Source organism: Devosia sp. (assembly GCF_039927955.1).
GTDB lineage: Bacteria > Pseudomonadota > Alphaproteobacteria > Rhizobiales > Devosiaceae > Devosia.
In genome coordinates this window covers 56,266-113,936 of record NZ_JBDSUA010000004.1, presented here as the reverse complement: position 1 = coordinate 113,936, position 57,671 = coordinate 56,266, and the positions used below count along the sequence as shown (strand labels likewise).

At 61.0% G+C, this 57,671-nt stretch carries 54 protein-coding genes and 1 tRNA gene (2 of these 55 only partly in view); 40 read left to right on the top strand and 15 right to left on the bottom strand.

The features are described 5' to 3' along the window. The 5 genes from ABIT12_RS01735 to prfB all read left to right on the top strand — a co-directional run. Positions 1–405 carry the 3' end of an N-acetylmuramoyl-L-alanine amidase gene (locus ABIT12_RS01735; protein ID WP_348041780.1) on the top strand. It extends 789 nt beyond the left edge of the window, so 405 of the gene's 1,194 nt are visible here — the last part of the coding sequence; the start codon falls outside the window, past its left edge; it ends in the stop codon at positions 403–405. A gap of 193 nt (positions 406–598) precedes the next feature. Continuing rightward, entirely contained in the window at positions 599–3,046 is a 2,448-nt protein-coding gene (locus ABIT12_RS01730) for a penicillin-binding protein 1A (RefSeq protein WP_348041778.1), read from the top strand. Then, on the top strand, positions 3,046–3,555 hold the full coding sequence (locus ABIT12_RS01725; protein ID WP_348041776.1) for a peptide deformylase: 510 nt from the start codon (positions 3,046–3,048) through the stop codon (positions 3,553–3,555). Before ABIT12_RS01730 ends, ABIT12_RS01725 begins: the two co-directional genes overlap by 1 nt. 9 nt (positions 3,556–3,564) lie before the next feature. Continuing rightward, on the top strand, positions 3,565–3,786 hold the full coding sequence (locus ABIT12_RS01720; RefSeq protein ID WP_348041774.1) for a hypothetical protein: 222 nt from the start codon (positions 3,565–3,567) through the stop codon (positions 3,784–3,786). Positions 3,787–3,884: 98 nt separating this feature from the next. Continuing rightward, positions 3,885–5,007 (top strand): peptide chain release factor 2 gene (gene prfB, locus ABIT12_RS01715; protein WP_348041772.1). Its coding sequence is split into 2 segments (ribosomal slippage): positions 3,885–3,953 and positions 3,955–5,007, totalling 1,122 coding nucleotides; the frame shifts between segments, so codons are not numbered across the junction. A 221-nt stretch (positions 5,008–5,228) separates the two neighbouring features. Here prfB and ABIT12_RS01710 read toward each other — a convergent pair. Together ABIT12_RS01710 and ABIT12_RS01705 are read right to left on the bottom strand one after the other, a co-directional pair. Next, entirely contained in the window at positions 5,229–6,401 is a 1,173-nt protein-coding gene (locus ABIT12_RS01710) for a M23 family metallopeptidase (protein ID WP_348041770.1), read from the bottom strand. 91 nt (positions 6,402–6,492) lie between these two features. After that, entirely contained in the window at positions 6,493–6,972 is a 480-nt protein-coding gene (locus ABIT12_RS01705; RefSeq protein ID WP_348041768.1) for a peroxiredoxin, read from the bottom strand. Between the two features lie 205 nt (positions 6,973–7,177). Between ABIT12_RS01705 and ABIT12_RS01700 the strand changes: the two genes are divergently transcribed. The 3 genes from ABIT12_RS01700 to ABIT12_RS01690 are packed head-to-tail and all read left to right on the top strand — an operon-like array spanning position 7,178 to position 11,331. Further along, the gene (locus tag ABIT12_RS01700) at positions 7,178–10,672 is read left to right on the top strand and encodes an AsmA-like C-terminal domain-containing protein (RefSeq protein WP_348041766.1); all 3,495 of its coding nucleotides are present in this window, start codon (positions 7,178–7,180) and stop codon (positions 10,670–10,672) included. A 54-nt stretch (positions 10,673–10,726) separates the two neighbouring features. Continuing rightward, positions 10,727–11,032, top strand: a complete 306-nt coding sequence (locus tag ABIT12_RS01695; RefSeq protein ID WP_348041764.1) for a type II toxin-antitoxin system ParD family antitoxin — start codon at positions 10,727–10,729, stop codon at positions 11,030–11,032. After that, entirely contained in the window at positions 11,029–11,331 is a 303-nt protein-coding gene (locus ABIT12_RS01690; RefSeq protein ID WP_348041762.1) for a type II toxin-antitoxin system RelE/ParE family toxin, read from the top strand. Before ABIT12_RS01695 ends, ABIT12_RS01690 begins: the two co-directional genes overlap by 4 nt. Before the next feature lie 8 nt (positions 11,332–11,339). Here ABIT12_RS01690 and tyrS read toward each other — a convergent pair whose 3' ends face one another. Next, entirely contained in the window at positions 11,340–12,590 is a 1,251-nt protein-coding gene (gene tyrS, locus ABIT12_RS01685; protein ID WP_348041760.1) for a tyrosine--tRNA ligase, read from the bottom strand. Between the two features lie 83 nt (positions 12,591–12,673). Further along, positions 12,674–13,336, bottom strand: a complete 663-nt coding sequence (locus tag ABIT12_RS01680; RefSeq protein ID WP_348041758.1) for an alpha/beta hydrolase — start codon at positions 13,334–13,336, stop codon at positions 12,674–12,676. A 276-nt stretch (positions 13,337–13,612) separates the two neighbouring features. On the opposite strand from ABIT12_RS01680, the gene ABIT12_RS01675 reads away from it, so the two are divergent. The 8 genes from ABIT12_RS01675 to aroA all read left to right on the top strand — a co-directional run bounded on the left by ABIT12_RS01675 (position 13,613) and on the right by aroA (position 22,151). Then, the gene (locus ABIT12_RS01675; protein ID WP_348041756.1) at positions 13,613–14,758 is read left to right on the top strand and encodes an aminotransferase class V-fold PLP-dependent enzyme; all 1,146 of its coding nucleotides are present in this window, start codon (positions 13,613–13,615) and stop codon (positions 14,756–14,758) included. Between the two features lie 57 nt (positions 14,759–14,815). Then, complete coding sequence (gene sufB, locus ABIT12_RS01670; protein WP_407065569.1) at positions 14,816–16,318, top strand: Fe-S cluster assembly protein SufB; 1,503 nt, start codon at positions 14,816–14,818, stop codon at positions 16,316–16,318. Positions 16,319–16,403: 85 nt separating this feature from the next. Then, positions 16,404–17,153, top strand: coding sequence for a Fe-S cluster assembly ATPase SufC (sufC, locus tag ABIT12_RS01665; RefSeq protein ID WP_348041802.1), 750 nt, complete (start codon positions 16,404–16,406; stop codon positions 17,151–17,153). After that, entirely contained in the window at positions 17,153–18,367 is a 1,215-nt protein-coding gene (gene sufD, locus ABIT12_RS01660) for a Fe-S cluster assembly protein SufD (RefSeq protein ID WP_348041754.1), read from the top strand. Before sufC ends, sufD begins: the two co-directional genes overlap by 1 nt. A gap of 164 nt (positions 18,368–18,531) precedes the next feature. Continuing rightward, entirely contained in the window at positions 18,532–19,752 is a 1,221-nt protein-coding gene (locus tag ABIT12_RS01655; RefSeq protein ID WP_348041752.1) for a cysteine desulfurase, read from the top strand. A 14-nt stretch (positions 19,753–19,766) separates the two neighbouring features. Then, positions 19,767–20,186, top strand: coding sequence for an SUF system Fe-S cluster assembly protein (locus tag ABIT12_RS01650; protein WP_348041750.1), 420 nt, complete (start codon positions 19,767–19,769; stop codon positions 20,184–20,186). A 53-nt stretch (positions 20,187–20,239) separates the two neighbouring features. Continuing rightward, positions 20,240–20,620, top strand: a complete 381-nt coding sequence (locus ABIT12_RS01645) for an iron-sulfur cluster assembly accessory protein (RefSeq protein ID WP_348041748.1) — start codon at positions 20,240–20,242, stop codon at positions 20,618–20,620. Positions 20,621–20,876: 256 nt separating this feature from the next. Next, positions 20,877–22,151, top strand: a complete 1,275-nt coding sequence (gene aroA / locus ABIT12_RS01640) for a 3-phosphoshikimate 1-carboxyvinyltransferase (protein ID WP_348041746.1) — start codon at positions 20,877–20,879, stop codon at positions 22,149–22,151. Positions 22,152–22,340: 189 nt separating this feature from the next. Here aroA and ABIT12_RS01635 read toward each other — a convergent pair whose 3' ends face one another. The 3 genes from ABIT12_RS01635 to parE form a co-directional block, all read right to left on the bottom strand. Then, positions 22,341–23,387 (bottom strand): diguanylate cyclase, encoded by a 1,047-nt coding sequence (locus ABIT12_RS01635; protein WP_348041744.1) that lies wholly within the window; start codon positions 23,385–23,387, stop codon positions 22,341–22,343. Positions 23,388–23,637: 250 nt separating this feature from the next. Then, entirely contained in the window at positions 23,638–25,173 is a 1,536-nt protein-coding gene (locus ABIT12_RS01630; protein ID WP_348041742.1) for a DEAD/DEAH box helicase, read from the bottom strand. A 262-nt stretch (positions 25,174–25,435) separates the two neighbouring features. Then, positions 25,436–27,460, bottom strand: a complete 2,025-nt coding sequence (gene parE / locus ABIT12_RS01625) for a DNA topoisomerase IV subunit B (RefSeq protein ID WP_348041740.1) — start codon at positions 27,458–27,460, stop codon at positions 25,436–25,438. Between the two features lie 233 nt (positions 27,461–27,693). Here parE and ABIT12_RS01620 point away from each other — a divergent pair, with 233 nt between their 5' ends. The 8 genes from ABIT12_RS01620 (at position 27,694) to ABIT12_RS01585 (ending at position 33,847) form a co-directional block, all read left to right on the top strand. Further along, on the top strand, positions 27,694–28,185 hold the full coding sequence (locus ABIT12_RS01620) for a hypothetical protein (RefSeq protein ID WP_348041738.1): 492 nt from the start codon (positions 27,694–27,696) through the stop codon (positions 28,183–28,185). A gap of 70 nt (positions 28,186–28,255) precedes the next feature. Continuing rightward, complete coding sequence (locus ABIT12_RS01615; protein WP_348041736.1) at positions 28,256–28,630, top strand: hypothetical protein; 375 nt, start codon at positions 28,256–28,258, stop codon at positions 28,628–28,630. A gap of 561 nt (positions 28,631–29,191) precedes the next feature. Next, on the top strand, positions 29,192–30,712 hold the full coding sequence (locus ABIT12_RS01610; RefSeq protein ID WP_348041734.1) for an ABC-F family ATP-binding cassette domain-containing protein: 1,521 nt from the start codon (positions 29,192–29,194) through the stop codon (positions 30,710–30,712). Between the two features lie 119 nt (positions 30,713–30,831). After that, entirely contained in the window at positions 30,832–31,497 is a 666-nt protein-coding gene (locus ABIT12_RS01605; RefSeq protein ID WP_348041729.1) for a PilZ domain-containing protein, read from the top strand. 330 nt (positions 31,498–31,827) lie between these two features. Further along, entirely contained in the window at positions 31,828–32,184 is a 357-nt protein-coding gene (locus ABIT12_RS01600; RefSeq protein WP_348041727.1) for a MarR family winged helix-turn-helix transcriptional regulator, read from the top strand. 179 nt (positions 32,185–32,363) lie between these two features. Beyond that, complete coding sequence (locus tag ABIT12_RS01595; RefSeq protein WP_348041725.1) at positions 32,364–33,005, top strand: PilZ domain-containing protein; 642 nt, start codon at positions 32,364–32,366, stop codon at positions 33,003–33,005. 105 nt (positions 33,006–33,110) lie between these two features. After that, entirely contained in the window at positions 33,111–33,320 is a 210-nt protein-coding gene (locus ABIT12_RS01590) for a DUF2892 domain-containing protein (RefSeq protein ID WP_348041723.1), read from the top strand. Next, positions 33,317–33,847: a sigma-70 family RNA polymerase sigma factor gene (locus ABIT12_RS01585; RefSeq protein ID WP_348041721.1), complete on the top strand. Its 531-nt coding sequence runs from the start codon at positions 33,317–33,319 to the stop codon at positions 33,845–33,847. Before ABIT12_RS01590 ends, ABIT12_RS01585 begins: the two co-directional genes overlap by 4 nt. Positions 33,848–33,900: 53 nt before the next feature. Here ABIT12_RS01585 and glnA read toward each other — a convergent pair whose 3' ends face one another. Beyond that, positions 33,901–35,310 (bottom strand): type I glutamate--ammonia ligase, encoded by a 1,410-nt coding sequence (glnA, locus tag ABIT12_RS01580; protein ID WP_348041719.1) that lies wholly within the window; start codon positions 35,308–35,310, stop codon positions 33,901–33,903. Positions 35,311–35,377: 67 nt separating this feature from the next. Beyond that, the gene (locus tag ABIT12_RS01575; RefSeq protein ID WP_046136017.1) at positions 35,378–35,716 is read right to left on the bottom strand and encodes a P-II family nitrogen regulator; all 339 of its coding nucleotides are present in this window, start codon (positions 35,714–35,716) and stop codon (positions 35,378–35,380) included. Between the two features lie 215 nt (positions 35,717–35,931). Here ABIT12_RS01575 and ABIT12_RS01570 point away from each other — a divergent pair, with 215 nt between their 5' ends. The 4 genes from ABIT12_RS01570 (at position 35,932) to ABIT12_RS01555 (ending at position 39,586) form a co-directional block, all read left to right on the top strand. After that, the gene (locus ABIT12_RS01570) at positions 35,932–36,303 is read left to right on the top strand and encodes a nuclear transport factor 2 family protein (RefSeq protein WP_348041717.1); all 372 of its coding nucleotides are present in this window, start codon (positions 35,932–35,934) and stop codon (positions 36,301–36,303) included. A gap of 37 nt (positions 36,304–36,340) precedes the next feature. Continuing rightward, positions 36,341–36,425: transfer RNA gene (locus ABIT12_RS01565), tRNA-Leu, on the top strand. A 64-nt stretch (positions 36,426–36,489) separates the two neighbouring features. Then, the gene (gene tig / locus ABIT12_RS01560; RefSeq protein ID WP_348041715.1) at positions 36,490–37,869 is read left to right on the top strand and encodes a trigger factor; all 1,380 of its coding nucleotides are present in this window, start codon (positions 36,490–36,492) and stop codon (positions 37,867–37,869) included. Positions 37,870–38,101: 232 nt separating this feature from the next. After that, positions 38,102–39,586: an NAD(P)H-hydrate epimerase gene (locus ABIT12_RS01555; RefSeq protein WP_348041801.1), complete on the top strand. Its 1,485-nt coding sequence runs from the start codon at positions 38,102–38,104 to the stop codon at positions 39,584–39,586. A 286-nt stretch (positions 39,587–39,872) separates the two neighbouring features. Here ABIT12_RS01555 and ABIT12_RS01550 read toward each other — a convergent pair whose 3' ends face one another. Then, positions 39,873–41,096, bottom strand: coding sequence for a cytochrome P450 (locus ABIT12_RS01550; RefSeq protein WP_348041713.1), 1,224 nt, complete (start codon positions 41,094–41,096; stop codon positions 39,873–39,875). A 77-nt stretch (positions 41,097–41,173) separates the two neighbouring features. On the opposite strand from ABIT12_RS01550, the gene ABIT12_RS01545 reads away from it, so the two are divergent. The 8 genes from ABIT12_RS01545 (at position 41,174) to ABIT12_RS01510 (ending at position 48,769) form a co-directional block, all read left to right on the top strand. Then, a complete protein-coding gene (locus ABIT12_RS01545; protein WP_348041711.1) occupies positions 41,174–41,869 on the top strand; it encodes a hypothetical protein in 696 nt (231 codons plus the stop codon). A gap of 71 nt (positions 41,870–41,940) precedes the next feature. Next, positions 41,941–42,171 carry a hypothetical protein gene (locus tag ABIT12_RS01540; RefSeq protein ID WP_348041709.1) on the top strand — a complete coding sequence of 77 codons (231 nt, stop codon included), beginning with the start codon at positions 41,941–41,943 and terminating at the stop codon, positions 42,169–42,171. A 440-nt stretch (positions 42,172–42,611) separates the two neighbouring features. Further along, positions 42,612–43,241, top strand: a complete 630-nt coding sequence (locus tag ABIT12_RS01535; protein WP_348041707.1) for an ATP-dependent Clp protease proteolytic subunit — start codon at positions 42,612–42,614, stop codon at positions 43,239–43,241. Between the two features lie 168 nt (positions 43,242–43,409). Further along, complete coding sequence (clpX, locus tag ABIT12_RS01530) at positions 43,410–44,684, top strand: ATP-dependent Clp protease ATP-binding subunit ClpX (RefSeq protein ID WP_348041705.1); 1,275 nt, start codon at positions 43,410–43,412, stop codon at positions 44,682–44,684. A gap of 180 nt (positions 44,685–44,864) precedes the next feature. Next, positions 44,865–46,280 carry a magnesium transporter gene (gene mgtE, locus ABIT12_RS01525; RefSeq protein ID WP_348041703.1) on the top strand — a complete coding sequence of 472 codons (1,416 nt, stop codon included), beginning with the start codon at positions 44,865–44,867 and terminating at the stop codon, positions 46,278–46,280. Between the two features lie 383 nt (positions 46,281–46,663). Then, positions 46,664–47,341 (top strand): glutathione S-transferase family protein, encoded by a 678-nt coding sequence (locus ABIT12_RS01520; protein WP_348041701.1) that lies wholly within the window; start codon positions 46,664–46,666, stop codon positions 47,339–47,341. Beyond that, on the top strand, positions 47,338–47,763 hold the full coding sequence (locus tag ABIT12_RS01515) for a DUF1489 domain-containing protein (protein WP_348041699.1): 426 nt from the start codon (positions 47,338–47,340) through the stop codon (positions 47,761–47,763). Before ABIT12_RS01520 ends, ABIT12_RS01515 begins: the two co-directional genes overlap by 4 nt. A 94-nt stretch (positions 47,764–47,857) precedes the next feature. Further along, on the top strand, positions 47,858–48,769 hold the full coding sequence (locus ABIT12_RS01510) for a division plane positioning ATPase MipZ (protein ID WP_348041697.1): 912 nt from the start codon (positions 47,858–47,860) through the stop codon (positions 48,767–48,769). Positions 48,770–48,771: 2 nt separating this feature from the next. Here the strand turns inward: ABIT12_RS01510 and ABIT12_RS01505 are convergent, their stop codons facing one another. Both ABIT12_RS01505 and ABIT12_RS01500 read right to left on the bottom strand, forming a co-directional pair. Further along, positions 48,772–49,047, bottom strand: a complete 276-nt coding sequence (locus ABIT12_RS01505) for a hypothetical protein (RefSeq protein WP_348041695.1) — start codon at positions 49,045–49,047, stop codon at positions 48,772–48,774. 81 nt (positions 49,048–49,128) lie between these two features. After that, on the bottom strand, positions 49,129–50,715 hold the full coding sequence (locus tag ABIT12_RS01500) for a serine hydrolase (RefSeq protein ID WP_348041693.1): 1,587 nt from the start codon (positions 50,713–50,715) through the stop codon (positions 49,129–49,131). Between the two features lie 409 nt (positions 50,716–51,124). On the opposite strand from ABIT12_RS01500, the gene clpS reads away from it, so the two are divergent. From clpS to ABIT12_RS01485, 3 genes are all read left to right on the top strand, one after another. Continuing rightward, positions 51,125–51,451, top strand: coding sequence for an ATP-dependent Clp protease adapter ClpS (clpS, locus tag ABIT12_RS01495; RefSeq protein ID WP_407065571.1), 327 nt, complete (start codon positions 51,125–51,127; stop codon positions 51,449–51,451). Between the two features lie 9 nt (positions 51,452–51,460). Next, positions 51,461–53,815: an ATP-dependent Clp protease ATP-binding subunit ClpA gene (clpA, locus tag ABIT12_RS01490; RefSeq protein ID WP_348041691.1), complete on the top strand. Its 2,355-nt coding sequence runs from the start codon at positions 51,461–51,463 to the stop codon at positions 53,813–53,815. 197 nt (positions 53,816–54,012) lie between these two features. Beyond that, on the top strand, positions 54,013–54,402 hold the full coding sequence (locus ABIT12_RS01485; protein WP_348041689.1) for a DoxX family protein: 390 nt from the start codon (positions 54,013–54,015) through the stop codon (positions 54,400–54,402). On the opposite strand, the gene ABIT12_RS01480 is transcribed toward ABIT12_RS01485, so the two are convergent. Then, positions 54,399–55,043, bottom strand: a complete 645-nt coding sequence (locus tag ABIT12_RS01480; RefSeq protein ID WP_348041687.1) for a DUF1275 family protein — start codon at positions 55,041–55,043, stop codon at positions 54,399–54,401. The two genes, ABIT12_RS01485 and ABIT12_RS01480, sit on opposite strands and share 4 nt — an antisense overlap. After that, positions 55,040–55,459, bottom strand: a complete 420-nt coding sequence (locus tag ABIT12_RS01475; RefSeq protein WP_348041685.1) for an HIT domain-containing protein — start codon at positions 55,457–55,459, stop codon at positions 55,040–55,042. Before ABIT12_RS01475 ends, ABIT12_RS01480 begins: the two co-directional genes overlap by 4 nt. Positions 55,460–55,580: 121 nt before the next feature. On the opposite strand from ABIT12_RS01475, the gene ABIT12_RS01470 reads away from it, so the two are divergent. Then, positions 55,581–56,591, top strand: a complete 1,011-nt coding sequence (locus tag ABIT12_RS01470) for a zinc-dependent alcohol dehydrogenase family protein (protein ID WP_348041683.1) — start codon at positions 55,581–55,583, stop codon at positions 56,589–56,591. Here ABIT12_RS01470 and ABIT12_RS01465 read toward each other — a convergent pair whose 3' ends face one another. Continuing rightward, a protein-coding gene (locus tag ABIT12_RS01465; RefSeq protein ID WP_348041681.1) for a hypothetical protein crosses the window boundary here: on the bottom strand, positions 56,592–57,671 show its 3' portion. 45 nt of this gene lie beyond the right edge of the window; only the last 1,080 of its 1,125 coding nucleotides appear in the window; its start codon lies beyond the right edge, outside the window — the gene reads right to left on this strand; it ends in the stop codon at positions 56,592–56,594.

The following is a 57,671-nucleotide window of genomic DNA, read 5'->3' as shown; positions in this document are numbered from 1 at the left end:
ACGCGCGACGAGAACGCCACCGACGTGCTCGACAAGATCCTGTCGGAGAACGAGAACAAGGTGGATGTGATCGGCGGCTTTGCCATGCCGCAGACGCCGCCTGAAGTGGTGGATATCCTGGTCGACCTGATGCGCCGGGAAACCCGCATGCAGTCCTATACGGCGGCGCAGGACATCGTGCATCAGTTGGAGCCGAGCGTGGCGCTGCGGCGGTTTCCGGTGCGGCAGGCGGACTTCTTCGTGCTGCAGGCGCCGGATGTGCCGTCGATCCTGATCGAGCTTGGATTTTTGTCCAATGCCGACGACATGGCCAATCTGCAGCAAGGCGATTGGCGGGACCGGACGGCGGAGGCGGTGGCGCGCGGGATCTCGACCTATTTCGATGGGCAGAAGCCAGCGGAATAATTGTGCCGTTTTTGTCACGGGCGGCGACAAGGCGCGCCAGAGGGCCGGTCGCGCGGGCTTGTGATCCACTTTTGGGTGCCGCTCTGCTATTGATTCGATGGAAGAATCCGCGCGCAAAGTGATTTGCGGCGGTGTCGAATGATGGTTGCGGGCAGGGCTATGGGCCGGCGCGAAACCAGGAGAACGAGACTACATGCTGCGCTTGCTTGGCTGGTTGTTCGGCTTTGGGATATTTGTGGCGCTGGGCGGCGTGGCCGTGGCTGCCGTGTATCTGGCCACGGTTGCCGCACAATTGCCCGACTATACGGTGCTCAAGGATTATCAGCCGCCGGTGACCACGCGCGTCCATGCGGCGGACGGCACTTTGCTGGCGGAATACGCGCGTGAGCGGCGGCTGTTCCAGCCAATCGAAACCATCCCGCCCATGCTGATCCATGCCTTCCTGTCGGCGGAGGACAAGGATTTCTATACCCATGGCGGTATCGCCGTGGATGGTGTGGTGCGCGCGATCCGCGACAACCTGATGGCCAAGGTCGATGGCACTGGCGGCATTCAGGGTGGCGGCTCGACCATTACCCAGCAGGTGGCCAAGAATTTCCTGCTGTCGAGCGACCAGACCTGGGATCGCAAGATCCAGGAAGCCATCCTGGCGCTGCGCATCGATTCGACGTTTTCCAAGGACAAGATTCTTGAGCTTTATCTCAATGAAATCTTCCTGGGACTGAATTCTTATGGCGTGGCGGCGGCGGCGCTGAACTATTTCGACAAGGCGCTGTACCAGCTCGACCTGGCCGAAGTGGCCTATATCGCGGCGCTGCCCAAGGGGCCGAACAATTACCATCCATTCCGGCGCACGCAGCAGGCGATCGAGCGGCGCAACTGGGTGATCGACCGGATGGTCGAGAATGGCTATGCGACCGCCGAAGAGGCCGCGGTCGCCAAGCAAGAGCCGCTCAACGTGGTGCCGCGCGCTTCCGGCAGCCAAGTGTATTCGGCGGAATATTTCACCGAGGAAGTGCGGCGCGAACTGGCCAAGCTTTACGGTGAGGACCAGCTGTATGGTGGCGGGCTCTCGGTCCGCACGACGCTGGAGCCGAAGCTGCAGGGCTATGCGCGCAAGGCGCTGATGGATGGCTTGACCACCTATGATCACGGCAAGGGCTATCGCGGGCCGGTGGCCAGCATCGAGATCGGCGACGACTGGGGACTGGATGTTGCCAAGATCAAGCCGCTGAGCGACGTGCCGGAATGGCAATTGGCGGTGGTGCTGGGCATTACCGGCAACGAGGCCACAATCGGCATCAGGCCGGGCGACGATGTCGATGGCGGTTCCGTGCCGGACCGCACCGTGGCGACTTTAGCCGGCAGCGATATCAAATGGGTTTCCAAGAAGTTGGAGAGCATTCTTAAAGTCGGAGATGTGATTTATGTCGCTCCGATCGATGGCAAGGTGGGCAGCTATACGCTGGAGCAGGTGCCCGAGATCGAGGGCGCGCTGGTCGCAATGGACCCGCGTACGGGGCGCGTGCTGGCGCTGGTCGGCGGGTTCTCCTACGCCGAATCCGAATTCAACCGGGCGACACAGGCAATGCGGCAGCCGGGTTCTTCGTTCAAGCCGATCGTTTATTCGGCGGCGCTGGACAATGGCTATACGCCGGCCTCGGTGGTGCTGGATGCGCCGGTGGAAATCCGCCAGGACGACGGCACCATCTGGAAGCCAGAAAACTATGCGCAGGAGTTTTACGGTCCGCAGACCCTGCGGCGCGGCATCGAACGCAGCCGTAACGTGATGACGGTGCGGCTGGCCAAGGATATCGGCATGCCGCTGGTGGCAGAATATGCCCGCCTGTTCGGGGTTTACGACAAGATGCAGCCGGTGCTGGCCATGGCGCTGGGCGCGGGCGAAACCACCGACATGCGGATGACTTCGGCCTATGCCACCATTGCCAATGGCGGACGCAAGATCGTGCCGACGCTGATCGACCGGATTCAGGATCGCTACGGCAAGACGGTTTACAAGCACGACCAGCGCCAGTGTGCCGACTGCAACGCCAAGGAATGGGACGGGCAGGGCGAGCCCGAGATTACCGATACGCGCGAGCAGGTGCTCGATCCGATGACCGCCTACCAGATCACTTCGATGATGGAGGGCGTGGTGCAGCGCGGCACCGGTACTGCGGCGAAGGTTCTGAACCGCCCGGTGGCCGGCAAGACCGGCACCACCAATGACTACAAGGACGCCTGGTTCATCGGGTTTACGCCGGAGCTGGCAGTGGGCATTTATGTCGGTTACGACACGCCCCGCTCGATGGGCAGTTCGGTGACCGGGGGCACGTTTGCGACCCCGATTTTTACAGAATTCATGAAGGACGCGCTGAAGGGCACGCCGGTGACCGATTTCAACGTGCCGCCGGGAATGACCGAAGACTGGATCAATCCATCGACCGGCACGCAGGCGGTTGAAGGCGACTCGGCGATTCTGGAGGCGTTCAAGCCAGGCACGGGGCCAAATCTGCAGACCTCGGTGATCGGGCTGGGGGGCGGCTCGTTCGTATCGGTTGAGCAGCAGCAACAGATGACGCAAAATCCGGGGCAGGGCACGTTCATGGATCCGAGCCTGGGTCGCGGCGGCCTGTTCTAGTGGTGGATTTTGTTTGCTATCCCGATCCGGGACTGGCGTTGAGGGCGGTGGCACGGTCGGTCGATCCGGCGCTGTTGGCGTCGGGGGCACAACTGCTGGCGGCGCAGCTTGAAGCCCGGTCCTATGGGCTGGCGGCGGCGCATATCGGGCTGAATGAGCCAGTTATCGTACTCAATCTGGCGTCTGCCGGTGCGCGTGAGGATGTGCTGTACTACAATCCCGTGGTGCTGGACGTGGCGGATGCGGTGCAAATGGGACGCGAAGCCTCGGTCTCATTGCCCGGCGTCGAGGTGCAGATCGCGCGGCCGATCTGGGCCGAGATAGCCTTTGACGACGCAGATGGGCAGCGGCAGATCGTGCGCCTGGATGGATTTCAGGCCCGTTGTGCGCTGCACGAAATCGACCAGATGAACGGCGTATTCTTCCTCAGCCTGCTGTCGCGTCTAAAACGGGACGCCGCGCTGCGGAAATTTAGCAAAACTGGCCGTTCAACGCTCTCGCGCGGCTGAAAACCTGGGGTGGTCAAGATCGCCACCGACATTACCGGGCGCAAGTCGGCGGTGAATGCGCCGATCGTGGCGGTGTTCGTGGTCGATGGCGGGATCCAGCCGGTGGCCGAAGCGCGCCGGCCTGCCGTGCGCAAGGCACCTGCTGAAAATTTGTCGCGCATGAAGGCCACCGCCAAATCCTATCCCCGTTCCGGCAATGCCGCGCTGAAGCAGGATTGGGACGCGTTCTGACCAGCCGAAAATTGCAAGCAGCAGCGCGAAACGCCGGTGGGTTGATCCCACCGGCGTCGTCGTTTACAGCAGGCGCATCGTTTTAAGGAACATGCCAATTGCGTACGGAAGTCGAAAAAGCCGTGGCCGGAATCGAGCAGGTGTTGACCCTGCTGAGGAGGCATCTTTGACTGGGATACTGCACAGATCCGTCTCGACGCGCTGAACGCGCAAACCGAGGCTCCCGATTTCTGGAACGATCCGGAAAAGGCGCGTGCCGCCATGCGCGAGCGCGACGAACTCGATGTGGCGGTCAAGGCCGTGCGCGAGCTGGAAACCGGCATTTCCGACAATGTCGAACTGATCGAGCTGGGTGAAGCCGAAGGCGACGCCGATATCATCAAGGATGCCGAGGCGGCGCTGTTCGAGCTGCGCCAGGTGGCGCGGCGGCGGCAGATCGAAACGCTGTTGTCGGGCGAAGTCGACGCCAATGACTGTTATCTGGAAATCCACTCCGGTGCCGGCGGCACCGAGAGCCAGGATTGGGCCAATATCCTGCTGCGCATGTATACGCGCTGGGCGGAACGGCGGAAGATGAAGGTCGAAATCTTCGAACTGCACGATGGCGAAGAAGCCGGCATCAAATCGGCGACGATCAAGGTCAGCGGGCACAATGCGTATGGCTGGCTGAAGACCGAGAGCGGCGTACACCGGCTGGTGCGCATCAGCCCATACGATTCGGCGGCGCGCCGGCACACCAGCTTTTCAAGCGTCTGGGTGTTTCCGGTGGTGGATGACAGCATCGAGATCGAAATCCGCGAGTCCGATCTGAAGGTCGACACCTATCGTGCTTCGGGCGCCGGCGGGCAGCACGTCAACACCACCGACTCGGCGATCCGCATTACGCACGTGCCGACGGGCATTATCGTGGCCTGCCAGCAGGAGCGCAGCCAGCACAAGAACCGGGCGACTGCCATGGCGATGCTGAAATCGCGCATGTATGAGGCCGAGTTGCAGAAGCGCGAAGAAGCGGCCAACGCCCAGGCGGCGAGCAAGACCGATATCGGTTGGGGTCACCAGATCCGCTCGTACGTGATGCAACCCTACCAGATGGTCAAGGACCTGCGCACCGACGTGGAAAGCGGGCAGCCGGCGCTGGTGCTGGATGGGGAATTGGACCCGTTCATGGAAGCGGCGTTGGCGCAGCGCGTTGGTGTGGCGACGGACGTGGTGGCGGAGTAAGTCTCTTTTCCCTTCTCCCCTTGCGGGAGAAGAGCCTACCCTCCGGCTTGACCCGAGGGTGCCCGAAGGACGGGCGAGGGGTGTCTTGCTTAGATCTGCGTATGCGGCGACAACCCCTCACCCTGCAATTCTGCTGAACGCAGAATTGCGGTCCCTCTCCCTCAAGGGGCGAGGGTAGAAAGAGGGGGCGGCGAGGGTGACGACTGACTGTCTGGCTGGTTTTACCCCAGCAGCTGCAGCAGCTTCTTGCCGGCGCTGAGATAGACGTCCGGGTTGATCGGGTTATCGTCGCGGCGCACTTCGAAGTGCAGGTGGGGGCCGGTCGAGCGGCCGGTGGAGCCGACTTTGGCGATCGGCATGCCGGTGGTGACGGCCTGACCTTCGGTGGCGAGGAAGGCCGACAGGTGACCGTAGCGGGTGACGATGCCGCTGCTATGGGTGATTTCAACGACATTGCCGTAGCCGGAGCGCTGGCCGACGAAGGAGACGACGCCGCTGCCGGCGCTGAGCACGGTTGAGCCGGAGGGGGCGGCGAAATCGAGGCCGGCATGGAAGGCCCGGCCGCCGGTGAATGGATCGGTGCGGTTGCCGAAGCCGGAGCTGCGGCGGAACTGTCCGCTGATGGGCATGTGGACCGGGGCGGCATCGATGGCGCCGCGCGCGGCCTTGTAGCGCACCAGGGCAGACATCACGGAATTGGCGTCGGCGATCAGCGAGGAACTTTCCGGATCACCATCGACCGGCGGCAGGAGCGGGCCGCCAACGCCGTCTTCTTCGTCATCGGTGGGCAAGGCGGCCTTGATGCCGATATCGGCCAAGCCTGCAACGATGCCGTCGGTTTTTTCGGTGGCCGATTCGGAAATCGCCGACATGGCGTAACGGGTTTCGCCCATCATATCGCTGATCGACTTGGCGGTGGCGTCGACTTCGGCATTGCCGGTAATGATCGGGTCGATGCCGGGATCGTCGGCGGCGACCGGGGCGGCAGCGGGTTCCGGCGCCACGGCGTCGATACCCAGTTCCTGGGCCTTGCCGACCAGGACTTTGACCAATTGGTGCTGTTCGACCAGCAATTCCTGTTGCTGGGAGAGTTCCTGCAATTGCAGGTTCAAATCGCCGGCCTGGGCATAGCTTCGCGAATGCAGGCGATCGACTTCGATGCGCAACTGGTCGATGCGATCTTCGTAGGCGTTGACGACCTGATCATTCTGGCCGCTGAGCAGGCTGGCGATATCGGGGGCGAGCAGGAAAGCGGTGGCGGTGAGCGCATTGCCGGCCAGCAGAATGGCGAACATCGAGTAAAACAATGCGGGCCGGATGCCGTGGCTGCGGGCAGGTTGCGGCGGGGCGAGAGTATCGCCATTGGATCGAGCAAAACCTGACTGTTTCCGCACGCCACGCAACTCCACGCCAGCTTCGTATGGTGTGCAGAGTGTAAGCGGGCATGGTTAATTTTGGGTGAGAAGCCTTATTTGCCGGTCCGGCCTACCACCTGGTAGCGAGCGCCGTCAGTTCGGCCAGGACCTTTTCGGCGTGACCCTTGATCCTGGTGGCGCGCAGGATGGATGCCACCGTGCCATCTGGCGCGATGATGAAGCTGGTGCGCACGATGCCGTCATATTCGCGGCCATAGAGCTTCTTGCGTTGCCAGACATCGAAAGCCTTGATGGCGGCATGGTCGATATCGGCGGCCAGCGTCACGCCAAGCTGGTGTTTGGCGATGAATTTGCGGTGCTTGTCGGCCGGGTCCGGACTGATGCCGAGGACGGCAGCCTTGAGCCTGGTGAACTGCGGCAGGAGGGCAGAAAATTCCTGGTTCTGGATCGTGCAGCCCTCGCTGTTGTCCTCGGCGTAGAAGTATAAAACCACCGGATGGCCCCGATGGTCGGCAAGGCGAAAACTGCCGCCGTCTGCTGTGGGCGTGGTGAAGTCGGTGGCGGGTGCTCCGACGGCTGGTGCGCTCATGCTGTCTCCTGCGCGTTCACAAGACCGCAACACTGCGTGTTAACGGTATATGCGCCATATTTGCGGCGATATCATCGGCCACTAGAGCCGAAATCCAGTCGATTCTCGCAGGCTGAATTCAATTCGCTCTGCTCTAAAGTGTAGCGGAGCGCAGGTTGAACAGTCCATGGAGCGGGAAAACGACCAAGTCTCGACCCGGAAGCAAGTGAACGCAGTAGCCTCGATGCCGGATATGACATTGCCGCATCTGCCCGGGCGACCCCGTTCGCCGCTGCGTCGTGCCGCCAAGATTTCGGTCTGGGCGCTGGGCGTGCCTGCGCTGCTGCTGGTGTTGTTGTACCTGGTATTGCTGGCGACGCCGGTCAAGTTGCCGTTTGGCAGCAATGCCGCAAGGGCCGTGGCGATGTCGACTATGCCACCCACCAGCAATCTGCAACTGGGCGACATGGCACTGGCGCTGGAGGGCGGCATCTGGCCGGTGATCCAGTTCAGTCCGGTGGTTTTGACAGATACCAAGACTGGCGCGCGCATCGAGATGGGGGCGCTCGAAGTCGGATTTTCGCCGATGCGGGCGCTGTTCGGACAGCCCGGCGCAACGGTGACCATGGTGGCGCCGCATATCCAGATGGTGCAGGACCTGCTGGGGCCGCGCATCACCAGCTTTCAGCTGATCAACGATCCCGATGGCGGCCCGGCGACAGTGCGGGTGATGGAGGGCGCCGATGCGTTTCCGTCGGTGGACATTTCGGCGAGCGGGGTTTCGGTGCGTGGCACCTTGCCGGTGCCGGGCGGGGCCAAGCTGCGTTCGGATAATGACTGGCTGATCTTCAACCTGGAAGCGAGCGAGCAGGGCATCGCCCAGATTGTCGATCAAGCGACGCAGGGGCGGTTTTCCAAGCTGGTAATCCGCGATGGCGTGATTGACATGAACGACAGCGTCTATGGGCTGTTTCGCCACTTTGAAAATATCTCGCTGACGATTGCGCCGAGTGCTGACCTGAAGAGCACCCAGGGCGTGTTCTCGGCAACGCTGGGCGGCAAGACCATGGACGGCAGCGTGGCGCGCACGGTGGACGATGCCGGCGGCGTGCGGCTGGAAGCCGATGTCACCAATATCGATTTTGCCTCGTTCCTGCCGTTCATCGACGATCCGGCGAGCCTGATCGCCATTCGGGGGGCGGGGGCGCTATCGATTGATGTCAACTTTGCGCCGGGCACCGGCAAACTTTCGGGCGGGGCGTTCAAGGTCGACATGACCGGGCTCGATATGCGGATCAAGGACGACTATTTCCCGATCGCCACTTCGATCATGGATATTGCCTGGTCGCCGGACAAAGGCCAGTTCACGCTGGCGGATGCGGCGCTGCAGATCGGCCAGAGCTCGGCGCGGATTTCGGGGATTTTTGCGATGGGGCTGGATGCGGCCTATGGTCCGACCATCGGCATGTCATTGCATGCGACCAACCTGTCGATCACGCCGGGCGACATGACGCCACCGGCGGCGCCATTCAGCGACGTGGAGTTCTCCGGCTGGTCGGCGCCGCTTTACGGGGCGCTGGGCATTGACCGGCTGCTGGCGACCAAGGGGGACGGCAAGATCGAAACCACCGGACGGGTGGACATGCTACAGGCGGGCCTGGGCTTTGCGCTGACCATTGCCGGGGAGGGGATCAGCGCCGACGATCTCAAACGCCTCTGGCCGTCAGTGACAGGTGGTGAAAGCCGGGCGTGGTTTGTCGCCAATGTGCGCGAGGGCGAGGTCAAGAAAGCCACCATGAAGTTCAATTTCCCAGTGGGGACATTGGCGGTGGGCAACGAGAACAAGCCGATCCCCAAGGGCGCGATGCTGATCGACATGGTGGGCACCGGGGTGGCGATCACCCCGACCGCTCAAATGATGCCGATTGCGATCACCGGCGATACGCGATTGCAGGTGCGTGACGCCGATGTGACGATTTCCGCCGATGGCGGGACGTTGCCGACATCGCAGGGGCCGATCCAGGTCAGCAATGCGGCGATGGTGATGGACAATTCGGTGCCGACCGATCGGGTCATCGAGGTATCGGGCGATGTCTCGGGGACCATCCCGGCGATTCTGGCGCTGGCCAAGGAGCAGCAGCCGGAGGTGCTGAAATCACTAGTGGTGCCGCTCGATATCAATGCGCTGGCCGGCACGGTGGATGCGGGCCTCGTCACCACCGTCAAGCTGGCCGACGAGCCGTCCGGACGGCCGGCCAGTTTTGACTATGTGCTGAACGGATCGGTAAAGAACTTCTCTAGCAGCGAGCCGATCCAGGGCCATCGGATTGGCAGCGGACAGCTCAATTTCAGCGCGTCGCAGGCCGGTTACCAGATTGGTGGAACGGCTGCGATCGACGGCATGAAAGCTGATGTGTCCATTGACGGCGCGCCGGACCGGGAGCCGGTGTTCAAGCTGGCGTCGAGCATGGATATCAAGGACCTGGCAGCGTTCGGGTTCGATGCTTCGGAGTTCCTGTCGGGCAAGGTGCGGTTTGTCGGGCAACCGATGCCGGACGGCTCGCTGCAAATGGCGGTCGACCTGAAGGATGCGGCGCTGACCATCAAGGATCTGGCGATCAGCAAGCCTGCCGGGGTGGATGGGATCATCCGCGCGGCGATCAAGCAGGATGGCGACGTCACCGAACTGAGCCAGATCGACCTGGCGTTTGGCACGGTGCATCTGGCGGGCGGGCTGAAATACGACGCCAAGAAGGGTCTGCAATCGGCCGATTTCAGCAGTTTTGCGCTGAGCGCCGGCGACGACGCCAGGGTCTCGCTGGTGCCGATCACTGGCGGATATGGGTTGATGGTGCGCGGGGCGCAGCTTGATCTGAAGCCGCTGTTGCGGCGGTTCTTCGGGCTGGGCGAAGGTTCGGGCGGGGTGGAGGCGACGCAGTTCAACCAGACGCTGGCGCTCGACATAAAGCTCGACCGGGCGCTAGGGTCATACGCCACTACGGCGTTCAACCTGACGGCAAACATGCTGCTCAAGGGCTCCGATCTGCGCAAGGCGAGCCTGGCGGCACAGTTTGGCGACAATAACGGGATTTCCATCACCACCAATCCGACCCCGGACGGGCGGACGATGTCGGTGGCGTTCAACGATGCCGGCACGGTGCTGCGGCTGTTGGGGATTTACTCGCAACTGGCGGGCGGGGAGGGGAGCCTGGTGCTCAACACCTTTACCGAGCAGAAGCAGCAGGTGGGCGAATTGCAGATGCGCAATTTCGCCATTGTGGATGAAGCCAATGTGGCACAAATCCTGGGCAATCATTCGGATTCTCGGGCGGCGATCTCCAAGCAGAACCGGCTGGATTTTGACAAGGGCGAGGTCAAGTTCGTGCGCCGATCCGACCGCGTCGAGGTGAGTGAAGCCATCCTCAGCGGGCAATCGGTGGGTGGCACGGCGCGCGGCTTCATCTATACCGACCAGCGCCAGTATGACCTGACCGGCACCTACGTGCCGCTGTTCGGGCTCAACAGCGTGTTCCAGAAAATCCCGCTGCTGGGCCCGATCCTGGGTGGCCGCGATGGCGAGGGCCTGGTCGGGGTGACCTTCCAGGTCAAGGGGCCGCTGGACCATCCAGAGTTCCGGATCAATCCGCTGTCGATCCTGGTACCGGGTGCGTTCCGGGAGCTGTTCGAGTTCCGGGCGAAGGAGCAGCCACGGGTGGAATAGGCGGTATGCAATGGTCATACTGGGTGGTATTGTGCGGTACTCAGGAGGCCGGATATGAGCAAAGTCAGGAAGCGTACTTTTAGCGTCACGGCTGGTCAATCGGACTTTATCGATAGGCTGGTTTCGAGGGGCGGGCACGCATCGGGCAGCGAAGTAATTCGCGAAGGGTTGCGGATGTTGCAAGATCGGGAAACCGAGATTGAACGCTGGCTTCAACGCGAAGTTGCCCCGACATATGATCGCTGGAAAGCTGGCCTTGAAGAGACCTATTCCGCAGATGAAGTTTTCGACGAACTTCACCGGGTCATCGATGAAATCGAAACCAAAAAGGATTCTGCAGGTCGTAAAGCTGCGGAATGAAGAAGCGCTCGGTCATTCTCCTCGGTTCGGCGAAGCGCGACCTGCAGTCTCTCGTTGAATACCTAGCCCGCGAAATCTCAGTTTCGGTTGCTCGAAACTATATTGGTCGGGTGCAAAAGCGCCTGTCGACGCTCGAATACGGGGCACAACGCGGCACGATCAGGAATGCGAAAACAGGGCTTCGCGTCATCGGAATTTTGCCCAACACATCAGTCGCTTTTGTGGTGGATGACAACGAGGTCCATGTGTTGCGGATTCTTCACGGCGGTCGGACGTTAGAGCAAGAGGACGGGGATTAGGCCGATCCCTAGACCGGCTTGATCAGCGCGTGTTTCTTTTTGCCTACCGAGAGCTTGATGACGTCCTCGGCGAGGAGGTCATCGACTGAAATTTGCGCCTTTGGATCGGTAACGATTACGTCGTTGACCCGGACAGCGCCCGCTTCGATGTTTCGGCGCGCGTCGCCATATGACGATGCAAGGCCAGCGAGACTGAGGGCCATCTGCAAACCCATGCCGGCCGCAAGATCGCCGTACGACACTTCTTTTGTGAATAGTGACAGGTCGAGCTTGCCAGTTTCAAACGTCGCCGCTGCCGTTGCCGCTGCCTGATCGGCGGCGGCGCGGCCGTGGACGATGGCGGTGACTTCGGTGGCGAGGATTTTTTTGGCTTCGTTGATCTCGGTGCCGCCAAGGGCAACCAGACGGGCGATTTCGTCGAGCGGCAGGCGGGTGAAAATCTTCAGCCACTTTTCAACGTCGGCGTCTTCGGTGTTGCGGAAGTACTGCCAGAAGTCATAGGGCGAAAACAGGTCGCCATTGAGCCAGACGGCGCCGGAGGCCGATTTGCCCATCTTTTCGCCGGAGGACTTGGTCAGCAGCGGCGTGGTCAGGGCGTAAAGCTGTTCGCCGCCCATGCGGTGGTTGAGGTCGACACCATTGATGATGTTGCCCCACTGGTCCGATCCGCCCATCTGCAACACGGTGCCGTGGCGCCGGTTGAGTTCGGTGAAATCGTAGCCCTGCATGATCATATAGTTGAATTCAAGGAAGCTCAGCGACTGTTCGCGGTCGAGGCGCAGCTTGACCGAGTCGAAGCTGAGCATGCGGTTGACCGAGAAATGACGGCCGACATCGCGCAGGAATTCGACATAGTTGAGCTTGAGCAGCCAGTCGGCATTGTTGACCATGATGGCCGGGTTGGAGCCGCCATAGTTCAGGATATTGGCGTAGACCCGCTGGATCGAGTCGATATTGGTCTGGATCTGCTCGACGGTCAGCAGATTGCGCTGATCAGTGCGGCCCGAGGGATCGCCGACCATGGAAGTGCCGCCACCCATCAGGCTGATCGCCTTGTGGCCGGTTTCCTGGAGCCAGTAGAGCAGCGTGACCGTGATCAGGTTGCCGATATGGATCGAGGTCGCGGTGGCGTCGTAGCCAACATAGCCGGTGATCGTGCCCTTGAGAGCGCGGGCATCCAGTCCTTCCGGATCGGAAATCTGGTGGATGAAGCCGCGCTCGTCGAGGACGCGCAGGAAATCGGACTTGAATTTGGACATGGTCGTCTCGTGTGATGGTCGGCTGTTCACGGTGTCATTCCCGCTTGCGCGGGAATGACACCGTCGGGTCGGGTCGATTGACCTTAGCGGCCCTTGCCTTCGGAAATTTCGATCCGGCGGCGGTCGAGATAGTCGGCGCTACGTTCGGTCAATTCGTCGATCTTGCCTTCGAAGAAGTGGTTGGCGCCTTCCACGATCTGCTGCTCGATATTGATACCCTTCTGGGTCTTGAGCTTGTCGACCAGCTTCTGGACCGAGGCGGGCGGCGCCACGCGGTCCTTGTCGCCATGGATGATCAGGCCCGACGACGGGCAGGGGGCGAGGAACGAGAAATCGTAGAGGTTTTCCGGCGGCGCCACCGAGATGAAGCCTTCGACTTCGGGGCGGCGCATCAACAGCTGCATGCCGATCCAGGCGCCGAACGAGAAACCGGCGATCCAGCAGCCGCGGCTTTCGCGGTTGATGACCTGCAGCCAATCAAGCGCCGCGGCGGCATCGGAGAGTTCGCCAATGCCATGATCGAACATGCCCTGGCTGCGGCCAACGCCGCGCGAGTTGAAGCGGAGCACCGCGAAGCCGCGCTGGGCGAACATGTAGAACAGATTGTAGACAATCTGGTTGTTCATGGTGCCGCCGAATTCGGGGTGCGGATGCAGCACAATGGCGATCGGCGCGTTGGGCTCTTTACCGGGCTGGTAGCGGCCTTCGAGCCGGCCTTCTGGACCATTGAAAATGACTTCTGGCATGTGCTTCTTCCGGGGCCGATACGGCTCTGTTGGTGTGGTTTTCCGGGACCCTGAAGTGCGGCGATGCGGCTTGACTAAGCGCGCCCCGCTCCCTAAAACATGGGTCGAAAAACCAGTTTAGAATTGTTCGAAACAGGTTTTCGGCCGCAATGCGGCCCGATGAGTGGCCCCTTGTAATGAAGTTGGGCCTTGGAATTCAAGAAGTTTCGCCCTTGGCGCCGATGCGAGCGCCGCTTGGGCGTTTTGAGCGGCGTGCAAGCGCCAGGATGCCCGACAATGGCCCGACCGGCGATCTATCTCGATCATAATGCCGCGTCCCCGCTTCTGCCCGAAGCGCGTGCGGTGCTTTTTACCGCGCTCAATCTGACGGGTAACCCATCTTCGGTGCATGGCCATGGCCGTTTGCTGCGCAATGCCATGGAAACCGGGCGCGACCAGGTGGCCAAGCTGGCGGGCGCCGAGCGCAACCAGGTGGTGTTCACCAGCTCGGCGAGCGAAGCGATCACCCAGGCGATCGTTGCCGGCAGCCGGACCTTCAAGGTCAGCCGGATCATCACCACCGCGGGTGAGCATTCGGCAGTGACCAAGGCCTCCGAATCGACTGGTTTGCCGGTGACGGTGATCGGGCTGGACGCCAATGGCGTGATCGAGGTGGCGCAATTGGCAGCGGCGGTTGCGGCGGCTGATGCGGCAGGCGAGATCGCGCTGGTGGCGGTGCATTCGGTGAACAACGAAACCGGAGTGGTGCAGCCGATGGCCGCCGTATCGGCGCTGGTTGGGCCGACGAAACACTATCTGTTTGTCGATGCGGTGCAGTCGCTGGGCAAGCAGGAACTGGAATTTGCCGCTTCGGCTCCCGATATGATGGCGATCAGTGGGCACAAGATCGGCGCGACGGCGGGCATTGGCGCATTGCTGATGAAGAGCCATGCCGACACGGTTCGGCTGATCCCCGGTGGCGGGCAGGAGCAGGGGCGGCGTGGCGGCACCGAGGCTGCGGCACAGATCGCGGCGTTTGGCGCGGCGGCGGCGGATTTCTCGCAGCGCTATCAGCGGGCCAATATCGGCGCGTTGGTGGCGCAGCTAGAAGGCGGTTTGCGGGCGCTGGCGCCCAACGCAGTGATTTTTGGCGAAGCCGCCGAGCGGATCGGCAATGTGGTCAATTTCGCAGTGCCGGAACTGACCAATGCGGTGGCGATGATGGGCCTGGACCTGCTGGGCATTTCGGTGTCATCGGGTTCGGCTTGTTCGTCGGGTAAAGTTGGTCGCAGCCATGTGCTGGCGGCAATGGGCGTGAGCCCGGAACTGGCGGATTGCGCGCTGCGCGTGAGCCTGGGCTGGAATTCGACCGCTGGCGATGTGAATGCATTTTTGACGGGGTTTGAGACCGTTCTGACCCGACAACGCAGCCGCGCTGCTTAAACGACAAGATTAGAAGCCTAAGGCGTCCTTGAAGCGCCGGTGGTTATGGAGACGATGATGGCCGTTGATTACGATATACCGACGCTCAAAGAGAACATCGACCGCGAGACGGTTGAATCGGTGCTGGCGCTTGACGTCGACAAGTACAAGTACGGGTTCTCGTCAGACATCGAATCCGACATGGCCCCCAAGGGCCTGAGCGAAGATATCGTGCGGTTCATTTCAGCCAAGAAGAATGAGCCACAGTGGATGCTGGACTGGCGGCTGGAAGCCTATCAGCGCTGGCTGACCATGGACGAGCCGACCTGGGCCAAGGTGCATTATCCGCAGCTCGATTTCCAGGACATGTACTTTTACGCCGCGCCCAAATCGACGCCGGCGCCGACCAGCCTGGACGAAGTCGATCCCGAACTGCTGGCCATGTATGACAAGCTGGGCATTCCGCTGAAAGAGCGCGAAATCCTTGCCGGTGTCGAGCGACCCAATGTCGCCGTCGATGCAGTGATGGATTCGGTTTCGGTGGTCACCACGTTCCGTGCGGAGCTGGCCAAGGTCGGGATCATTTTCTGCTCGATCTCCGAGGCGATCCGCGAGCACTCGGACCTGGTGCGGAAATATCTGGCATCGGTGGTGCCGGTCTCTGACAACTATTATGCGACGCTGAACAGCGCCGTGTTTACCGATGGCTCGTTCGTTTACATCCCCAAGGGCGTGCGCTGCCCGATGGAGCTTTCGACTTATTTCCGCATCAACGAGAAAAAGACCGGCCAGTTCGAGCGCACGCTGATCATCGCCGAAGCCGACAGCTATGTGAGCTACCTGGAAGGCTGCACCGCGCCGATGCGCGATGAGAGCCAGCTGCATGCGGCCGTGGTTGAATTGGTTGCCATGGAAAACGCCGAGATCAAGTACTCGACCGTGCAGAACTGGTATCCGGGCGACAAGGACGGCAAGGGCGGCATCTATAATTTCGTCACCAAGCGTGGCGATTGCCGCGGCGATAATTCCAAGATTTCGTGGACACAGGTGGAAACCGGTTCGGCGATTACCTGGAAATATCCGAGCTGCATCCTGCGCGGCGACAATTCGCGCGGGGAGTTTTACTCCATCGCCATTTCGAACGGCTACCAGCAGGTCGACAGCGGCACCAAGATGATCCATCTGGGCAAGAACACCTCCAGCCGGATCATCGCCAAGGGTATTGCTGCGGGGTTTTCGGATAATACCTATCGCGGGCAGGTTTCCGCCCATGCCAAGGCCAAGGGCGCGCGTAATTTCACCCAGTGTGACTCTTTGCTGATCGGCGACAAGTGCGGGGCCCATACCGTGCCCTATATCGAAAGCCGCAACGCCACGGCGGTGTTCGAGCATGAAGCCACGACGTCCAAGATTTCGGACGATCAGATGTTTTATTGCGCCCAGCGCGGGCTGAACGAAGAAGAGGCGGTCGCTTTGATCGTCAACGGCTTCGTGCGCGACGTGCTCCAGCATCTGCCGATGGAATTCATGGTCGAGACGCAGAAGCTGATCTCGATCTCGCTTGAGGGGAGTGTGGGCTAGCCCGCGCTGTCCACCGAAAAGCAATAACTGCTGGTTGGCGCATCGATGCGACGCCAGAAAACTGGAGACGATAATGACCACGCCAATTCTTGAAATCCGTAACCTGCATGCGCGGATCGACGACCGTGAAATTCTCAAGGGGGTGAACCTCACCATTCCGGCAGGCGAAGTGCATGCCGTGATGGGCCGCAACGGTTCTGGCAAATCGACGCTGAGCTATGTGCTCGCCGGCAAGGAAGATTATGAGGTCACCGAGGGCGAAGTGCTGCTCGATGGCGTCGATCTGTTGTCGATGGAGCCTTATGAGCGCGCTGCGGCCGGACTGTTCCTGGCATTTCAATACCCGATCGAGATTCCGGGCGTTGCCACCATGACCTTTCTCAAGGCGGCAATGAACGGCCAGCGCAAGGCGCGCGGCGAGGCGGAGATGACGACGCCCGATTTCATGCGCGCAGTGAAGGAAGCTGGGTCGGCGCTGAACATTGATACCGATATGCTGAAGCGTCCGCTCAATGTTGGCTTCTCCGGCGGCGAAAAGAAGCGCGCCGAGGTTTTGCAGATGGCGCTGTTGCAGCCCAAGATGTGCATTCTGGACGAAACCGACAGCGGGCTCGATATCGATGCGCTGCAGGTGGTGAGCAAGGGCGTCAACGCGTTGCGTTCGGCTGGCCGCTCGATGCTGGTGATTACGCACTATCAGCGGCTGCTGAACCATATCGTGCCCGACGTGGTGCATGTGTTCTCGGACGGCAGGATCGTGGAAAGCGGCGACAAGTCGCTGGCCTTGCAGCTCGAAGCCAAGGGCTATGCCGACTTCGACAGCGAGCCCGCATAATGCTCAAGCCCAAAATGCCGGTGCGGCTCAATGCCGTTGAAGAAACGCTGATTGCACAACTGACCTCGGTCGGCGATGCGGCCAATGCCGAGCGGATCAGCGTGATCGGCCTGCCAACGCGGCGGGTCGAGGCGTACCACTATACCGATCTCAAGATGCTGCTGAAGGCGGTGCCGCCTTTGGCTAGTGCGGCCAATTCGGCCAGCGCGCCGGCATTGCGGGTGGCTGGCGCGCATCAGTTGATGATTGCCAATGGCGTGCTGCAGCATTCGGCGACGGCGCCGGCCGGCGTAATCGTTGGGGTGGCCGATGGTTCGGCGCTATCGGGCCGCGAGGATGTGCTGGTGCGGCTCAATACGGCCCTGGCCAAGCAGAGCCTGACGCTGAACCTGGAAGGCTCGGTTGATCCGGTGCTCCAGATCGATCGGCGTTCGGAAGGTGACGCGGCGCATTCGGCCAGTTCGGCGAAGATTTTCGTGGCGGACGACGCTTCGGTGACGATCCTTGAAACCTATTCTGGTTCGGACGCGGCGCATCTGAGCAATCATGGCAGCTATATCGCCGTGGGCAAGAATGCCACGCTGACCCATATCACCGTCGATCTTTCGGCCAGCGGCGCGACGCATTTTGCCACCAACGAGTACCAGATCGGTGAAGGCGCCAAGGTGCGGACGCTGGCGATCCATGCCGGTGCCTCATTGGCGCGGACACAGATTTTTGCCAAGTTCGTGGGCGAAGGCGCGCATGGCGATTTTACCGGGCTGAACCTGGTGGATAATGGCCAGCATCTGGATTTCACGCTCGACGTGAACCATGCGGTGGCCAACACCACCAGCCAGGAAATGTTCAAGCAGATCGCCCGTGGCCGCTCCAAGGCAGTGTTCCAGGGGCGGATCGTGGTGTCGCGCGATGCGCAGAAGACCGACGCCAAAATGATGATGCAGGGGCTGATGCTGTCGGACGAGGCGGAAATCCTCAGCAAGCCCGAGCTCGAAATCTATGCCGATGACGTGGTGTGCGGGCATGGCTCGACCTGCGGCGAACTGGATGCGGATTCGTTGTTCTATCTGATGAGCCGCGGTATTCCGAAGGCGGAGGCCGAGACCATGCTGGTACGCGGGTTTCTTGAGGCAGTGCTCGACCCGATCGAGGACGCGGCTTTGAACGAAGCGCTGACGGCGGTTGTCGATGGGTGGCTTCTGGGCGCACGCTGATCTTCACGCCATGCCGGCCTGCAAATGGCGGCGTTCTCCGCTTCCGGTGCTCACGTACTCAAGTACGCTCCGCTCCGGTTCTGGAACGTCACCATTTTCGACTCGGCCTGGCATGAATCTCAGCGCACTCCAGTGCCTGACGACGAGACTGGAAGAGTAAGAAAATGACCTTCGACCTCGACAAAGTCCGTGCCGATTTTCCGATCCTGGCGGAGCAGATTCATGGGCATCGGCTGGTGTATCTGGATTCTGGCGCGTCGGCGCAGAAGCCGGTGCAGGTGCTGGACCGGATGGATTATGCGTTCCGGCATGAATACGCCAACGTGCATCGCGGACTGCACACGTTGGCCAATCGGGCGACCGAGGCTTATGAAGGCGGTCGCGAGGCGGTACGCAAGTTTTTGAACGCCGGTCGGCCCGAAGAGATCATTTTTACCCGCTCGGCGACCGAGGCGATCAATCTGGTGGCGTCGTCGTTTGCCGGGCCGCGAATTTCCGAGGGCGACGAGATCGTCACCACGATCATGGAGCATCACTCCAATATCGTGCCGTGGCATTTTCACCGCGAGCGCAAGGGCGCGGTGCTGAAGTTTGTTGATGTGCGCGACGATGGCTCGTTCGATATCGACGCGTTCGAGAAGACGCTGACGCCGCGCACCAGGATGGTGGCGGTGACGCATATGTCGAACGTGCTCGGCACGGTGACGCCAATTGCGCAGATTATCGAGATCGCGCATGCGCGCGGCATTCCGGTGCTGATCGATGGATCGCAGGGCGCGGTGCATGAGACGGTGGATGTGCAGGCGCTGGATGTCGATTTCTATGTGGCGACCGGGCACAAGCTGTATGGGCCGACCGGCATCGGCATTCTTTACGGCAAGTATGATCTGCTGGCCGAGATGCAGCCCTATCAGGGCGGCGGCGAGATGATCGAGACGGTGACGCTCGAGACCGTGACCTATAACGAGCCGCCACACCGGTTCGAAGCCGGCACGCCGCCGATCGTGCAGGCGATCGGGCTGGGCGCGGCGTTGAAATATATGGACGACCTTGGGCGCGAAAATATCGCGGCGCATGAGGCTGACGTTGCGGCCTATGCGACCGAAAGGCTGAGCCGGATCAATTCGCTGCGGATGATCGGTACGGCGGCGGGCAAGGGCGGGATATTCTCGTTCGAGATCAAGGGCGCCCATGCGCACGATGTTTCGACGATTCTGGATCGGTACGGCATTGCCGTAAGGGCAGGGACGCATTGTGCGCAGCCCTTGCTGAAACGATTTGGTGTAAGCTCTACCTGCCGGGCGTCGCTCGCCCTATATAACGGCAAAGACGATATCGACGCGCTGGTGGATGGCATCGAGCGCGCCCAGAAATTTTTCGCGTAAGACGCGAGGGCCACATGACCGACGAACCTGAAATCATTGTCAACGAAGCCGATATTGCGCCCGCGCCACGCCTGCCGGAGCCGCCCCGGATTACGCCCGGCCATACCGGCAACCTGCCTGAAGATGAGGTGTCGCGGATTACCTCGGACCTGATCGGGGCGCTGAAGACGGTTTATGACCCAGAAATTCCGGTCGATATCTACGAGCTGGGGCTGATCTACAAGGTCGATCTGGACGATGACCATAACCTGTCGATCGACATGACGCTGACTGCGCCGGGTTGCCCGGTGGCTGGCGAAATGCCGGGCTGGGTGGAAAACGCCGCGCGTGCGGTCGAAGGCATTCAGGACGTGACCGTCAACATGGTGTTTGATCCGCCATGGGACGCAACCCGCATGAGCGAAGAAGCCCAGGTGGCGTTGAACTGGTGGTAATTTCCACCGCGCTACGCTATATATCGTAAATCACCGATAGACGAGGTTTGACGATGGCTTTCAAGATCATGTCCCTGAGCGAGGCTGCCGCGGAACGGATCCGTGAGATCATCGAGGATTCCGACAAACCGGTGGTTGGCGTACGCGTCGGCGTCAAGAATGCGGGCTGCGCCGGCATGGCCTATACGATGGACTATGTGAGCGAGCCGGTGAAGGGCGACGACCATGTGCAGGACAAGGGCCTCGATGTCTATGTCGAGCCCAAGGCCACCATGTTCCTGCTCGGCACGGTGATGGATTTCGAACAATCCAAGATGAGCTCGGGCTTTACCTTCAAGAACCCGAACCAGACCGGCGAATGCGGCTGCGGCGAGAGCGTGCAGCTCAAGCCGGCGGATTTAAAAGCGATCGCCGAGGCTCGGGTTCACGTCTGATACTTTCTATTTATTTCGCAAATATCTCTGTTGTTCCCTCGGGCTTGACCCGAGGGCCACCAGCAGCGCACGCCGTTTTGAGAGCGGCCCTCGGGTCAAGCCCAAGGGAACGCGGTGGGTGAGGGGTGCTGCGTTCGGGCTGCGCATTTCAAAGAGCAGATACCCCTCATCCGCCCTTCGGGCACCTTCTCCCTCAAGGGGAGAAGGAAGAGGGCGTGGTGTTGCATCGCTCCCGTTGATGTCCTAACACGGCGCCATGTCACAGCTTCCGCCCGCCCTTGCTATCACCCCAGTTGATCATCCGCTTGTCGGGCGCGTTTCGCCCCCGGGCTCCAAATCCATCACCAATCGGGCGCTGCTGCTGGCGGCATTGGCTAATGGCACCAGCCGGCTGACCGGGGCGCTCAAGAGCAAGGATACGGCGCTGATGGCTGCTGCCCTGCAGCAGATGGGTGTGACGGTTGAGGAGCCGGATGACACCAGTTTTGTGGTGACCAGTTCCGGGCGGTTGGCGGCGCCAAGCGGGCCACTGTTTCTGGGCAATGCCGGCACGGCGGTGCGGTTTTTGACGGCAGCGGTGGCGACGGTCGATGGCACGGTGGTTGTCGATGGCGACGATCATATGCGGGTGCGGCCGATTGGGCCGCTGGTAACCGCTATTGCGTCGCTGGGCGTCGATATTGTGGCCGAGACCGGGTGCCCGCCGATCACGGTGCGCGGCAATGGCAGCTTTGGGCGGGGGCGCGTGGAGATCGATGGTGGTCTGTCCAGCCAATATGTTTCAGCGCTGCTGATGGCGGCGCCACTGGGCGATGGGCCGATCGAGGTGGCGTTGACCGGCAGCGAGATCGGGGCGCGGGGCTATGTCGACCTGACGCTGGCGGCGATGCGCAGTTTTGGCGCGCGGGTTGAACAGACCGCCGATGGTACCTGGCTGGTGCAGCCGACAGGGTACAAGGCCGCCGACCTGCTGGTAGAGCCAGATGCGTCTGCGGCGACCTATCTGTGGGCCGCAGCGGCGCTCACTGGCGGCGATATCGACCTGGGCGTGGCTGCAGATGCGTTTACGCAGCCAGACGCCCTGGCGCAGGCCGTGATCGCGCAGTTTCCCAATATGCAGGCGGTGATCGACGGCTCGCAGATGCAGGACGCGGTGCCGACGATTGCGGTACTGGCAGCGTTCAACAACCAACCGGTGCGGTTTGTTGGCATCGCCAATCTGCGGGTCAAGGAATGCGACCGGATCAATGCGCTGTCGACAGAGTTGAACCGCATCCAGCCGGGACTGGCGCGCGAAGAGGGCGATGACCTGGTGGTCAATGCCGATCCGGCGCTGATGCACGCGGCCCAGCGCAATGCGCGAACCAGGATCGAGACCTATTCGGACCACCGCATTGCCATGAGCTTTGCGCTGGCGGGGTTGAAGATCGGCGGGATCATCGTTCTGGACCCTGCATGCACCGGCAAGACCTATCCGGCCTACTGGGACATGCTGGCTGGGCTGGGCGTGAAACTGGAAGCGGCGACGTAGCTCTATCTCCCTTCTCCCCTTGAGGGAGAAGGTGCCCGAAGGGCGGATGAGGAGTCGCTTCCTCGGTCAGCGTATGCGGAGACAACAACCCCTCACCCTGAAATTCTGCTGAACGCAGAATTTCTGTCCCTCTCCCACAAGGGGCGAGGCTGACGACTGCTGATTTGGAATCGACTTATTTGCCTCGCTTTACGCGGCGCGGATGTTGGCCAGTTCGATTTCGCTGATGACGCGGTTGCGGCCGGCGTGTTTGGCGGCATAGAGGCAACGATCGGCGCGTTCGATGAGCGAGTTGGTGGTGTCGCCGGGGTGGAACAGCGCGACGCCGAACGAGGCGGTGATGCGGCCCAGCTTTTCATTGGTCGAGCGCTTGAGCAGTTCCTTGGCCTGGATCGCCTTGCGGATGTTTTCCGCGACGATCACCGCGCCTTCGATATCGGTTTGCGGCAGCACGGCGACAAATTCCTCGCCGCCGTAGCGGGCCGCGATGTCCTTGCCCTTGATATTGGATTTCAGCGTCATCGCCACGAGGCGCAACACCTGGTCGCCGGTCTGGTGGCCATAGGTGTCATTGAAGCGCTTGAAGTGGTCGATATCCACCATCAGCACGCAAAGAGCCGTGCCGGCGGTGTTGGCTTCCATGACGGCCTTGCCGATGCCTTCTTCAAAGCTCTTGCGGTTGGAAATCTTGGTCAGCGGGTCAAGCATCGACTCGCGACGCACGTCGTTGAGATCGCGCTGCAAGGCGGCGATGTCGTCGCGCGAGGCTTCGAGCTGTTGTTCCAGATTGGCATTGGTTTCCTGCATGCGCCGGGTTTCGGCAAGCAGACGCTGGGCCATGGCCCGCATGTCGGCCACGGTGATTTCGCGTTCGAGATCGCCGGTGGCGGCCTGCAGGGAGCCAGAATAGGAATTGGCGGTGGTCATCGCCGAATCAATGGCGTCGTGAACCGCTTCGATGCGCGCGTTCATGCGCTCTGAAACGTTGCTGATGCGCTCGTTGGCGTCGCCGGCCTTGAGGAATTCGTTATAGAGCGTTTCGGCCAGATCGACAGTCGGCGACTGGCCGGTGCGGAAGATGGCATTCATGCGCGTGTTGAGCGTGGGATTTACGCCGGTCGCATAGGTGTAAAGCAGTTCATAGAACTGTGGGTATGCAGGGATGCCGCTGCGCTTGAGCAGGTCGAACGCGGAGTTCGCATAGCCAAGCGCGCGTTTGAATTCCTGTTCCGACAACGTGTCCTCGCGCCCACTCTAACAGCCTAAGGCCATTGCGCAGTTTCCCCCGCTTTGGCTTAAGGCCAAGTAAATACGTCGCTGCGTCAAACCCCGCCTTGATAAATACCAGGCATGCCGGAATTTAATAGGTCTGGACCTACAGCCGTATGCTTTGTCCAAACCAGCGGTACAGAATCACAAGCGCGTGTGCATGATTGTTGCATACGCGCTGCAATTCAAGAGCACCGGCGGCCCGTACAAGCCTGAATTAGTTGCTCCAGGCGCTGGTGCGCAACAGGAAGGCCGGAACCGGGCCTTCCGAACCAAAGGGCGAGCCATCATCGGTACCTTGTGACTCCGAATCCCGTGTTTCGCCTTTGGGCGGACGGGTGCGGGCAGGGCGTTCCTGCGGCGGACGGCGCTCGCCGGCGGGCCGCTGCTGACGCGGCGTTGCGGCGGCCACCGGGGGTGGCGCCTCCGCTGCTTCTGCTTCGATGGTCTTGGCGGGCCGTTCTGCAACAGGCCGGGTTTCCGCAACAGGCCGGGCTTCCCCAGCGGGACGTTCCGGGCGGCCACGCTGGGCGCCACGACGGCGCCGCACGGGTTTTTCTTCGCCGGTTGCCGGAGCTTCGCCTTCCGCATCAGCAGCGGGCGCAGCGGCGGCGGTCGACTTGCCAGTTTCGAGCCAGGCAATATCGCGCTGGATCAGTTTGAGAATGGCATCAAGGTGCTTGTGATCGGCTGGCGCCACCAGGGTAAGGGCGGCACCGGCGCGGCCGGCACGACCCGTACGACCGATGCGGTGAACATAGTCTTCCGCATGGACAGGTACGTCAAAGTTGAAGACGTGGCTGACGGCCGGAATATCGAGGCCGCGGGCAGCGACATCGCTGGCGACCAGAATTTTCAAACGGCCGCCGCGGAACGCGTCGAGCGTTTCGGTGCGGCTTTTCTGGTCCATGTCGCCATGCAGTTCGCCAGCGTCAAAGCCGTGGCGAGACAGCGACTTGGCAACGACGCCCACATCGCGTTTGCGATTGCAGAAGACGATGCCATTGGTCAGGGTTTCGCCGGCGGCGCGGATCAACTGGCGCAGGGAGTCGCGCTTTTCCTCGGGCTTGGAGCCGACCTTGACCAGCTTCTGGTCGATTGTCTCGGCGGTCGATGCAGCGCGGGAGACCTGCACATGCACCGGGTCCTTGAGGAATTTCTTGGTCAGTTTCTCGATCTGGGAATCCATGGTCGCCGAGAACAGCATGGTCTGGCGCCGCACGGGCAGGCGATTGACGATCTTTTCGATGTCGTCGATGAAGCCCATGTCGAGCATGCGGTCGGCTTCGTCGATGACGAGGATTTCAACGCCATTGAGCATGATCTTGCCGCGCTCGATCTGATCGAGCAGGCGGCCGGGCGTGGCGATCAGGACGTCGACGCCGCGATCAAGTTTCTTGTTCTGGTCTTCAAATGAGACGCCGCCGATGATCAAAGCCATCGTCAGGCGGTGGTTCTTGCCATACTTCTCGAAATTCTCGCTGACCTGCGCGGCGAGCTCGCGCGTCGGTTCGAGGATGAGCGTGCGTGGCATGCGGGCACGGGCCCGGCCGTTTTCCAGCAGATGCAGCATTGGCAGAACGAAGGACGCGGTCTTGCCGGTCCCGGTCTGCGCGATGCCGATCACGTCCTTCTTTTGAAGCACGTGGGGGATGGCCTGGGCCTGAATATCGGTAGGCTTGGTATAGCCGGCGGCGGTAACCGCTTCGGTTACCTTGGCAGAAAGTCCAAGCCCAGAAAAATCTTCGGTCAAATCTAGTAGTCCACTCATGGTGATGGGTTGGCGAGCAAGCAGCTGAACTCAAACGCATCCGTGACACGGAATTGGCCATTCGGACGCTTGTGCAGGAACTGCAGATCGTGGGAGTGGCCCTGGGGCGTAGTCAGCATGGGCTGGCGCGAAAATACAGGCAGCGTCGCCAAGCCGGAAAATGCTCCAGCGGCGCGGACCATAACGTAAGGGCCTTGCAAGTCAACGGTCTTCAAAGCCTTGTGCTTAATATGGCCCGCAACCACTAGATATCAAGGTCGGTGGCGAAGGCGGCATTTTCCTGGATGAAATCGAAGCGCGCCTCCGGGCGGGTGCCCATCAGGCGATCGACGCTGTCGCGGGTGCCTTCCAGGTCCTGCTCGATCTTGACCTTGAGCAGGGTGCGCGACTTCTTGGACATGGTGGTTTCGCGCAGATGCGCGAACGGCATTTCGCCCAGGCCCTTGAAGCGGGTCATGTCGACCTTGGACTTGCCGCTGAACTCCTTGGCCAGCAATTCTTCCTTATGGGCATCATCGCGGGCGTAGAGCGTCTTGCTGCCCTGGGTCATGCGGTAAAGTGGCGGGAGGGCCAGATAGAGATGCCCGCCATCGATGAGTTTTGGCATCTCCTGGAAGAAAAAGGTCATCAACAGCGAGGCAATGTGGGCGCCATCGACATCGGCGTCGGTCATCAGGATGATCTTGTCGTAACGCAGATCGTCGTCGCGGTAGCGATCGCCGGTTCCGCAGCCCAGGGCCTGGATCAAATCCTGGATGATCTGGCTCGACTGCATCTTGTCGCGGGTGGCGCCGGCGACGTTGAGGATTTTGCCACGCAGGGGCAGCACGGCCTGGCTCTTGCGGTCGCGCGCCTGTTTGGCGCTGCCACCGGCGCTGTCGCCTTCGACGATGAACAGCTCCGCGCCTTCCTTGGCCCCCTGGCTGCAATCGGCCAGTTTGCCAGGAAGGCGCAGCTTGCGGGTGGCGCTGGCGCGGTCGATTTCCTTTTCCTTGCGGCGGCGCAGCCGATCCTCGGCGCGCTCGATCGACCAGTCCAGCAGCTTGCCGGCCTGATTGGGCGAGGCGGCGAGCCAATGATCGAAGGCATCGCGCAGCGCGGTATCGACGATACGGGTGGCCTCACCGGAGGCCAGCTTGTCCTTGGTCTGGCCGACAAATTCGGGCTCGCGCACGAAAACCGAGAGCATGGCGTTGCAACTGGCGAACACGTCCTCGGCCGTCAGAACGGCGGCAGCCTTGTTCTTGGTCAGTTCGGCATAGTTCTTGAGGCCGCGCAGCAGCGCGAGGCGCAGGCCGGCCTCATGGGTACCGCCATCGGGTGTTGGTACGGTATTGCAGTATGAGGACAGCGAGCCATCGCCGAGCGTCCAGGCGATGGCCCATTCGACCGCGCCATGGGTGCCCGGCTTGCCGGCCTGGCCGGAAAAAATTTCGTCGACAATGCGGGTTTCGCCATCGATGCGGGCCGCCATGAAATCGCGCAGGCCGCCGGGATAGTGGAAGGTGGCGCGGGCAGGGACTTCGTCGCTGGCCAACGCTTCATCGCAGGACCAACGCAGTTCGACGCCGCCGAACAGGTAAGCCTTGGCGCGGGTCATCTTGAACAGGCGCGCCGGCGTGAACCTGGCGTTGTCGCCAAAGATCTGCGGATCGGGGTGGAATTTGGTGCTGGTGCCGCGACGGTTCTGCACCCGACCAAGCGGCTCGACCGCGCCAACGACGTGGCCGCGGGAGAAGCGGAGACGGTAAAGCTGCTGTTCGCGAGCGACTTCGACGATCAGGTCATCGGAGAGTGCATTGACCACCGAAATGCCGACGCCATGCAGGCCGCCAGAGGTTTCATAGGCCTTGGAGTCAAACTTGCCGCCGGCGTGCAGCACAGTGTGGACGATTTCGAGCGTGGAGCGGCCGGGATATTTCGGATGGTTTTCGACCGGTATGCCACGGCCGTTATCGATCACGGTGATGTAGCCTTCGGCATCGAGATGGACCTCGATACGGGTGGCGTGGCCGGCGATGGCCTCGTCCATCGAATTGTCGATGACTTCGGCAAACAGATGGTGCAGCGCGTTGATATCGGTGCCGCCGATATACATGCCGGGGCGACGGCGAACCGGTTCGAGGCCTTCGAGAACTTCGATATCGGCGGCGGTGTAGGACGACTGCGGCGCTGCCGATTGGCGTGCGGCAGCCTTGGCCGGCTCGGGCTGCGCGGGCACCGGGCGCTGGGGTTCTTCACCGAAAAGGTCTTCGACGACTTGCGACATGAATGGTCCATGCTGGTGGCGAGGCGAATCAGCCTGCCAAATTTCTATTATACAAGATGGTGATGCCGTTCGGGTGCGGCAGGGCATCCGTCCCCAGCAAATGGGCGTTTGCCGTCAGGCGGGCGCGGCCCAAGATGAACGGCAGATGAACGGGCCAGTGCGGTTGCGTTCAAGCTGGCTGGGTTAGATTTGATTTAAAGCGTCGGAGAGACTTTAATTTCAGGAGTTTAGAAATGGCCACCATATTTTCCGCTTTCAAGTCCGCCGGCCGCGTTGCGGTCATTACCCTGGCGCTCGGCGCTTCGACACTGGTGGCAGTGCCCGCGTTCGCGCAGGGGCCCGTAGTGTCGTTCGGGCTGCAGTTCGGCGGCGGCAACAATGACAATGGTCCCCGTCACGGCAATGGCTGGGGCGACGACGATTGGGACAATGGCGGCAACTATCAGAGGCGTTGCCTGACGAACCGCGAAGTGCGCCAGCAGGTGAGCCAGTATGGCTACAGTCAGGTCAATGTGGTGCGCGAACTGAGCCGCCAGCGCGTCGACGTCACGGCCGTGCGGGGCAACTGGGTGTATGCCATGCGCGTTGACAAGTGCTCGGGCCAGGTTTCGCAGCCACAGCGCGTCAGCCGGATCGGTGGCGGGGGCTTCCCCGGCAATGGTTATCCCGGCAACCGTCCGGGCAACGGCGGTGGCTTTGGTTTTGAATTCAATTTCAGTAACTAAGGTCGAAGACAATGCGAGTTCCCGTTCCTCAAAGGCGGGAACTCGTCCATCCCTGAGCAGGAGATTGACGATGTCCAAAACTCTCAAGACGACTATCGGGGCGGCGCGGGTGCTGCTGATGGCCGGCCTGGTTGGTGTCAGCGCGTTCGCAACGACTGCTCCATCCATGGCGCAGGCCTTTGGTCTGCAATTTGGCAGCGGCTTCACCAATGATGGCGATGAGCGCGACGGCTTTCTGCTGGGGCCGGAATTGGCAATGTGCCTCACCGACGCCCAAATCCGCCATGCCATCGCCGACCGTGGCTATACGCAGATTTATCTGAATATCCCCGATCGCAAGCATGTTCAGGTCAAAGCGACCATGGACGGCATTATTTATCTGATCGATTTCAATTATTGCACCAACAAGATTGAAGGTCGAAACGCCCTGCGCGCGGCACGTTGAGGGGCGAGGCGTCCCATCTTGGGTGCCAAGTTTACGAAACGTTTGCTTCTTGGCAGCAGTTTTTTAAAGCCCCGCTGCTACAACGGTCCCATACGGTTTTTGTATGGAGTTGCCGTATGCGTGCCAGGACGAACGATACTATTTCGATTGATTTAGTTCGAATGGGCACAGTGCCGACCTATGGGTGGCAGCAGGCCGGATTGGTGAGTATTGCGTACCGGCTTGCCCATTTCCACGTATCGCGCCCAGCGATCGTGGCCGCAGTTGCGGCGTTTTTCTATCTCTCCTGATTGACGATCCCGCCGCCGGTTGCTTTCCAGCCCTGGCGGGATTATCGTTTCGCTTCGTAACTGAAGCGCCGAGGAGGGCTGCATGACATTTCTGTTCGAGCATCGTCAGCGCGGCCCCGTTCCCGCCCTGTGGCAAAAGCTGCAGGGCTGACCGGAGCAGTTCGGACTTGATCGTCTTATCCACTGGTAGCCCCTAACGGCATTCGACTGGCGCATTGGCGCGGCGGATGCATTTCGGATTGGCGCAAGGCGCCCCACCAGTGAGATCATCATGGGCTCGATCAGCCTCCGTAATGTCAGCGCAGTCGCCACGGCGCCGCTGTTTTCAAACCTCAATATCGTTATTTCCGATGGTGACCGGGTGGGCCTGGTGGCCGGCAACGGCAATGGCAAGACCACGCTGCTGCGTGCCATCGCCGGGCAGGCGGACCCGAGCGGCGGCGAAATCGTCCGGTCGCGCGGCTTGCAGGTGGGTTATGTCGAGCAGGACGTGCCGGAGAACCTGCTGGAGTTGACGCTGTACGAGGCCATTCGCCGGGCGCTGCCGGCCGCCGAGCGCGAGACAGAGAGCTGGCGTGTCGATGTGGTGCTCGATGAATTCGAAACGCCGGACGCGATGCGGCAGCGTCCGGTGCGGGCATTAAGTGGCGGCTGGCAACGGATCGGGCTGATTGCCCGCTGCTGGGTGACGCAGCCGGATGCGCTGCTGCTGGACGAGCCAACCAACCATCTCGACCTGGGCAAGCTGTTTCAGATCGAAGAGTGGATCAACACCGTGGCGCGACAGACGCCAATGATCATTGCCAGCCATGACCGGGATTTTCTCAACGCGACCACCAACCGCACGCTGTTCCTGCGGCCCGAGCGATCGCATTACTATCCGCTGGCCTATGGGCCGGCGCGGGCGCAATTGACGCTGGAAGACAGCAGCGCCGAGGCCAGGCTGGAACGGGACCTGAAAGAAGCCGGCAAGTTGCGGCAACAGGCACGCAAGCTGACCAATATCGGCATCAATTCAGGCAGCGACCTGCTGGTGGTCAAGGCCAAGCAGCTCAAGGAGCGCGCCGGCAAGATCGAGGCTGCAGCCAAGCCGACGCATCGCGAGCGGTCAGGCGACATCAGGCTGACCAATAGCGGTACGCATGCCAAGGTGCTGGTGGCGCTCGAAGATGTAACCGTGGCGACGCCAGCGGGTGACCCGCTGTTCAAGATTGCCAAGCTGCATGTGTTTCAGGGCGATCGGATCGTGCTGCTGGGGCCAAACGGGGCCGGCAAGTCACAGATGGTGAAGCTGCTCAATCGGGCCCTGGGCGGCGACAGCGTTGTTGGCATTCGGATCAGTCCATCTGTGGTGACCGGCTATGTCGACCAGGCGATGAGCCAGTTGCCGGACAAGGGTTCGCCGCTGGAGTTCATTTCCACGCGCTTCGATATTGGCGACCAGCGCAGCAAAAGCCTTTTGGCCGGGGCTGGGTTCCTGCCGGAAAAGCTGACGCGGCCGATTGCGCAACTGTCGTTTGGACAGCGGGCGCGGCTGGGGTTATTGGCACTGCGGCTACTGGAGCCGAACTTCTATTTGCTCGACGAGCCCACCAACCATGTGGACATCACCGGGCAGGAACGGCTGGAGGCGGAAATCCTGGCACATGAGGCGACCTGCATCGTGGTGTCGCATGATCGCAGTTTTGTGCGCAGCATTGGCACGCGGTTCTTGCAAATCCTGGGCCGGAAACTGGTTGAGGTGGAAAGTCCGGAAGCGTTCTTTGCGGCGATGGCGGCGACGCGGGGGTGACGTCGTGCGGTTCCGGACGCTGGCGGATGTGATCAATACAATCGATTGCGATGGAAAAGTTCTTAAGGATTTCTCCGTATACAGTCGGGTCGCGAATGTATTCTGGGCAGGGGGACTAGTTGCCAGACGCAGACGTTGCCTTGAACAGCACGCAATCGGCGTACAATTGGCACGACGTGCGATTCATCGGCGCCGTAGCGGGTCGCTATGCGTTCAGCGATCGTCCGAGCGGCAGCGACGGCAAGCTGCCGGTCTATGCCTGCCGACTGTGCTCGATTTCGACCCGACTGGTCGTTCTGGTTGGCCCGGTTGACGGCAAGCGCGGCGAGAAAATCACCGCGCATTTCGAGGAATTCGGCATTATCCGCGGCACTATTGCCCGCCGTCTCGATGGCGGCTTTGCGGTGGATATCGACATGGATCAGGCGGCTCGCGACAAGCTTGGCGCCAAGATTGTCTGGCAGAAGCGCCGCGTCCACGACCAGGTTGCGGACAAGCGCGAGCATAAACGGATTGCCCCGCGCGATCCGCGGACCCAGATCGTGCTGGCAGATGGCCAGCGGTTGCCATGCTTCGTCATCGATATTTCCAGCTCGGGAGCGGCGGTTTCGGCCGAGTCCTGGCCAGAAATCGGGACGCCGATGGCGCTTGGCCGCCTGGTCGGACGCGTCGTGCGCTATCTGAGCGTTGGCTTTGCAATCCAGTTCATCGAATTGCAGCCATTCGAGCATCTTGAGGCCCTGATGACCTCGCCCGAAAGCGCTGTCAAAGCCGAGCTGGATTAGGGCGTGTTGAGCTTGAGGTGATGGTTGCCTGCAAACGGCGATTTTCTGCTCCAGTTCCCGATAGCGCCATGTTCGGCTCATCCTGAGGCGAATCTCAACACGGCCAGTCCAGGAGCTGATCGTCGCCGGCCTCAAGCGGCAGCCAAGTCCAGCGGTTTCGCCAACCGTGTTGTCTTTATCGCTGCTGTGTCGTATCCACCTGAAATGGCTAGAGCTGGTGCCGACCTCGCATTGCTGCTCCTTGGGGGCTTCCGTCATCTCGTGGCTGCAGCTCGGGAGGAGCTGGCACGGCGCGGCTACAACGACGTTAGTCCTGGGCATGATTTTGCCATGCGGGCTATCGTGGCAGGAGCGGGCAACGCTTCGGAGCTCGCCCGCCGCCTGTCGGTGACCAAACAGGCCGCGGCAAAAACGATCGCCGTGTTGCAGGAGCGCGGCTATGTAGGGCGGACCGAGGACGCGCACGACGCTCGCCGCAAGCTGCTGCAGGTTACCCCTCTGGGGTATAAGATGCTGGCGGAAGGCGAGGCGGTTTTCGAGGAACTGCGCACCCAATGGGAACGCCAGATCGGCGTTGACGAGCTGGCGAGACTGGAGGCCAGTTTGGTCGCCCTGGTTGGCGCTGCACCGATCAAGTTTGATGCGCCGGGCCAGATTGCGCCGGGCCTTGACGAAGGATCGGCGTAACGGGCTCCGGACTTGCCCTGGATTGGCGCCAACGGCTGAATTTGTGCGGTCGGCGCATCACTGTCGCCGCGCCGATTTGAATTTGGCGTTGAATCGCTGGAAGTCCTGCCGTTTGAGCGTTCCCTTAAGAACTTTAGCGTATTATCTTCGGGCAACGGACGTATCTTGGGGGAGATGCAATGGCGCAGGGTGCTGCTGCCCCGGCGGGAGGTCGACCAACGTCGCCGAGCCAGGAACTGCGGTTCGTTGGCGCGGTGCCTGGCCGTTATGCGCTGGCAGAAAGCGCGCTCGACCGCGATGGGCAATTGCCGGTCTATGCCTGTCGCCTGTGTTCCATCACCACTCAGGAAGCCGTTATCATCGGGCCGGTATCGGGCCGCGTCGGTGAAATTGTCAGTGCGCATTTCGATGAGTTTGGCGTGTATCGCGCCAAGGTAGCGCGCATCCTGCAGGCCGGACTGGTGCTGGAATTCATTCTTGGCGAGGAAGAGCGCAGCAAGCTGGCAACCAAGCTGTTCCTGATGCGCAAGAAGGAACATCAGCCCGGCCATGACCGGCGGGACCATGGCCGTTTCCTGCCGCGCGATCCGCGCTCCTCCCTGACCTTTGCCGATGGCACCAAAGTGGGGTGCTTCATCATCGATATGTCGCTGTCGGGCGTCGCAATTTCGGCCGATGTGGCGCCGCCGGTCGGTTCGGCATTGGCAGTGGGGCGGATAGTGGGGCGCGTGCAGCGCCACCTGGATGTCGGCTTTGCGGTGAGCTTTTTGCAGGAGCAGACGCGCGAGGCACTCGACACTTTGCTTGCCCCGGCGCCCTGACCGACGTGTTGTGACAATTATTTTCCGCGTTGCGCACCTAAACCGGTGGTGCGCGCCTCTTTACCCACAGCACCAGCATGAGGCGGTGCCAAAAGGGACGAAGAGATGTTTTATCGCAAGAATATTTATGCCTGGGAGCAGTGGGGTCGCGTGGTGATCGGGCTGGCAATGCTGGTTTGGGGCGTGCTTCCATCTGGCGGCGGGCTGCTGGGGTATGGCATTGCCGCAGTTGGGGTATTTTTGGGCCTGACCGGCGTGGTCGGGTTCTGCCCGGCCTGCGCCCTGGTGGGCCGCAAACTGCGGGATCACGTGTGACGTCGGGCCGCGTGGCCGCAGGTCTGCCAGCCGAATTGATTGCGCTGGCGCAGAATGGCGATCACGCGGCCATCGCCACGCTGCTGGGGCATGCCCAACCCGATATCCGCCGCTACGCCAAGCTCAATTGCCGGTTCGACGATATCGATGATGCGGTGCAGGATGCGTTATTGCTGGTCGTCCGGCGGATTTCCGGACTGCGCAGCGCTGCGGCCTTCGCGGGCTGGCTGTTCGCCATCGTCAAACGCGAGTGCTACCGGCTTGGCCGGCAAAGCCGGATGTTCGGGCAGCCGGTGGCGCATGTGCCGGAGCCGGCGCTGGCGCAGCGACCCGCACTGGAGCTGCAATATGACCTGGGCATGGCGATCCAGTCATTGCCGCCGCATTACCGCTCGGTGGTGCTCAAGCGGGACATGCAGGAAATGTCGCTGGACGAGTTGGCCGCCAGCGAGGGGATAACCCGCGAGGCGGTCAAGGCGCGTCTGAGGCGGGCGCGCGCGATGATCCGGGATTATCTAATTGACTGAGCATCAAAAAAGGGAGCCATGGGCCCCCCTTTTCGGTTCGGTGCAAACCGGCCTTAGGCCGAGTAGTACATTTCATATTCGACCGGATGCGGGGTGTGCTCGAACTTGATCACTTCCGTCATCTTCAGCTCGATGTAGCTGTCGATCTGGTCGTTGTCGAACACGCCACCGGCGAGCAGGTATTCACGGTCGGCAGACAGGCTTTCCAGAGCTTCGCGGAGCGAGCCGCAAACGGTCGGAATGGCCTTCAGTTCTTCCTTGGGCAGGTCATAGAGATCCTTGTCCATCGGCTCGCCGGGGTGGATCTTGTTGACGATACCGTCGAGGCCAGCCATCAGCATGGCGGCGAAGCCGAGATACGGGTTTGCCAGCGGATCGGGGAAGCGGATTTCGACGCGTTTGGACTTGGGCGAAATGCCGTGCGGAATACGGCACGACGCCGAGCGGTTACGGGCCGAGTAGGCCAGCAGCACTGGAGCTTCAAAGCCCGGGACCAGACGCTTGTAGGAGTTGGTGGTCGGGTTGGTGAAGGCGTTGATCGACTTGGCATGCTTGATGATGCCGCCGATGTAGTACAGCGCGTCCATCGACAGGCCGGCATACTGGTCGCCGGCGAACAGCGGCTTGCCGTCCTTCCAGATCGACTGGTGGCAGTGCATGCCCGAACCGTTGTCACCATAAACCGGCTTGGGCATGAAGGTTACGGTCTTGCCGTAAGCCTGGGCAACCTGCTGGATGACGTACTTGTAGATCTGGACCGAGTCAGCGGCCTTGATGATCGGGCAGAACTTGATGCCCAGTTCGTGCTGAGCCGAGGCCACCTCGTGGTGGTGCTTTTCGATCGGAACGCCCATGGCGCCCATGGCTGCCAGCATTTCGCCGCGCATGTCCTGAGCAGAGTCCAGTGGCGGAACCGGGAAGTAGCCCTTCTTGAGACCGATATGGTGGCCGTTGTTGCCGCCTTCATAATCGGTGTCGTTGTTGGTGGGGAGTTCCGAGTGATCGACCGAGAAGCCAACCTTGTAGGTGGTGTTGGAATACTTCACGTCGTCGAAGATGAAGAATTCTGGCTCTGGGCCAAAATACACGCTGTCGCCGATGCCCAGGGTCTTGACGTACTGCTCGGCCTTCTTGGCCGTGGTGCGTGGGTCGCGCGAGTAAGGCTGGTAGGTCAGCGGCTCGAGAATATCGCAGTTGATGCACAGGGTCGAGGCCGAGAAGAACGGGTCCATATAGGCCGAGTCCGGATCGGGCATCAGCACCATGTCGGATTCATTGATGGCTTTCCAGCCAGCAATCGAGGAGCCGTCGAACATCGTGCCTTCTTCGAACAGGTCTTCATCGACCATGGTCACGTCAAAGGTAACGTGCTGGAGCTTGCCGCGCATGTCGGTGAAGCGCAGGTCAAGATACTTGATGTCTTCGTCTTTCATCCGCTGAATGATTTCGGAGCCAGTCGTCATTGGTTTTTCCCTGTGTAGAAAGTTTTTGGATGGTTCTGGGCGCTGGCGCGCTGTTTCCTGACGGAAGCTACAGTGCGTCGTCGCCAAATTCGCCGGTACGGATTCGGATCGCCTGTTCGATCGAATAGACGAAGATCTTGCCGTCGCCAATGCGGCCGGTTTGCGCGGCGTTGCGGATGGCTTCGATGGCCTTTTCGGCCAGATCGTCGGGGCATACGACCTCGACTTTGACCTTGGGCAGGAAATCCACCACATATTCAGCGCCGCGATAGAGTTCGGTATGGCCTTTCTGGCGGCCGAAACCCTTGGCCTCGGTGACGGTAATCCCTTGCAGACCGACTTCCTGCAGCGCTTCTTTGACTTCGTCCAGCTTGAAAGGCTTTACGATGGCCTCGATCTTTTTCATTGCGTGCCTCTGTTCGCTTCTGGGCGGGTAACCCAAGGTGTATGCACGGCCTGTGCCAGCCGTTTACAAACTCTGAAAAGTCTATGGTTTTAGGGCGTTAGGGTAGGATGTTGATCTCACGCATAGGCGCAAAAAGCACGTTCGGATACATATTTTAGGCATCCTGCCTAAATTCTGTGCATTAGCCAGTTTGGCCCGGCACGCGGAGAATTACAATGACCGCGACGACACTCGCGCAAGAACAGCTGGACGCCTACAACGCCCGCGATCTGGAGCGGTTTCTGGCGTGCTTTGCCGAGGATGTCAGGGTTATCAGGCTGCCCGACATGGCGGTGTTGATCGAGGGAAAGGCAGCGTTCGGGGCATTTTATGCGGGTGAACGCTTTGTCCATCCCGACCTGCGTGCAGAACTGCTCAACCGGGTTGTGATCGGCTCCAGCGTTATCGACCACGAGCTTATTCACGGGCTGGGAGCCACACCGATCGAAATGGCGGTGATGTTGGTTGAGCGCGACGGCTTGCTTGCCACGGTGTTTTCTATTCCCGCCAAATCGCCAAAGCAGGCTTTGACTGGCACTTCAAGTTAGGTTAGACCCACGCGCAACCCGGCCAGCGGGTATTCTAGCGGGTGTGGCGGAACTGGCAGACGCACTGGATTTAGGTTCCAGCGCCGCAAGGCGTGAAGGTTCGACCCCTTTCACCCGCACCAGATTTTCCGCAGCACAGTTGAGTGCGCTGGCCCTACGCAGATCAAGAAGACGGGATTGAACCGAATGCAGGTTACCGAAACCCAGAGCGAAGGCCTGAAGCGCAAGCTGAGCCTGACTATTCCTGCCAAGGATCTGGTCACGCGGCTCAACGCCAAGCTGGACGAGCTCCGCAACACCGCCACCATCAAGGGCTTCCGCCCGGGCAAGGTGCCCACGGCCCACCTCAAGAAGATCTATGGCCGCTCGGCAATGTCCGAAGTGATGTCGGATGCGATCAACGCGACCGTTTCGGACACTCTGGAAAAGCGCGAAGAACGCGCTGCCGCCCAGCCGCAGGTTGATCTGCCGACCGATCAGACGGTGCTGAACGAGGTGCTCGATGGCAATGCCGACCTGGCATTCGATGTCAGCTACGAAGTGCTGCCACCGGTTGAACTGATGGAATTCAAGGGCATCAAGCTCGACAAGCCGATCGTCGAAATCAAGGACGAGGAAGTCGACGCCGAGGTGAACCGCGTGTTCGCGCAGAACCGTGGCTTCACCGACAAGGGCGACGATGCGATTGTTGAAGACGGCGACCGGCTTGGCCTGACCTTTGTTGGCAAGATCGATGGCAAGCCCTTCGATGGCGGCAGCTCCGATCACGCTCACCTGACCGTTGGGTCGGGCGAATTCATCCCGGGCTTCGAAGAGCAGCTCGTCGGCATGAAAAAGGGCGAGACCAAGGAAGTCAAAGTGACTTTCCCCAAGGATTATCAGAGCGCCGAACTGGCCGGCAAGAAGGCCGTGTTCGAGGTGACCATCCTGCATGCCGATGGTCCCAACAAGGGCGAGCTGGACGACGAGTTCACCAAGACGCTGGGCCTCGACAATGTTGCAGCATTCCGCGACGCGGTCCGCGCCCAGATGACCACGGCGCTGGCTTCGCTCAGCCGCCAGCACATCAAGCGCCAGATTCTGGATGCGCTCGATGAAGGCCACAAGTTCGACGTTCCCCAGTCGCTGGTGGATGCTGAGTTCGAATCGATCTGGCGCAATGTCCAGCATGAGATCGAATCTCATGGCCGCAGCTTTGAAGACGAAGGCACCACGGAAGCTGACGCCCGCGCGCAGTATCTCAAGATTGCCGAACGCCGCGTTCGCCTTGGACTGGTCGTTGCCGAAATCGGCAACAAGAACAGCGTTGAAGTGACGGACGAAGAGCACCAGCAGGCGCTGATCGCGGAAGTTCGCCGCTTCCCCGGCCAGGAACAGCAGGTGTACGACTATTACCGCAAGAACGCCCAGGCCCTGGCGGGGCTGCGTGCGCCGGTGTTCGAAAACAAGGTCGTCGACTTTGTGACCGAGCTTGCCAAGCAGACTGACAAGAAGATGACCCGCGAAGAACTCGCCAAGCTCATCCAGGCCGATCAGGACGACGTTCCCGAAGAACACCACCACTAAAGACACCGCCGCAAAGTCTACTGCGGCGGACGTCTAACGCGATTTTCTCCGCTTCCGGTGCTCACGTACCTAACGTACGTTGCGCTCCGGTTCTCGAAAATCGCGCCAGCCGACTCGCCGCAGCGACTTTCAACGATGTCTTGCAGTGCCAAATCAGGCCGCCCGGAAACGGGCGGCTTTTTTGTTGGGATTTGCTATTGAGTAGCGACCCCAGAATCGAGTGGTGAGTTTCATGCCCGGCGCCAATCCAGAAGTGCTTCTTAGTCCGCTCCAGATGGGGGAGGCGGACCGGCTGGTGATCAAGGGCGGGGTGCGCTCGTTCAAGCTGATGGAAGCGGCCGGACGGGCTGTGGTCGATGCGCTCGTCGAGCGCTATTACCAGCGCTCGGTGCTGGTACTGTGCGGGCCGGGCAATAATGGCGGTGACGGCTTTATTGTCGCGCAATTGCTCAAGGAGCGCGGCTGGCCGGTGCAGGTGCGGCTGTTTGGCGAGCGGGCGGAGTTGAAGGGGGATGCGGCGGCGGCGCTGGCATTGTGGACCGGCCGGATCGAGCGACCATCTGTTGATGATTTGAAGGGCACCGATCTGGTGGTCGACGCGCTGCTTGGCGCGGGGCTGAGCCGGGATGTCGATGGCGATCTGCTGGCCCTGATCGAGGCGATCAACGCGGCTGGCAAGACTGTGGTGAGCATTGATGTGCCCAGCGGGCTGGATGGGGCCAGTGGGCAGGTTTATGGCGCGGCGGTTCAGGCTGAACTGACTGTGACCTTCTTCCGCCTGAAGCCAGGGCATCTGCTGCAACCTGGGCGTGATCTGTGTGGGGGAACCGTGCTGGCCGATATCGGTATTCCCGCCAGCGTGCTGGAGACGATTGGCGCCAAGGCCTGGCGGAATACGCCGGAGCTGTGGACCATTCCTGCAGCGGCCAATCTGGGCAACAAGTTTAGCCGGGGGCATTGCGTGGTGGTTTCCGGCAACGCCATACAGAGCGGCGCATCGCGCCTGGCGGCGTGGGGTGCATTTCGCAGCGGCGTCGGGTTGGTGACGCTGGCGGGCGCGCGCGAGGCGCTGATGGTGCATGCAGCCCATGTCAGCTCGATCATGCTCAAACCGGCAGAAACCGCGGATGAATGGCGCGAACTGCTGGCGGATGAACGCATCAAGTCGGTGGTGATCGGACCGGCGGCGGGGACAGGTGCCGAAACCCATCGCAATGTGTTGGCGGTGCTTGCTGGCGGCGCGGCGGCCGTGCTGGACGGCGATGCGTTCACGGCATTCAAGGGAGATGGCGAAGCGCTGTTTGCTGCGATCAAGGCCAACCCGGCGCGTGCCGTGGTGATGACGCCGCATGAGGGGGAGTTTGTCAGGCTGTTCGGCGAGGTGCCCGGCTCAAAACTCGAAAAGGCGCGTGCGGCGGCGGCACATTCTGGCGCTACGATTATTCTGAAGGGCAGCGATACGGTAATTGCCTCGCCAGACGGGCGCGCAGCGATCAATGCCAATGCGCCGGCGACTTTGGGCACGGCAGGTTCAGGGGACGTGCTGGCTGGAATTGTGGCCGGATTTTTGGGGCAGGGCATGGCGGGGTTTGAAGCCGCCGCCGCGGGCGTGTGGGTCCATGCCGAGGCGGCGAACAAATTTGGTAGGCCGGGGCTGATCAGCGAGGATCTGCCGGGGCTGGTGCCGGAGGTTTTGGCGGGATTGGGAGTGAATTAAAGCTGCGGTGCAGCGAACTGACCCCAGCAGGCGACAAACATCCCGATGCAGAAGAGGCAAAATATCCCCAAGTGCAAGGTGCGCGCGATGATCGAGCGTTTCTTCAGGACGTTCTTTCTTGTCAAGAACATGAGTATTAGGGTTTGACTGCAGAAAATGACCGGATAGCCAATCAAGATTGCTATTCCAAGGCTCCAGGCCCAGCCGTGGGGTGAGCCAATCAATGCCCATGGCAGAATAGCCAATACCGCCAATGGAGCGGCGAGCACGGGTAGCCATGAGATCCTCACCATTCGACGCGCAGCCTTTCAAGTCCGTGGAAATGGTACACATCATTATAGCTCGGCGTTTCGGCCAGCTTTAGCCTTGGCAGGCGGCGGAACAGTTCCGTAAACGCCACTTGCAACTCGATGCGGGCGAGAGGCGCACCGATGCAGAAGTGGATGCCGGCGCCGAAGCTGACATTGGCCCCGTCGGTGCGGAAGGGGTCGAAGCTGTTGGGGTTGGAAAAGCGCAGCGGATCGCGATTGGCGGCGCCCAGCATCAGGCCGATGACCTGGCCCTTTTTGAACGCCATGCCGTTGTCGAGGGTGATGTCGCCGAGCGCATAGCGGGTGAACATGTGCAGCGGCGCGTCAAAGCGCAGGCACTCTTCGACCGTAGCGGCTGCCTGTTCGTCGGTGGCGAACAGGGTTTTGGGATCGAGACCGCTTTCGAGGATGGATTTGACGCCGTTGCCGGTGGTGTGGACCGTGGCTTCGTGGCCGGCATTGAGCAGCAGGATGGCGGTGGAGATCACTTCCTCGTCGCTGAGCTTTTCGCCGTTCTGCTCGGCGGTGATCATGTGGGTGAGCAGATCTTCCTTCGGCGCCTTGCGGCGTTCGGCAATGACCGTGCCCAGATAGGCCATGAAATCGAGCGAGGCCTGGTTGGCGTCGTGCTCGGTCACTTCATCGACGCCGAACATGTACATGGCCACCATCCGGTTGGACCAGTTGAGCAGTTGCGGCGCCATTTCGGTGGGCAGGCCCAGCATTTCGGCGATGACGATGGCCGGGATGGGCGCGGCGAAGGATTTGATCAGATCGGTGCCGCCATCGGCCGAGAAGCCATCGATCATTTCGTTGGCGAGGCGGACGATGCGGGGACGCAGTTGTTCGACGTGACGGGAAACAAAAGCGCGATTGACCAGGGTGCGCAGGCGGGTATGGGCGGGCGGCTCGAGGGCCAGCAGCGAATATTTCTCGGTCTGATCGAAGGCGGCCACGTGCGGCTTGGGCGCGGGCATTTTGAGTTCGGCGCGGGTAGCGACGTGCAAAATCTGCCGGCCGAAACGTTTGTCGCGGAGCAGGGCATTGACTTCCTTAAAGCCGGTGAAGCACCAATGACCGTAATTCTGCCAGTAGAAGCTGGGGTTTGCGGCATGGATGTGATGGTAGAACGCGTAGGGGTCCTGGTAGAAATTGGGATCACGCGGGTCGGCTTGTTCGACGGCTTGGGCGTTGGACATCAAATGCTCGGCTCAGGAAATTACCGTGATCCTACCCAGCGGACGGACGCGCCGCAATTGCCGATGACGGTGCAGGCATGAGTGACCAGCCGCTGCTGTTTCATTGCGTCTGCGGCCAGCAGGGTGAGGCCCCGGAGGCGGACGAACATCGCTGGGCCCAGATCGTTGGCTATGCGGGCCATTCGTCGGTGCGCTGGCATGATAATGCGGAAGCTGCGGAGGCGGATGAGCCGCCGATCTACCTGCTCGAAACCGCCCCGGAGGCTGGACGAGAGTACTGGCTGCGGCTGGATATGCCGTTTGCCCACCAGATCGGCGAGACGTTCTGGTGCCTCTATGAAGCACCGAATCTGCATTTCAACGGGTTGATCAATCTGCCCGAGGAAATCGGGTCAATGCGACTGGTTGCCTGCAAATTGCTGGGCTGGGAACGCCACGGCGAAAAATGCGTGGTGGGCAATGTGTCGGTGCGCGAAGTGGTGACGCTGGAGCAGTTGCAGAAGCGCCCGGCATTTCCGGTGATCGAGGCCGAGGTGGTGCGGGATTTCGAGTACGGTCGGCGGATCGTCGAACGGTTTGGCGGATTTCTGATCCTTGACCAGAACGTTGAGAGCGATGGCGGCGCCTGGGCGGTGTTGACCGACACTTCTGAGCCGGAACTGCTGTTGTTCGCGGTCTGGGGCAGCCATGCCGATTATGTCTGGGCCGGACGCGGGACGCTGTCGCCGGAACTGTCGGCGCGGTTGGCCGCAGCGATTGCCAAGGCAGGGTGAACCGATCTGCGGCTTGCGTCTCGGCAAAAAACCGCTAGTGCATTGCGCAAAGCCAATTGGAGTGTGCGCGCGTGACCGATCTGACCCTGACCCAGGCCATCGACAATATCTATGGCTCGCTGGCGGCCAATAATGATGAGCTGGATGGCCATATCGCGGTGCTGAAGCAGGTACTAGCGCGCGAGGGACTGAAAGAAGCGGTGTTCGAGCCAGCCAAGCTGGCCCAGAACAATCGCCAGGGCCGCAAGATCATGCAGGCCTATTTCCGCAAGAAGGGCGTTACGGTAGGCTTCTCGGCCTAGGGAACAATAAGCTCGACAAAGCCCCAAAATGAACTGCCGATGAGGAGGCCCACGAAGCCGCCGCCTATGCAGCAGGCGATTGCCCCAAGAATACCGCCGGCCGCAAAGCCAAATATTAGGCCGCCGACGGTTCCTATGCACAGACAGATGCCGAACCACACGGCACGTCCGATGCTCAGCAAGCGGATTATCATTGTCGGTACTCTCAACTAGCGCAGTTGAAATAGGCAGGCGGGGTTGATCGAACAAGTGCCAAGATCCTATTCACCCTTCCGGCACAAGGCTCACGCCGCCTATTGAACCTCGCCACTTTGCCGCCTATCTGTCGCTTTACCGCGTGTTAAGGCGGTATCGTCTGCAATCGGCCAATCGCGCTGATTCGATATTTTACGGAAATGGCCTGACGGTTCGCGCGAACCTTGGCCCAAGGGGCATCCGAAATGCGAGATCCACACGATCTTTATATGAATACGCTCGTGCCCATGGTGGTGGAGCAATCCAACCGCGGCGAGCGCGCGTTCGACATCTATTCGCGCCTGCTGCGCGAGCGCATCATTTTTGTGACCGGCGTGGTCGAAGACAACATGGCTTCGGTTATCGTGGCCCAGCTGCTGTTCCTTGAATCGGAAAATCCGAAAAAGGAAATCGCCATGTACATCAACTCGCCCGGTGGTGTGGTAACCGCTGGCCTGTCGATCTACGACACCATGCAGTTCATCCGTCCGCCAGTGGCAACGCTGTGCATGGGGCAGGCGGCCTCGATGGGTTCACTGCTGCTCGCGGCCGGTGAAGCCGGGATGCGTGGTTCGCTGCCGAACTCGCGTGTCATGGTGCATCAGCCCTCTGGCGGGTTCCAGGGTCAGGTCACCGACATCATGATCCACGCCAAGGAAGTTGAAGGCCTGAAGCGCCGGCTCAATCAGATTTATGTGAAGCACACCGGCCGCACCTATGAGGAAGTCGAAGCTGCGCTTGAACGCGACAACTTCCTTTCGGCCGAAGAAGCCAAGACTTTTGGGCTGATCGACAGCGTGTTCGAAAAGCGAGCGCTGCCGGAAGCGACCCCCTGATTGGCGTTAACGCCAATCCCGATACGCCGTGGACTGTGATGTTCACGCAATTGCCCCGGGCCGAATCGACCTTTAAGGTCGGTTCGGCTTAGATATTCTTTAGGCCTCATGCGTTAGCCTTTGAGTCGACGCTGATTTTGGAGGCATTTTGCCTCCGGGAGTGACTGGATGTCCAAAGAGACAACGAACGGCGAAACCTCCAAGAACACGCTTTATTGCTCGTTCTGCGGAAAATCGCAGCACGAAGTTCGCAAGCTGATCGCCGGTCCGACCGTGTTCATCTGTGATGAATGCGTCGAGCTGTGCATGGACATCATCCGCGAAGAGAACAAGACCTCGATGGTCAAGTCCTCCGATGGCGTGCCGACACCTGCAGATATCTGCAAGGTGCTCGACGACTACGTTATCGGCCAGTACCGCGCCAAGCGCGTGCTCTCCGTGGCCGTCCATAATCACTACAAGCGCCTGCACCACGCGACCAAGAACCAGGATATCGAACTTTCCAAGTCGAACATCCTGCTGATCGGTCCGACTGGTTCGGGCAAGACGCTGCTGGCGCAGACGCTGGCACGAATTCTCGATGTGCCATTCACCATGGCCGATGCGACCACGCTGACCGAAGCCGGCTATGTCGGCGAGGACGTGGAAAACATCATCCTCAAGCTGTTGCAGTCGGCTGACTACAACGTGGAAAAGGCACAGCGCGGCATCGTCTATATCGACGAAGTCGACAAGATTTCCCGCAAGTCGGACAATCCGTCGATCACCCGCGACGTTTCGGGCGAAGGCGTGCAACAGGCCCTGCTCAAGATCATGGAAGGCACCGTTGCCTCCGTGCCGCCGCAGGGCGGGCGCAAGCATCCGCAGCAGGAATTCCTGCAGGTCGACACCACGAACATCCTGTTTATCTGCGGTGGCGCGTTTGCGGGCCTGGAAAAGATCATCGCTGCTCGCGGCGAAAGCTCCTCGATCGGCTTTGGCGCGACGGTGAAGGATCCGCAGGATCGTCGTGTTGGCCAGATCCTGGCCGATGTGGCGCCGGAAGATCTGGTGCGGTTCGGCCTGATCCCGGAATTCATCGGCCGTCTGCCGGTGCTGGCGACGCTCGAAGATCTGGATATCGCAGCGCTGATCGAAATCCTGACCGCGCCAAAGAACGCTCTGGTGCGTCAGTACCAGCGGCTTTTCAACATGGAAGACGTGGAACTGACCTTCCACGAGGACGCGCTCAAGGCGATTGCCGAAAAGGCCATCGAACGCAAGACCGGCGCGCGCGGGCTGCGCTCGATCATGGAAGCCATCCTGCTCGACACCATGTATGACCTGCCATCGCTGGAAGGCGTGCAGGAAGTGGTGATCTCGGAAGAAGTGGTACGCGGCAAGGACGTCCGTCCGCTCTACATCTATGCCGAGCGCAAGAAGGACGAGCCGGTTACCGCTTGATCCTTTCGGCCTGAGAATTTTGAAACGCCGGGGTTCGCCCCGGCGTTTTTTGTTTGTGCCGGCTGATTTCGCAAACTCTCACAAAAGCGGGCGGTGTGACAGCTTCGGTCTGGCGCAGGTGGAGTTGATTGGCTACAGCTTGGGGCAGCCCCGAAACCGTTGGAAACATAAGGGCATCCAATGACAGTCGATACTGCGCCAACGCCCGAAGACGACACCGGGTTTGATCCCAATGGGGTCCGCGACGAGGACGGCCATATCAACCAGATATGGCTCGACACGCTGCGCGATCATTTGGCCAATGAGGCCTCCGCCGACATCATCGAGATGATGGCGGAGCTGCATCCTGCCGACATGGGCGACGTGCTGGAAGCGCTTGGGCGCGGCGAGCGTTTGGCACTGGTGCAGACGCTGGGTGACCGGTTCGACTATTCGGCGCTGACCGAGGTCGATGAATCCGTCCGTATCGACCTGATGGAGCTGTTGCCGAACGCCGACATCGCGCGTGGCGTCAGCGGGCTGGACAACGACGACGCGGTCTCGATCCTTGAGGACATGGAGCAGGTCGACCGTGACGAGGTGCTGTCGGCGCTACCGACCTTCGAGCGGCTCAACCTGCGGCGCAGCCTGGACTTTCCCGACGAGTCCGCCGGCCGCCGGATGTCGACGGATTTCATTGCCATTCCGCCGTTCTGGACGGTGGGGCAGACCATTGACTATCTGCGCAAGGAGCGCGATCTGCCCGAGGAATTCTACCAGATCTACGTGGTGGATGCGTCCTACACCGTGCTGGGGACCATACCGCTGGACAAGTTCCTGCGTTCCAGCCGGCAGACCAAAAACGAAGCCATCATGAACACCAACGTGTTGCTGGTGGATGCCAATGTCGACCAGGAAGAAGCGGCGCGGGATTTCGAACGCTACGATCTGATCGAAGTCGGTGTGGTCGACGAAGGCAAGCGCCTCGTCGGCGTTTTGACCATCGACGACATGGTGGACGTTATCCACGAAGAAGCGACCGAGGATATTCGGCTGCTGGCTGGTGTGGGCGACGAAGAAATCTCGGACAGTGTCTGGGACGCGCTCAAGAGCCGTTCGACCTGGCTGTTCGTCAACCTGCTGACCGCGATCCTGGCCTCGTCGGTGATCGGGCTGTTCGATGTGACCATCGACAAGATGGTGGCACTGGCGGTGCTGATGCCGATCGTTGCGTCAATGGGCGGCAATGCCGGGACGCAGACCATGACCATCACCGTGCGTGCGCTGGCGATGCGCGAGCTGGACCGGCGCAAGATCAACCGCCTGGTGTTCCGCGAGGTGATGGTGGGCCTGCTCAACGGGCTGATTTTTGCCGTCATCATGGGCGTGATCGCCGCACTGTGGTTCCGGAACACCGGTCTCGGCGCAGTGATCGGCATGGCGCTGATCGTCAACCTGTTTGCTGCCGGCCTGGCTGGGATATTGATTCCATTGGGACTGGCGCGGCTGGACATCGACCCCGCCGTGGCATCGAGCGCCTTCGTGACGACGGTCACCGATGTGGTTGGCTTCTTTGCGTTTCTGGGCCTGGCCGGGCTGTGGTTTCACCTGTTTTAGGCGGCTTCGAAAGCCCGTCGGCTATAGATGGCTGTTTAGCAGAACGGTTTGGCCGTCATTAACGAAACCTTACCGAAACGGGGGATTGCAGCAACTTCCGCGCTTGCAAAGCATTTATGACGCAGTTAACGTTTTATTACCGGGTGGGGCATGTGGGCCACACTATGTCGAATCCCGGAGTGAACGGCTGACAAGGAGCAAGCATGCGAAGTCAACCGAAGGCCAATATATGGCAGGCGGCAACCTGGACACTGGTTTGTCTACTGGCGATGGGGTTGGTTCTGTCCGTCGTAGCAGGCGTCTAGACGAACACTTTTCACTGAGAAATTATGGCAAGGGCGCCCGGCCACCGGCGCCCTTGTTCTTTCTGGAAAGGCCAAACCATGAAGCTGCTGATCGGCAACCGCAACTATTCGACCTGGTCGCTCCGGCCGTGGCTGGTACTGGCGCATTTCGACATTGCCTTCGAAGATGAGGTGATCCAGCTCAGCGGGCCTGGATTTCGCGACTATCTGGCGACACGATCCCCGACCGGCAAAGTGCCGGTGCTGATCGACGGCGATCTGGTGGTGCCCGAAACCATCGCTATCATCGAATATCTGGCGGACAAGTTCCCGGACAAGGCGATCTGGCCTGCCGACATCAAGGATCGCGCGATGGCGCGCGCCGCCAGCGCCGAGATGCATTCGAGTTTTACCGGGCTGCGCAACCATGCGCCGATGAATTTGCGCGCCTCATATCCAGGCCGGGTTAATCTGGATGACGTGGCCAAGGAGCTCCATCGGGTGGAAACACTGCTGGGTGGGCTGCTGGCGCGCTCGGGTGGGCCATTCCTGTTTGGAGCGTTCACCGGGGCCGACGCGATGTTTGCGCCGCTGGCGACGCGGCTGCGGACCTATGACCTGCCGGTGTCGGATGTGCTGACCGGTTATGTCGAGGCGATCTATGCACTGCCGGCGTTCCAGCGCTGGCTGGCCGAGGCGCTGAAGGAGCCGTGGATCATTGATGATGACGAGATCGATGTGATCCAGGGCAAGGTCGCGCGGGGCACGCTGGCATGATCCATATGGTCAAACTCTGTGTCGGCGTGTCGAGCTTTGAGGAGTTGGAGAGCTATCGCAACGAGCGGGCGCATTGGTGGGGCGCCAATTATGGCGAGGACGTGCACGTTCATCGCACGAGGATGATGCCGAAGCGGGCCGACGAGATCGAGGGGAGGGCATCGATCTATTGGGTGATCGCCGGCGTTATCGCCTGCCGGCAACCCATCCTGCGCCTGCAGCCCTACACCGATGGCGAGGGCAAGAATTACTGCGACATCATCATGTCCACGGACCTGTATCGAACCGTGCCATACCCGAAGCGCCCCTTCCAGGGCTGGCGCTATCTGCCGCTTGGTGATGCACCGCCTGATCTGGCTGCCAATGGCAATGAAGGTGCCGAGGAACTGGCGGCTGACCTGGCTCGACTTGGGTTGATCTGACGCGCGTTAAGCGTTTAACAAATGTTAACCACGCCACCACTTGTTCGGCGGGCGCGAAGCAGTCACACTTGTTGGGCTGCGGAGCGAGGGACGAATGGACAGAACGGGCGCACACGTCATTGTCGTCGGCAATGAAAAGGGCGGCTCGGGTAAATCCACGACCGCGTTTCACCTGGCAATCTATCTGCTCTATCAAGGCTACAAGGTTGCCAGCATCGACGTTGATAGCCGGCAGCAGACCTTTACCCATTACGTGCGCAATCGGCGCGACTGGGCGCAGCGGCATGGCCTGAAAATTCCGCATACGACGCATTATCATTTGCCGCTGTCACGCGGGGATTCGATCCGCGAGAACCATCAGCTGGAGTTCGACCTGTTCCGTCAGGCCGTCGGCGAGGTGGAGCAGAACGTTGATTTCCTGGTGGTGGACACGCCGGGCTTCGACACCAACCTGACCCGGCTGGCCCATGCGCTGGCCGATACGCTGGTGACCCCGATCAATGACAGCCTGATTGATCTCAACGTCATTGCGCAGATCGATCCAGTGACGGGCGAGCCGCGCGAGATGAGCCACTATGCAAGATTGGTGCAGCGCGCCCGTTCGGAGCGACTGGCCATCGACGGGCAAAATATCGACTGGGTGCTGGTGCGTAACCGCATCTCGATGCTGTCATCGCGCAATATGCGGCAGGTGCAGACCATGCTGGAAAAGATCGCCATGCGGCTGGGCTGCCGGGTGGCGGACGGCATTGCGGAGCGGGTGATTTTCCGGTCGCTGTTTCCGACGGGGATGACGGTGTTCGATTCGCTGGATGAAAACCTGTTGGGCGGTCTGCCCTCGATGTCCCACATGAGCGCGCGGCAGGAGTATCGCGCGTTGGTAGAGGCCTTGCACCTGCCGATCACCGCCAAGGCGGAAGCCCGTCAGGTGGCGATAGCAAACACCCCGGCACCGGAAGAGGACACGGTGAGCAAGTTCATCCACATGCTGCAGGGCGACGTCTAGACCTATTGATGGTCGCCGAACTGCATGCGCAGGGCGCGTTTGCCGCCGGGGGCAAATACGTCGAGATCGATGTGGACGCGGGGCTGGACCAGCCGGCGGGTGCGGGCCGAAAGGGCCATCACCGCGCTGAGCAGTTCACCAACGCCGCGACGCTGCTTGGGCAACATGCGGGCCGTCATCCCATCCAGCGCGCGACGGCGCGTGGCTGAGTTTTCCGAGGCCAGGGCTGACTTGCCAATGAAATTGGCCAGTTCGGTCAAGGCGGACACTTCGCTCATTGGGCTACTCCATACACAGGCGCCAATAGTGCTTGGTCTAAACAGCGCGGGCTCGAACAGAGCCTGTACTGGCAGTCAAATTCAGCCCTGCATCGCCAGGCAGCTCAGGTTCTGCTGCTTGAGTTGGTTGCAGGTATCGGTTGCCGCGTCGCGTCCGCCGAAGCCGACGAAACGGGCGCGGAAGAAGGTCTGGCCGTTCTTTTCAAAGCGTTCGACCGAGGCGCGATAGTCATTGAGGCCAGCAAGTTTGCTGGACGCCTCGGTGAGCAGGCCGCGGGCGCTTTCCTCGGACTGGCCAGCGCCAACCTGCACGACCCAGTTGCCGACTGGAGCGGCTCCGGGGGCGGCGGCAGGGACGGTGCCGCTGGTCATCAGGTCAACGGGCTGGCCACCCACGGCGCCAGGCGGCAGCAGTGGGGCCGATGGCGCGGTCTGGCCAAGAGCGGCCGGTGGAGCGCCGAGCTTGTAGTTGTCGCTGAGCCAGGCGCCGATCACATCTTCGGACGGATTGGCGGGGCGCGGGGCCTGCGACGGGGCGGCGAGCACGTTGGCTGCCTGTACCGCAGGCTGCAGGCCCAGGTCGGCCGGCATCTGTGCGGGAACGGGAGCGACGCTGGCTACGCGCACTTCGGACTGCATTGGTGCGCCGGCCGGCTGGGCGCCATTAGCGGCCACAAGCTGGGCCAGGCGAAAACCGGGTAGCGGCATTGGCACCACGAAGCGGTTTGCCGAATTGGCAGTTGGCGCGGCGGTTTGAGCGACGGCGACCTGCACGTTGGAGTTACCCTGACGGCCCGGCTGCGGGATCATTGCGGTCTGCAGATAGCCACCGCTGCGGGCGGCGGGCAGATATTTGGCAACCAGATCGCGCACCTTCTGGTCGCGGGCGCCACCAGAGTTGAAACCGAAGGCGACGACTACGATGTGGCGATTGTCCTTGCGCGCCGCGGTCAGCAGGTTCGAACCCGCCGCATTGATATAGCCGGTCTTGATGCCGTCGACGGCGCCCATATAGCCCAGCACGCGGTTATGGTTGCCATAAGTGCGGCGGCCGTAGGAGAAGCTGCGGGTCTGGAAGAATTCGTAATAGTTCGGGAAATGCTCATAAACGGCGATGCCCAGGATGGCCTGGTCCCGCACGGTCGTGAGCTGGCCGCCATCGGGCAGGCCCGAAGCGTTGCGGTAGGTGGTGTGACGCATGCCAAGCGCGCGAGCGGTTGCCGTCATGCGCTGGGCGAACTTTTCTTCGCTGCCGGAAATGTTTTCGGCAATGACGCGGGCCATGTCATTGGCGGAAATTGTGACGATCGACTTGATCGCATCTTCCACCGAAATGGTGGAGCCAGCGCGCAAGCCCAGCTTGGTGGGCGAGGCAGCAGCGGCGTGGGCCGACACGGTCATCTTGGTGGAGAGCTTGAGATTGCCGGCCGCCAGTTCCTGAAACAGGATGTAAAGCGTCATCACCTTGGTGACGGAGGCCGGATAGCGCGGGCTATCGGCGGCATTCTCGTACATCACCTTGCCGGATTTGGCGTCGACGACAATGCCGGCTTCGCGGCGCAGGTTTTCAATGGCGTGGGCCGGTGCGACAGCTGCGGCGAATACGAATGCAGCGACGAGGGCGCGTGCAAAAATGGCACGCCAAGGGGATTGCGCCTGAGAAGCCACCCGGTACTCCAACTCATTACTCTCGGACGCTTCTGCGTCCGTACACAACTGGTTACTAAGACGGATCGGGAGCAGCCCCCCGGCTTTCGATCCATCTGCAATGAGGGCCAGTTTAGCGGCGTGCCGTTACCATTCCGTAAAATGCGATAGATTTGAGTCAGGTCTGTTGGCCAATTGTTTGCCGTGGCCGCTGGCGATGGTCTGAAACGCCCGGCGGACGGGGATTTTGGCTGCTCACAAATATGGGAATGATAGGCCCTTAACACCGGCGAAGTTTTGCCTACATAATGGCTTCACCATGCTGCTTCGTTTTCCTCCCGATCGGCACACAGCCATGACCACCACTCCTCCCGCTGCTGGCGCTTTTGAGGCCCAGCCCGCTTTGTCACGACTGGCCTCCATGACGTGGATGGGGCCAGAGGGTGACGACGGCAAAAGCGGTTTTGAATCCGGGACGGCCACCAAGGTCCGACCCAAGACCAAGCGTCCGAGCCTCTATCGGGTGCTGCTGCTGAACGACGACTACACGCCGCAAGAATTTGTGGTGCTGGTTTTACAGGACGTTTTCAACAAGTCCCGAGACGACGCATTCCAGATCATGATGCATGTTCACCAAAAGGGGGTCGGTGAATGCGGCGTCTATCCATATGAAGTGGCCGAAACCAAGGTCACCCGCGTCATGGACACTGCACGCAAGAACCAGCATCCGCTGCAATGCGTGATGGAAAAACAATAGGAACCTCATATGCCCTCATTTTCACGCGGACTTGAGAAAGCCTTGCATCAGGCGATGAACCTGGCCCGTGAGCGTGCGCACGAGTTTGCTACGCTCGAGCATCTGCTGCTCGCCCTGACAGAGGATCGCGATACCATCGCGGTGCTGGCCGGGTGCGATGTCGATGTGGACGCCCTCAAGGGTGACCTCGAAGACTTCATCAATGAAGAACTGGATAGCTTGATCGTTGCCAACGGTCAGGACGCGCGCCCGACGGCGGCGTTCCAGCGCGTTATCCAGCGCGCGGTGATCCATGTTCAATCCTCCGGCCGCGAAGAAGTCACCGGCGCCAACGTGCTGGTGGCGATCTTTGCCGAGCGCGAGAGCCACGCAGCTTATTTCCTCGAACAGCAGGACATGAGCCGGCTCGATGCCATCAACTTCATCAGCCACGGCATCACCAAATCCGGCCCCAATGAGGACCGCAAGGTGCGTGGCGCGGAAGAAAGCGGCGAAGGCTCGAGCACTGAAGGTGGTGCTCGCGAGGGCGCCAAGAGTTCGGCGCTGGCCGATTTCTGCGTCGATCTCAACGCCAAGGCCCGGCTGGGCAAGATCGATCCGCTGATCGGCCGCGACAGTGAATTGCGCCGGACCATCCAGGTTTTGTGCCGTCGGTCCAAGAATAACCCGATCTATGTAGGTGATGCCGGCGTCGGCAAGACGGCGATCGCCGAAGGTCTGGCCCGCAAGATTACTGAGGGCGATGTGCCTGAAGTGCTCAAGGAAGCCATCATCTACTCACTCGATATCGGCTCGCTGCTGGCTGGGACACGCTATCGCGGCGATTTCGAAGAACGCCTCAAGGCGGTGATGAAGGAGTTGGAAAAGCTCCCGAACGCCATTCTGTTCATCGATGAAATCCATACCATGATCGGTGCTGGCGCCACTTCGGGCGGCGCCCTCGATGCTTCGAACCTGCTCAAGCCCGCGCTGGCTTCGGGCGCGATCCGGTGCATCGGGTCGACCACCTACAAGGAATATCGCCAGTTCTTCGAAAAGGATCGGGCGCTGGTGCGTCGGTTCCAGAAGATCGACGTCAACGAACCGTCGATCCCCGATGCCATCGAGATCATCAAGGGCCTGCGGCCGTATTACGAAGCGTTCCACAAGCTCAAGTTCACCGATGAGGCCCTCAAGGCTGCGGTGGAACTGTCGGCGCGCTACATCAATGACCGCAAGCTACCGGACAAGGCGATCGACGTGATCGACGAGACCGGGGCCAGCCAGATGCTGCTGACCGCCGACAAGCGCAAGGCCATCATCGATGTCGAGGACATTGAAGCGACCATTGCCACCATCGCGCGCATACCGCCAAAATCGGTGTCCAAGTCCGATGCGGAAATGCTGTCGAGCCTTGAGAACAATCTCAAGACCGTGGTGTTTGGCCAGGATGCGGCGATCACGGCGCTCAGTTCGGCGATCAAGCTGGCCCGGGCCGGCCTGCGCGAACCGGAAAAGCCGATCGGCTCGTACCTGTTCACCGGCCCGACCGGCGTGGGCAAGACCGAAGCGGCCAAGCAACTCGCCGACACGCTCGGCGTGGAACTGCTGCGGTTCGACATGTCCGAATATATGGAACGCCACACCGTTTCGCGGTTGATCGGCGCGCCTCCGGGCTATGTCGGGTTCGACCAGGGCGGCCTGCTCACCGACGGCGTGGACCAGCATCCGCATTGCGTGGTGTTGCTCGACGAAATCGAAAAGGCGCATCCCGATCTCTACAACATCCTGTTGCAGGTGATGGATCACGGCAAGCTGACCGATCACAACGGCAAGTCGGTGGACTTCCGCAATGTCATCCTGATCATGACGTCCAACGCGGGCGCCATGGACTTGCAGAAGAGCCCGATCGGGTTTGGCCGCAAGCGCGAGCAGGGCGACGATGAGGAAGCAATCAACCGGCTGTTCAGCCCGGAATTCCGCAACCGGCTCGATGCGATCATCTCGTTCGCACCGCTGCCGCGCGAAGTTGTCCGGCGCGTGGTCGAAAAGTTCGTGCTGCAGCTTGAAGGCCAGCTGGCTGAACGCGGCGTGACGATCAACCTGACCCCGGAAGCCGCCGACTGGTTGGCCGAAAAGGGTTATGACGAACGCATGGGCGCTCGCCCGCTGGGTCGCGTGATCCAGGAATATGTCAAGAAGCCCCTGGCCGATCAGGTGCTGTTCGGCGAACTGGTCAATGGCGGCACGGTGACCGTGGCGCTGGTTGGCGTGGGCGACGAGGCCAAGCTGGAGCTGATCGCGGTGCCACCGCGCGCTGCCAAGCCCAAGGCAATCACTGCCCCCAAGGCCAAGAAAGAGCCGAAAGCCGAGCAGAAGAGCTAGGTTTTGCGACATTGAGATTGAAGGCCGGGAGTGATCCCGGCCTTTTTGTTTTGCGCGGTGGCCGTTGCTCATACGGTGTCATTCGGGTCTTCGCGGGGATGACACGGTGCGTTGGGATGCCTTTGTGCCCGCCCCTTTTTCTTATCTTGGCGGGATTGCAGAATCGTCGTTCACTTTCATCCAAAGGGGAGGACTGAATGACCGACAAACGCATGTACTGGGCCGGCTGGGTGCTGAGCGGGATTGCCATCCTGTTTCTGGTGATGGATGGCGGCATGAAACTGGTGCCGTTGCAGGTGGTGCTCGACACAATGACGGAACTGGGCTGGAGCGGCGATCCGGCGCTGGCGCGTGGGCTCGGGGTGATCATGTTGATCGCGACCGCGTTGTATGCGTGGCCGAAAACGTCATTGCTCGGCGCTATCTTGCTGACTGGTTATCTTGGCGGGGCGATGGCGACACATCTGCGGATCGGGAGCCCGCTGTTCAGCCATATTCTGTTCGGTTTCTATCTCGGGTTGCTGGTGTGGGGCGGGCTGTTTCTGCGCGATCCGGCGCTGCGCGCGATGATGCCGTTCCGCCGCTAGTCGGGTTTGCCCCGGCGCAGGAGCGCTCTGGCGAGCAGCAGCAGATAAAGCGCCAGAGGCAGCAGGAGCGCTATCGTGCCAAAGCGGAGATGCATGGTGGCGCCAATGAAGGCGCCGAGCAGCAGCGCCAGCCAGATCAGCAGGTGCAACAGCCATTGGCGTGCTGGCGCCTTGCCGTAAATGGCCTGTGCCAGTTCCTGGCTGGCCATGAACAAGGTGCCGGTGACATAGGTGGTGCCGAGCCGCGCGCTGCCCGATGGCCTGATCACCGCGTTCTGCGCGCCCGCCGAAGCGGCCAGAAACAGCAGGCTGAAATGGGCGGGCACACCCAGACTGTCGAGCAGCAGGGCCAAGGCCAGCAGCAGGCAGACAAACAGCAGCGTGGTGCTGGCCGCCCATGATACCGCACGAAGGCTGAGCAGGCTGCCGACAAACCCGCCGGCAAAGAAGAACCCCACCAAAGAAGCCGGTAGCGCGATAGTGCCAGCAAGGTGGTTGGCCAGACCGAAGGCCAGCTGGGTGCTGTTGCCGCTCATGAACGAGGTAAAATAGCCGCCCAGTTCGACAAAGCCGATGGCGTCGGTGAAGCCAGCCGACATCGTCAGCAACAGGCCAATGGCAAGGCGGATGACCGGGTTCACAGTTGAGCGGCGATCAGCGCTGCAAGTTCTGCGAGTTCGACGTCGCCAGCCTTGCCGCCGCCATGGCTGGCGAGCGGAGTGCCTTCGTAAACCGGGATCACATGGAAATGCAGATGGAATACTGTCTGCCCGGCGGGTGCTTCATTGAACTGGGCGAGGCGAATGCCGTCGGCGCCGGTGGCGCTGAGCGCGGCTTTGGCGGCGCGCTGGACAAGCGGCATGACGGCGGCCAGCGCGGCTGAATCGGCATCGAGCAGGTTGCGTGACGCCGCCTTGGGGATCACCAGCAGATGCCCGCGCGATTGTGGGAACACGTCCATGATGACCAGTGCCGTCTCGTCCTCATAGACCTTGTGAGCGGAGAACTCGCCGCGCAGGATTTTGGCGAAGATGTTGCTGGAATCATAAGCAGCCATGGCAGTTTCCGATGAGGCGATGACGCAACAGCGGTAAGCGCTGTCCCGCTGCTTGCGCAAGTGCCAGCGTACTAGGCGATCACTACCAAATGGGCCACACTCAACAAAACTGGAGGATGGGATGCGCGCTGTTCGGCTCGAAGCGATTGGCAGCTTGACACTGCGCGAGGTGGCAAAGCCAGATCCGGGGCCGGGCGAGTTGCTGGTGCGGGTTGAGGCGGCCGGGATTTGCGGGTCGGACCGTCACATGTTCAGGGGCGAATATCCGACCGGCGCGCCGGTGACGCTGGGGCATGAGTTCTGCGGCATTGTCGAGCGGGTTGGTGCGGGGGTGACGCGGTTTGCCGGTGGCGAGCGGATTACTGCCGATCCCAATATTGCCTGCGGTGTCTGCAAGGCCTGTCGCGATGGCCGGCCAAATCTGTGCGAGACGCTGACCGCCATTGGCGTGTTCCGTGACGGCGGCTTTGCCGAGTATGTACTGGTGCCGCAGGGGCAGGCGCATGTGTTGCCCATGGGGCTCGATCCGCGTCATGGCGCGTTCTGCGAGCCATTGGCCTGCTGCCTGCATGGGCTGGATGTGGCGCGGATTAGGCCGGGCCATAGCGTCGCGGTGTTGGGCGGCGGCGTGATCGGGCTGCTGATGGTGCAATTGGCGCGGCTGGCCGGCGCAGGCCAGATTATTCTGGTGACGCGGCAGCAGGCGCGGCGGGACCTGGCGCTGACCATGGGCGCGACCGCTGTGGTGGACCCGGTGGCCGTTGATGGCGTCGCCGGCGTTCAGGGCCTGAGCGACGGTGGGGTCGACGTGGTGCTGGAATGTGCTGGGGTGCCCCAGACCTTCGTTGATGGCCTGCGGATGGCCCGGCGGGGTGGGGCGTTTGTGCTGTTCGGGGTGACGCCGGCCGGCGTCGAGGTGCCGGTGGTGCCGTTTGACCTGCTGGTCAATGAACTGCGGATCGAGAGCGCCTGGCTCAATCCGCTGACCCATGGGCGGGCGGCGGCGATGGTTGCCAGCGGTGTGCTGGAGCTTGATCGCCTGATTACCCGCACCATCGGGCTGGAGGAGGTGGCGGCAGTGGTCGGTACCGCCCCGGCGCAAGGCGAGATCAAGATTATTGTGCGGCCTTAGCTATTCGGCGGGCTTGAGCGCCGGTGGCTCCGGCTTCTTGAAACGGAACCGGAAGAAGTTGAGCAAGGCCAGGCCGGTGAAGGTGACCGGCACATAGGTGAAGCCGCGCCGGATGAAGAATAGAGCGATATTGACAGCGGTGCCGGCGCTCATGGCGCCTTTGCCCATGGCCGAGGTGAAGGACGACGGCACGATATGGCGGTAGAGCAGCGCCGGGCTGAGGTAATAGTCGCGCGCCCTGGCCGCGAAGGCGCGCTTTGACGTTGAGTAGTCCTTGAGTTCGTCCATGCCCATGTCGCCATGAAATTCCACCTCGGAGCCGACCGCCCAGACTTCGGGCGGCGCCAACCGGGTCTTGCCGAGGTCGGTGAACAGCTCGATCAGTTCGGTAAAGGTGACGTAGTTGGCGTTCCAGGTGTCCTCGAACCTGGCGCCGTGGGCCAGCACCAGCACGTCGGCCCGTGCCAGTTTTTCGGCCATGGCGGTATAGTCGCCGGGTTTGAAATCCACGCCGGACTTGGCGGTTTCGACGATGCCGCCGAGTCTGGTCAGCTTTTTGACCATGGCCGAGCCAAAGGCGCCATTGGCGCCGGTGACCACGAATTTGCGGCCTTCGATCTGGCAGGTGGTGCCAAAGATCAGATCGAACATGTTGACGAAGGACGAGTAGAAATTATGCGGATAGACGTGGTGCATCGCATGATAATGCTGGTTGACCCAGAGCAGGCCCTGCTGGCCACCGACGCGGTCCATCGACATGTGGTTGAAATCCAGCCCTTCCTCCCTGAGCGTGCCGACCAGCATGAAAATGCGGATGGCGACGACCAGCGCTACCGGCGGCCAGGGGAAGATGAACAGGAACACCAGTGTCCCGGCCATTGAGGTCAGGAACTCGGGGACGATATGAAACCAGATGTTCTGTCTGGCATAGGCCGGGTTGATCTGCATATCGAGGCCAAGGAATTTGTGGTGTACCCAATGCCACGACGAAAGCGTGCGCAGCAGTTTGAACCGCGAGCCCTCCCAGCGATGCAGGACATAATGCAAAGTGTCGAACAGCAGTGTCGAAACCACAAAGAC

Coding starts and splice junctions, on each gene's coding strand:
- clpA (WP_348041691.1), top strand. CDS start 51,461: ATGCCCTCATTTTCACGCGGACTTGAGAAAGCCTTGCATCAGGCGATG.
- ABIT12_RS01545 (WP_348041711.1), top strand. CDS start 41,174: ATGAGTGACCAGCCGCTGCTGTTTCATTGCGTCTGCGGCCAGCAGGGT.
- ABIT12_RS01555 (WP_348041801.1), top strand. CDS start 38,102: ATGCCCGGCGCCAATCCAGAAGTGCTTCTTAGTCCGCTCCAGATGGGG.
- ABIT12_RS01650 (WP_348041750.1), top strand. CDS start 19,767: ATGACCGACGAACCTGAAATCATTGTCAACGAAGCCGATATTGCGCCC.
- ABIT12_RS01595 (WP_348041725.1), top strand. CDS start 32,364: ATGGCGCAGGGTGCTGCTGCCCCGGCGGGAGGTCGACCAACGTCGCCG.
- ABIT12_RS01505 (WP_348041695.1), bottom strand. CDS start 49,047: ATGAGCGAAGTGTCCGCCTTGACCGAACTGGCCAATTTCATTGGCAAG.
- ABIT12_RS01475 (WP_348041685.1), bottom strand. CDS start 55,459: ATGGCTGCTTATGATTCCAGCAACATCTTCGCCAAAATCCTGCGCGGC.
- mgtE (WP_348041703.1), top strand. CDS start 44,865: ATGACAGTCGATACTGCGCCAACGCCCGAAGACGACACCGGGTTTGAT.
- ABIT12_RS01485 (WP_348041689.1), top strand. CDS start 54,013: ATGACCGACAAACGCATGTACTGGGCCGGCTGGGTGCTGAGCGGGATT.
- ABIT12_RS01610 (WP_348041734.1), top strand. CDS start 29,192: ATGGGCTCGATCAGCCTCCGTAATGTCAGCGCAGTCGCCACGGCGCCG.
- ABIT12_RS01695 (WP_348041764.1), top strand. CDS start 10,727: ATGAGCAAAGTCAGGAAGCGTACTTTTAGCGTCACGGCTGGTCAATCG.
- ABIT12_RS01655 (WP_348041752.1), top strand. CDS start 18,532: ATGACCTTCGACCTCGACAAAGTCCGTGCCGATTTTCCGATCCTGGCG.
- ABIT12_RS01575 (WP_046136017.1), bottom strand. CDS start 35,716: ATGAAAAAGATCGAGGCCATCGTAAAGCCTTTCAAGCTGGACGAAGTC.
- ABIT12_RS01535 (WP_348041707.1), top strand. CDS start 42,612: ATGCGAGATCCACACGATCTTTATATGAATACGCTCGTGCCCATGGTG.
- sufB (WP_407065569.1), top strand. CDS start 14,816: ATGGCCGTTGATTACGATATACCGACGCTCAAAGAGAACATCGACCGC.
- ABIT12_RS01515 (WP_348041699.1), top strand. CDS start 47,338: ATGATCCATATGGTCAAACTCTGTGTCGGCGTGTCGAGCTTTGAGGAG.
- ABIT12_RS01600 (WP_348041727.1), top strand. CDS start 31,828: ATGCGGGCTATCGTGGCAGGAGCGGGCAACGCTTCGGAGCTCGCCCGC.
- aroA (WP_348041746.1), top strand. CDS start 20,877: ATGTCACAGCTTCCGCCCGCCCTTGCTATCACCCCAGTTGATCATCCG.
- ABIT12_RS01705 (WP_348041768.1), bottom strand. CDS start 6,972: ATGAGCGCACCAGCCGTCGGAGCACCCGCCACCGACTTCACCACGCCC.
- ABIT12_RS01730 (WP_348041778.1), top strand. CDS start 599: ATGCTGCGCTTGCTTGGCTGGTTGTTCGGCTTTGGGATATTTGTGGCG.
- ABIT12_RS01620 (WP_348041738.1), top strand. CDS start 27,694: ATGGCCACCATATTTTCCGCTTTCAAGTCCGCCGGCCGCGTTGCGGTC.
- ABIT12_RS01590 (WP_348041723.1), top strand. CDS start 33,111: ATGTTTTATCGCAAGAATATTTATGCCTGGGAGCAGTGGGGTCGCGTG.
- tig (WP_348041715.1), top strand. CDS start 36,490: ATGCAGGTTACCGAAACCCAGAGCGAAGGCCTGAAGCGCAAGCTGAGC.
- ABIT12_RS01690 (WP_348041762.1), top strand. CDS start 11,029: ATGAAGAAGCGCTCGGTCATTCTCCTCGGTTCGGCGAAGCGCGACCTG.
- parE (WP_348041740.1), bottom strand. CDS start 27,460: ATGTCGCAAGTCGTCGAAGACCTTTTCGGTGAAGAACCCCAGCGCCCG.
- glnA (WP_348041719.1), bottom strand. CDS start 35,310: ATGACGACTGGCTCCGAAATCATTCAGCGGATGAAAGACGAAGACATC.
- ABIT12_RS01570 (WP_348041717.1), top strand. CDS start 35,932: ATGACCGCGACGACACTCGCGCAAGAACAGCTGGACGCCTACAACGCC.
- clpX (WP_348041705.1), top strand. CDS start 43,410: ATGTCCAAAGAGACAACGAACGGCGAAACCTCCAAGAACACGCTTTAT.
- tyrS (WP_348041760.1), bottom strand. CDS start 12,590: ATGTCCAAATTCAAGTCCGATTTCCTGCGCGTCCTCGACGAGCGCGGC.
- ABIT12_RS01550 (WP_348041713.1), bottom strand. CDS start 41,096: ATGTCCAACGCCCAAGCCGTCGAACAAGCCGACCCGCGTGATCCCAAT.
- ABIT12_RS01645 (WP_348041748.1), top strand. CDS start 20,240: ATGGCTTTCAAGATCATGTCCCTGAGCGAGGCTGCCGCGGAACGGATC.
- ABIT12_RS01615 (WP_348041736.1), top strand. CDS start 28,256: ATGTCCAAAACTCTCAAGACGACTATCGGGGCGGCGCGGGTGCTGCTG.
- ABIT12_RS01470 (WP_348041683.1), top strand. CDS start 55,581: ATGCGCGCTGTTCGGCTCGAAGCGATTGGCAGCTTGACACTGCGCGAG.
- clpS (WP_407065571.1), top strand. CDS start 51,125: ATGGGGCCAGAGGGTGACGACGGCAAAAGCGGTTTTGAATCCGGGACG.
- ABIT12_RS01520 (WP_348041701.1), top strand. CDS start 46,664: ATGAAGCTGCTGATCGGCAACCGCAACTATTCGACCTGGTCGCTCCGG.
- sufD (WP_348041754.1), top strand. CDS start 17,153: ATGCTCAAGCCCAAAATGCCGGTGCGGCTCAATGCCGTTGAAGAAACG.
- ABIT12_RS01680 (WP_348041758.1), bottom strand. CDS start 13,336: ATGCCAGAAGTCATTTTCAATGGTCCAGAAGGCCGGCTCGAAGGCCGC.
- ABIT12_RS01675 (WP_348041756.1), top strand. CDS start 13,613: ATGGCCCGACCGGCGATCTATCTCGATCATAATGCCGCGTCCCCGCTT.
- ABIT12_RS01510 (WP_348041697.1), top strand. CDS start 47,858: ATGGACAGAACGGGCGCACACGTCATTGTCGTCGGCAATGAAAAGGGC.